Raw genomic sequence first — 57,061 nt, forward strand, 5'->3', positions numbered from 1 at the left:
CTGATCCAAGAAAACCAAGCACAAGAGGGACCGACACCAGAACAGCGGTGATCAGTAGGAGCAATGAAAGGTTTTCGCGGCGTTTTGACATGGTACGCACCTAGCCGCTGATTACGGCGCGATGATGGAATAGGGGAATTTGGAAAAGGGCAGTATGCTTTCAAAATACATACTGCCCTAACTACCTATTGCCCTACTGCCTCATACCTACTGGAAAGCTGTCTCGAAGAAGCTACGGAGCTTGCGCGAATGCAGTCGCTCATCAGGCATGGCTGCGATTTTTTCCATCGCACGAATACCGATTTGCAGATGCTGTGCTACCTGCCGCTTGTAGAACTCTGTCGCCATGCCAGGCAGTTTCAGTTCGCCATGCAAAGGCTTGTCGGAAACACAGAGCAACGTGCCGTATGGTACGCGGAAGCGGAACCCATTGGCAGCAATCGTGGCAGACTCCATGTCAAGCGCAACTGCACGCGCCTGTGAAAGGCGCTGAACCGGTCCGCGCTGGTCGCGTAACTCCCAGTTTCGATTGTCGATTGTTGCGACTGTACCAGTGCGCATGATGCGCTTGAGGTCATAGCCTTCAAGGCCAGTTATTTCTTCGACCGCCTCTTCAAGTGCTACCTGAATTTCGGCAAGTGCGGGCAAGGGCACCCAAACAGGAAGATCGTCATCAAGAACGTGGTCTTCACGCATATAAGCATGAGCAAGTACGTAATCGCCAAGCTCTTGAGTGTTGCGCAGACCGGCACAATGTCCCAGCATCAGCCATGCATGTGGACGCAGCACAGCAACATGGTCGGTGATGGTCTTTGCATTGGATGGGCCAACGCCGATATTGACCATGGTAATACCGGAATGATCGGCGCGTTGAAGGTGATAGGCAGGCATCTGTGGCATACGCTGTAGCGGAATGCCGCTGCTCGGCTCGGATTCGCCTGCGCGTGTTATCGCGTTGCCTGGCTCAACAAAGCTATCATAGCCGCCGCCACCGTCTGCCATCAGCTTGCGCGCATAAGCGCAGAATTCGTCCATATAGAACTGATAGTTGGTGAATAGAACAAAGTTCTGAAAATGCTTGGGGCTGGTTGCGGTGTAATGCGCAAGCCTGTGTAGAGAGTAGTCAACGCGTTGTGCCGTGAACGGCGCCAGCGGCATTGGTTCACCGGGAACAGGATCGAAATCGGCATTGACGATCTTGTCGTCGGTTGCAGCCAGATCCGGAACATCGAAGAGATCGCGCATCGGATGCGTAAAAGCATTGGCAACCGATGCTTCGACATAGGTGCCTTCCATGAAGGCAAAGTGAATCGGAATTGGTGTTGCCGATTCCCGAACGGTGACCGCAACGCCGTGATTGCGCATCAGCAGGCGAATTTGCTCGTTGAGGTAATGGTCGAACAGATCTGGCCGGGTAATCGTCGCCGCGTAATCGCCGGGCGTAGTCACATGACCAAAGGCGAGACGCGTATCTACATGCGCAAAGCTGGAGGTGGACAGGCAGATTTCGGGATAAAAAGCGCGATAACGCTGAGGGCGAGCCTCTCCCTTTGCCAGCTGCTCAAAAGCCGTGCGAAGGAACGCGGTGTTGCGATCATAAAGCTTGCGCAGTGCGGCAACCGCCGCACTTGCATCGGTAAAAACTTCCGGCTCCACGAAGGGAGGGGTTTTGATATCAGGGATGAAAGTTTGTTCGATTCGCTGTGTCATGACTTAGTATAGCAAACTCCATGACACGCGCATGTCCCTGTTTAAGCACTTCTTTGAAGGCTTACATACAGTACGAGGCCGACCCCGTTCATTTGCGCGTTCTGCCCTATTTGGGTGTAGGCGAAGGTTGCGGCAGGGCCGGTGAAGACGGCGGTGAAAAGCAGGACACGAAGCGCAATCCCTGCTGAAATACGGAAACGCGAGATCATAGCCGCCTGTCTCCGTCCACATGCTTGAGGTGCATTGCTGTGATAGGGCCAACGACCGGCTGGTCGCGATAAACATCATATTTGCGATCAACAAAAAGGCTCGCGATGATCGCAAAACCGGCAATCATTAAACAGACAATCGTAACTCGCCACAGCAGCATAATTCCCCCGGCTTTAAAAGCGTTTGCTCTACGGGCTTGAGTTTAAGGATGCGACCTGAACTGCTCCTGAGAGCTGCATTCATCCGGCGTTCAAAAATATTGATGTTTCACTAACTTGATCGCTTCGCACTTGTGCCGGGCTGCACGGCGCTTATGTTAACCCGCATTGGAAATACGGACAAAGCCAAGAAAGCGGGAGACAGATACCCATGGCTGAGCAGACAAAACCCATTGAGCTTTATTATTGGCCTACCCCGAATGGCTTCAAAATCAGCATCATGCTGGAGGAACTAGGCGTTCCTTACGAAGTCAAATATGTGAACATCGGTAAGGGCGATCAATTCCAACCGGACTTTCTCAAAATTGCACCCAATAACCGTATGCCAGCGATTATCGACCCGGAAGGGCCGGGCGGCGAGCCGATCTCGGTTTTTGAATCAGGCGCAATTCTTCAGTATCTCGGCCGGAAGTTTGGAAAGTTCTATCCAACGGATGAACGCAAGCGTGTCGCCGTTGATGAATGGCTGATGTGGCAAATGGGTGGACTTGGTCCCATGTCGGGTCAGGCCGGGCACTTCCGCGTTTATGCGCCGGAAAAGGTGCAATATGGCATTGATCGCTACACCAATGAGGTCAACCGTCTTTATGGTGTCCTGAATCGTCAACTCGAAGGCAAAGACTATATTGCAGGCGAATATTCTATCGCTGACATGGCCAGCATTGGTTGGATCAACGCGTACAAAAACTATGATCAGCAGCTGGAGGATTTCCCTAACCTCAAGCGCTGGTATGAAACCATGAATGCACGACCTGCCGTTCAGCGTGGTCTCTTGGTTGGCAAGGAAGAGCGCGAAAAGTCTAACCTCGCCAATGACAAGGAAGCGCAGAAAATCCTTTTTGGCCAGAAGGCGCGCTAATTCGCTTTGGTCAGAAATGCTTGAAAGAAAGGCGGCTTAGAAGCCGCCTTTCTTATTTTATTCGCTTACTGCCGTGCGAGGCTTTCACTCTTGCAGATCAAGCCGCCCATGACGCAGCCCGAAAGTGAGAGAGTGTTTCCCTTGACACTGGCCTTGCCTGTGTAAGTCTTGCCTTCGTCTAGCTTGTTGACTTCGCCCTTGTAGCTGCCGTCCTTGCCAGACATTGTGCCAATCGACTTGCCCTTATATTCGCCGGTCTGCACTGTGCCGCAATATTTACCGCCGCCGCAAGCTGCGTAGCTGATAATCGTACCATTCGGGCGTTTCCAAGTACCAACAATTGCTTCTTCAGCAAATGCTGGTGCGGCTAAGCCTGCCGTCAGTGCTACGGCGGCGGTCATTCCCATAATAAAAGTGCGGATCATGCATTCCTCCCAAAATGCCGCAAAGCTCTCTATTTTCAGCTCTGCAGAAAACTTACGCAAACGTAAACGTAATCGAGTTTGGTCCGAAGCGGAAGAGGGATAATTGGTGGCTTCGAATTCGCCGATAATCACTTTCTCAACAAAGCCAATCGATGCCATGGTTATCATCTGGTTTCCAAGCACTGTGGATGAAAAAGCGGCAATTTCGGAAAAACGCTGCAATTCGCGAAGCTTGGATGTTTAACAAAATCCCAAATTTACTCCTTGTTGGGATTTCGTTGTCGCGTTGTTAAGCATCTGGTTTAACGTGCATTTTAATCCTGTCGCCTATCTTAAAGACCATGAACGGAACGACAGATCCGACGGTTCCGGGCCGGTGAAAGCCAGTCACGGAAACAAAGAGCGGACGGTTCTCGGGATTTAACAGGGACAACGAAAATGACACAGTTTCAGAGCGTTATACAGCACGACAAGGCAGGTTCTCAGGATCGTATCCTGCTGGAGATGGGTTTGAAATACGCCATCGGCCGCGACTGCGAAATTGATGTCGTCGAAGCACACAAGTGGCTTAACATTGCAGCAATCCGTGGCAACCAGAAAGCCGAACGTATGCGCAATCAGGTTGCAGCGACGATGAGCAAGAGCGAGCTGGCAGCGGCACTGCGTGGTGCACGCGAGTGGATGACTTCGCACTGAACTACGGAATGTAGAAAACAAAAAGCCGCCCAATGAGGCGGCTTTTTGTTCAGCTGATCCCGAGATAGCGCCCCGGTTTGTGGTTGATTGCGATGATAACGTTCATCGCAATCGCACCCACAAGCGACAGAAGCATGTTTTCCCACGGGATGAAAAACAGCGATCCGAGCATGATGATAATGTCGAGCGCGAGCTGAAACCAACCAGCGCGAATGCCATAGGCATCCTGCAAGTAAAGCGCGAGAATATTGACGCCGCCCACGCCGGAACGATGGCGGAAAAGTGCCAGAACGCCCATGCCCATAAGTGTGCCGCCCATAAGCGCTGCAAAGAGCGGATTGATTGAGCTGAAATCAACACATAAAGGAATGAGTTTGGCAAAGAGAGATAGAAGTGCGACGGCGATGAACGTTCTGATCGTAAATGGCCAGCCCATCCGCTTTGCAGCAAAATAGTAGAACGGCAGATTGATCACGAAATAAAGCAAGCCAAATCCGATGCCGGTGGCATACTGGATAAGCAACGCGATACCTGCCGTACTGCCTGTCATAAGCGTCGCTTGACTATAAAGCGTAATGCCCAACGCAATGAATGAAGTGCCAATCAACATGGCGATTGCATCTTCATAAAGGCGATGACGATCGACCCCCAGTGTGCTGGTCACATCGACAAGCGGGGAGGCGCTATCTGCGATATCGGTCACATTTAACTCCAGAACTGCGAAAACCGGAAATTCGGACAAGATTACTCAAAGGGCCGGAGCAATGATCCGTCATTTGAGTGTATGCATATTCCCGCTGATCCGATGGATAATGTGCCACGCGCCAGCGCCAAGTCTTGGGAGACCTCGCAAATATAGCATCGCGGATGCCCGACGGCACTGCTAGCAATATTGTTATTTTGAACGTCGCATTTTTATTTTAGCTCAGCTTTGACCGTTCATTTTTCGGATTATTTCGTTGCGAGTTTCACTGAGAAATTGCTCTACATCCTTGTGACTGCGTAGATGATGCTTTTTCAGATGCGAAGGGGCGCTTTCCAGAAAAGATTTTGCCAGAATACGCCCGTTTTTGCGGTAATTAGCCACAAACTTTAGGAATTCCCAATCAAAGCGCTCGTCACAGCCTTCCGCCATATCAGGACGGGATTGACCGTAATGGCGAAGTGTTCTGCGCAGGACGCGCCAAAGGCGTGTTGGGGTTGAGATATCCAGAAAAATAATCATGTCGGCGCGTGCTGCGCGATGCGCCATTGTTTCGCTGTGATTGCCTTCAAATATCCATTCATCGTGATCCGCAACCTCATCGCTCAGAAGGCCGATTTCGTCCCGAGAGCGCATTGTCCAATTGGGTAGCCAATAGATGGTGTCGATATGAATAACTGGTAATTTGGTGATTGCACCAAGCGAACGGGCGAGGGTGGACTTTCCCGAACCTGCGCCACCAATGATCATGATCCTTTTTATCATCTGGGCAAGCTCCGGATTTTAACTGTGTTGCAATAAAGCTGAGACAAGATCATGGAATTACTGTATATTTACTTCGCGTCATTCAAATTTACGTAACGACTAAAGAATGACGGTTAGAATTTTTGTATTGTAGACAGTGGTAATATTAAGAGAGTGATTGACAGTCAACTTGTCTGGCATCAAGCTTGGTGGTGAAGACAAATTTACAAGGTGTGAAGACCGGCAAAGCAGGCCGGATATTCTGAATAGATCGCTTTGAGCGGTCAGCGCTAATCCGAATGCAACAAAATCAATAGTCCGTATCCGATAGGGAGCGACGAGATGTCTATTCGTACCATTACAGCCTTTGCTGGTACCGCAATCATTCTAGGCGCATCTGCCTTTGCTTTTTCATCTCCTGCAAGCGCGTTGACGATGAAAGAATGTAGCGCGAAATATCAGGCCGCCAAAGATGCTGGCACGCTTGGCCATGTAAAGTGGAACGACTTCCGCAAAGCCCAGTGTGATGATGCAGCTGCAGCTCCGGCTGCTCCAGCAGCTCCCGCAAAGAAAGCTGCCGCACCGGCGAAAAGTGCAGCGACGACAGCTGCAGATGATGCCAAAGGTCTTACCATGAAGCAGTGCAGTGCCAAATATCAGGCGGCAAAAGATGCCGGTACTGATGGCGGTGCCAAGTGGAATGACTTCCGTAAAGCGGAATGTGGTCCAGGTGCTGATGCTGTAGCACTCACCACGGATGGCAATTCTGAACCTGCTGCTCCAACAGTAGCGGCACCAAAGGGTGTTAAATTCCCAACGGCTGTTTCGGCAAAATACTCTAGCGAATCTGCTGGCAAGGCACGTATGCACACCTGTCTTGAGCAGTATCACACTCTGAAAGACGCTAATGCACTTGGTGGATTGAAGTGGGTTCAGAAGGGCGGCGGATACTACAGCCTCTGCAATGCGCGCCTCAAGGGTAATTCATAAACCCAAATCTGAGACGGCTTATAAGTCGGTTTGAACTTAACCCGTTTTGGAGAGAGGCCTTGCAGATTTGCAAGGCCTTTTTTCTGGTTAAGTTTCCGAATTATAAAATCAGGTTTTCTTGAACCAGCTGCTGATACCGACCACGAGCCAGCCAAGAATCATCAGGCTTCCGCCTGTAGGCGCTGCCATTGGGAAGAGTCTGTTACTGGTCATGTCCCGCATAAACAGGTCTCCGCAAAACAAGACCAACCCGACCACCAGTAATGCCCCGCCAATATTCGCTACACGACTGTTCGGCACGATCAGCGATAAAACAAGCAGAACTGGAGCATGACCAAGAAGCATTGGTGCGATAGTGCCAAGATGGTTTTCCCCGCCATGAGCCGCACCTGCATACGACGCAATTGCCAGAGCCCCGCATAGACCAGCGAGTGTGCCGAACAGAGCATTGCGAGGCTGATCATTCCGTTGGATCGACATGAAGTGTCTCCACTATCAGGCAGTTTTATAAGCGTTTCGAGCGGCAGCCAGCGCATCAGGCAAGGCTATCTCAAACTTATCCAGTTGTGCTTTCACACCGACGCTGACACGAATACAGCGATCAAGAACGGGCGCGCCGGGCTTTCGAACGAAAATATCTCGCTCAATCAAACCATTGAGAACGGAAGTGGCAAAGGCGCCATCGTGGCAACAATCAATTGTGACGAAATTCGTTGCAGAGGGAATCGGCTTCAGCCCATTCTGCTTGGCTATTTTTGCGATTCTATTGCGTCCACCATGGATTTGTTCGACCACGTCGCGCAAATATTCTTGGTCCTTTAATGCTGCGATTGCCGCAGCCTGTGCAATTCGATTAACTGCAAAATGATCGCGAATCTTGTCGAATGATTTGATTGCACTTGCGCAGCCAAGAACATAGCCGACCCTAATTCCGGCGAGTCCATAAGCTTTTGAAAAAGTGCGCATACGTAGAATATTGGGACGTTCCAACTCAAATGGTGGGAAGGCAGATGCTGGCCCCGTCTCGCAATACGCTTCGTCGAGAATCAACATCGTCGTTTCAGGCACTCGCTCTATGAAGGCCTGAATGTCTGATCCCTCGTGCCACGTACCCATCGGGTTGTCTGGATTCGCGATGTAAAGCAGCGCAGGGTTTTCAGTGCGTGCTTTGTCGATAAGCGCATCAAGATCAGGTTTGTCGTCGCGATAAGGAACTGTCAGTAGAGTGCCACCGAAGCCTGCAACGTGATAATTGAACGTTGGATAGCCGCCCAAAGAGTTGATGACCTTGTTACCTTGCTGAACATACTGCCTGACAACAAGTCCCAGCAAAGCATCAACACCTGCACCGGGCATGACATTCTCTGGCTTCACGCCATGGTGCGCTGCGATAGCATGGCGTAACGCATAATTTTCTGGATCACCATATTTCCAGACTTCGGATGTCTCTTGCTTCATGGCTTCAATGACAGATGGGGCAGGCCCGAAGCTGCTTTCATTAGCACCGATTCGGGCAACGAAAGGTTTTCCGCGCTGTAGCTCCAGTGTTTCAGGGCCTATGAACGGGACAGTGGAGGGAAGGCTTTCAACAAGCGGCGTAAGACGAGGCGATGCCATTGTGTTTCCGGTCAACTTGGTCTGGTGGATGAGGCAGCAGAACCGAAGGTGATGTCAATTCACCGTCAATTATTTGCTCGGGCGTTCGATAAAAGATCAAGCAGGAATAGCAATTTGTGTCGGGTCTTGCCACATCACGAATTGGGGAAATTCAATAATGAAGTTAAAGTCGCATCGGATATGCCGCAACGCATCAAATCGGCGTCCGATACGGAATAACCCCCACGCATATTCTGATAGCGACAGCCTCAGGTTTTTCAAAGGCAGTTATGTAAATCCTGATTATTGATCCTTTTGAAGAAACTACCCGTTAAGAGGCGAATCAGCACGACGTCCGACACAAGGCGTGCTTTGGAAAGCTGGATCTTGGGCTTCAATTCAGGTGGGAATCAGTATTCAGCGTGATGCCAGAGTGAATCTGCGCATCTCGAGTTTTGTCGAATTGCGCGACACACATACCCAAACTTACTTCAAACGAGCGGATTTCGCGCAAACTCGCGAAACCAAATCATTATTCAATATTCTCGTTATCGAATTTCGAGAACTTTCACGCAAGAATCGAGATCATGAGTAGCGAGATGAGCATAACGCATCGTCATTTGTAGTGTCTGATGGCCGAGCCACATCTGTACGCGGCGAATATCGATTCCACCTCGAACAAGGCGAGACGCGCAGGTGTGTCGCAGGATATGCGGTACCACCTGATCATCGGTTCCAAGCCCGACTTCGATTTTTGCATCATTCCAAATCTGGCGGAATCGTACCTGATTGAGCATGGAGAAGGGGCCTTTAAGCCGTTCATGCGCAATATCAGTCGACTTTCTCGCTCGTTTTGTAAGCGGAACCGTTCTGCTGCGGTTCGACTTCGTTAACCAGAACGTAACGCGATGCTCCTGAATGTCATTCCAGGTGAGCCCAATGGCTTCGCCTAAACGGCAACCTGTATCGACAAGGAAAATACTGAGGCGATAACTGTCCTCGCAACGTGCTTTAACCGCCGCAAACAAGCGCTTCTCTTCCTCATATTCAAGGAATCGAATCCGTCCCGCACGTTCTTTCTGTCGGACAAACTCCGGCAGATTATAGATGTCCCCCATCTTATGCGCCTTTCGCAGCAGCTTGCTCAGCGCAGCCATCTTTCTATTGATGGTTGCATTGCTGTTGCCGCGTTCACGAAGCGAACCTATGACGGAGTCGAGCATTTCCTGATCAAATCCTGAAAAGCGCACGCCTTTCAGAATCTCATCAATTTCACCAAGGAACGATTTCACATTATACTTGTGTGAGCCGTCATCCCAAAGGATGTTGATATACTTTCCAGCCAGTTCAGCGAGCGAAAATTGCTCTACGAGCCTGTGATTCTGGCTTCTGACGGATGTGTATTCAAGGTTGTAGTCGATGACCGGCGAATAAGCTTCGCCTCCATCGATCCTCGTGCCCCCAACGACGATCATAGCAAGTCCCCCATTTTTTTATGGGAAGCATGCATAGAGAAATAATTCATCGAGTACAAGATAAGTGAGCTAACTTTATGTGGAGACATGTTTTGATCCTCTAATAGAACCTCTCGCCCCCAATTTGTTCGTCCCCGCAACTCCCCCATTTCAAATTCCGTCGAGATCCCCATCGCGAAAGAATTTTGTTCACGTTTTTGTGAACGCTCCCCAAATGACGACGCCAACGGTTTCCCGTTGGCGTCAGATGCTCAAGCGTAGTTCAGATTAGAACGAACGCTGGAAGCGGATGATGCCGCCGAATGCATCCTTGTTTGCGATGTCGCCAGCCAGACGAGCTGGATGGTCGCTATCCCAACGGGTGTAGTTGATTTCTGGAGTAATGGTGAAGCCAGGAACCAGCTGATAGGCAACGTTTGCTGCGATTGCGGTCTTGCCCCAATCTTCGTAAGCACCCTGAAGATTGAAGGTTGCCTTGTCGGTAGCCTTGAACTTTGCACCGCCCCAGACAGCCCAATCGCCGCCCCAGTTGCCGTACATGCCGTAGTTACCTTCATACGAAGAATAGCCGCCCTGTACCCAGACCGAGAACTGTTCGGTCACGTTTACGTCCAAACGAACCTTGCCGGCCCATTCTTCGAGGTTTGCGTCGTAAGCAGCAACACCAGCGATCGAGCCCCAACCCTGAGCGTACTTCAGACCACCAACAACGTGTGGCATGTAGTCATCAATACGGTTTGAGAACTCAACGGTTTCAATATCGCCATCGCCATCGAAATCGCCGTCGATCTGATAGCCGTCGCCACCCTGTTCAAGCGACAACACAGCCGAGAAGCCGTTGCCACCGGTGAAGGTGTAGCTGATCAGGTTGGTGCGATAGACGCCAGCAGCAACCACGTCATCGTTGATGATGTCGCCGAGGTAACCAGTGAAGGTGTGGAACGCCGATTCATCGAGACCCATGCGCAGGCCGCCGAGCTGAATGTATGCGAAGTTCAGCGTGTGGCTGCCCTGTTCACCGTTCGTGAAGTTGAAGCGGTTTTCAGTGTAGGTCTTGAGTGTACCGAGTTCGGTTTCGGTCGCAGTCGACGTGCGGAGCGTGAAACGCGTGTTTTTGTTCCAGGTTTTTGCGTCGTAGCCATTGTAGGCATCGCGGCCAGCAGCTGCGTCATAACGAACATAACCATGGATGCGCAGGCAAGTTTCGGTGCCTGGGATGTAGAAGTAGCCAGCGCCGTAAGCATCGCAAACGCGGACATATTCAACGGCTTCTGGCTCTGGCGCGACGATTGCGTCTGCTGCCTGAGCGCCGGAAGCTGCAACGAGAGCTGCAGCGGAGCCGAGAAGAAGGCTCTTGATGTTCATTTCTGACCTCCAGTCAAGAATCGACAAGAAGTCAAAAAAGACCATAAATTCAATAGCTTGATCTTTTTGAATGCAAAGGCAAAAAAAGTCAGGAGCTGGAATCCAACGATGCCAAAACTTACTGCGTGGCAAAAAATGGCAAAACAGCGCGTCTAACAGAGAGGATTCAAGTGCTCTAAGGAGGAAATCATCATGTTGATGACAGTGGCGGAGAGGATGGGATTCGAACCCACGAGACCCTTATGAGGTCTACTCCCTTAGCAGGGGAGCGCCTTCGACCACTCGGCCACCTCTCCGGTAAGGGCGAGATAGCCGGTACGGTTGATCATTTCAAGCGATTTGAGCGCGGAATGTCAAAATTCTCAGTATATTTTGGACTTTTATATATAGGGGGATGTGAATAAGCCGGAATCGTGGGCTTCAAAGTCTGTGAAAAGCAGCTTTCTGAGGCGCACTATTATGGAGAGATTCGTCACTTCTTCTCTATTATCCGGCAGTGCATCGCCGCAAAGCTGCTTCTAAAGCCACATTTGGATATCCATTCAGCGGATTCGCGGTACTATTCACAGCCCAGACTCAAAAAATACGTGTTTTCAATCGTTAAGACCGGTTAACCGGCGTTTACATACGTTAACAAAGTCTAAAATCACGGCTCCAAAGGGGGCAATTTCGTGTCATTTCTGCAACAACCGTCCCTCATAGAAGCTCAACAAAGCTTGGGAGCGATATTCGATGTTGAAACGAAAAAGTTGGCGAGTATCTTCACATCCAGAAGAAGGAGCGCTTCGGGGCGACTTTTTCATCAGGGGATGGGGACAGGTTGTCCTTCAGCCAAATCAGAATGCCCAGACCCATTTTTAACTTTGACTGGAGGTCAGAAATGAACATCAAGAGCCTTCTCCTCGGCTCCGCTGCAGCTCTGGTTGCAGCTTCCGGCGCTCAGGCTGCCGACGCAATCGTCGCACCAGAGCCAGAAGCAGTTGAATATGTCCGCGTTTGCGATGCTTACGGCGCTGGCTACTTCTACATCCCAGGCACCGAAACCTGCCTGCGCGTTCACGGCTACGTTCGTTACGACGTAGGTGGCGGCGATGACGTATATGCACGTACCCGTGCAGGCGTTGATCGTGACACCTATGCTCAGAAGGCACGTTTCACGCTTCGTTTCTCGACCGCTTCGGAAACCGAACTCGGCACCCTGAAGACGTTTGCTGAAACCCGCTACGACTGGAACAACGGCGACAACGGTTCGTCCGGCGATCTGCGTTACGCATACATTCAGCTCGGCGGCCTGCGTCTTGGTCTCGATGAGTCGAACTTCGTAACCTTCACTGGTTACCTCGGCGACGTCATCAACGACGACGTGATCCTCGCTGGCGGCTACCGCACCAACGCAATCAGCTACACCTTCACCGGTGGCAACGGCTTCTCGGCTGTTATCGCTGTTGAACAGGGCAACAACAAAGACATCGACTTCAATGGCGTTATCGACGACTACACGCCACATGTTGTTGGTGGCCTGAAGTACGCTCAGGGCTGGGGTTCGATCGCTGGTGTTGCTGCTTACGACGCAGTTAACGAAGAATGGGCCGGTAAGGTTCGTTTGGACGTAAACGTAACCGACCAGTTCTCGGTTTGGGTACAGGGCGGCTACAAGTCGAACAACGACCATTACGCAATCACTGGCTACCGCGATGCAGCTGATGCAAACAGCTGGTACGGCGTTCGTGCAATCGACAGCTTCTACGGCACCTGGGGTGGCGATTGGGCTGTTTGGGGCGGCGCAAAGTTCAAGGCAACCGAAAAGGCTACCTTCAACGTACAGCTCGCTTATGAAGACGCAAAGACCTTCGCAGCTACTGCAAACGTAGCTTACGAACTGGTTCCAGGCTTCACCATCACTCCAGAAGTTTCGTACACCAAGTGGGACGACCGTCGTTCCGAACTTAAGGGTGACGACGCTTGGCAGGGTATGGTCCGCTTCCAGCGTTCGTTCTAATCCTTACGGATTGGTTACAGGAAACCCGGCAGCTTAGCTGCCGGGTTTTTTGTTATGTTCATTTCTAAAATGCGGCATATGTCTTGCTTTTTTGCGCTTGGCAGTCTCTCTGGAGCTAGTTGGTAACGATAGAATTCGCTGCGGAGTAATGGACATATGGTGAAATGGTTTTGGCCAGGCGTAACATGGACAGCGGCGCTCACATCGCTCGCACTCTGGTTCGGCGCCGAACGGGTTGAAACTGACATTGCCGAACGTACGGGGCAGGCGCTTTCACCCTATGCCTGGACAGGTTTTGATGTTGATGGTCGTGATGTTGTACTGAAGGGTATGGCTCCAGACCCGGAAACCCAACAGCTTGCCGTTAAGGCTCTGCAGGAAGTCGATGGTATTGGTGATCTCTCCGATCTCACGACGGTTCTCCGAGAAGCCAGTCCTTATATATTTAAACTTACTAAAAACAATGAAGGCATGGTTCTGTTGGGCTTCATTCCAGATAACGTAATGCGTGATTCTATAATGAGTGCAGCAGAATCGGCGGGCAACACCAATCTCGTCGACGATCAGATGGCGTTAGCGCGAGGGGCTCCACCTGAGTTTCAAGATCGCGTATTTTGGGCTATTGATCTCGCAAAGAAAATGGCTGGATCCGATATTGAAATCTCGGACAGTACGATAACGATCAAGGGGCATGCACTGAATGAGGCGGCCTATGACGAGTTGACTGCTCTATTGAAAGCCCCTCTGCCGCTCGGTTTGAAGCTATCGAGTTCGGAAATTGCTCGGCCTTGATATCTTTTTACGCCTAGCGACTTTCTTCCCCTGTTTCTTAGAAGATCCCAATTGACACAAGGCCTTTCTCTCCCTTTCCTATGTATATTGAAGGGGCGCTTCGGATTGGATGATAGGCGGAATTTGGATGCTTTATCTTGCGGGAATGTTCTGGCCGGTTCTCTTGTTGTCGCTTGTGATAGGTATTGCAGTGGGATGGTTGACCGCTGCAAAGTGACTGGTCACAGGATAGGGCAAGGGCATGAATGGCCGATTTGTGCGGGGTATTTTTGATTGACTGCAGTGACTGGGGTCACGCGCAGATGCGTAGAGTATGAGGGAACCTAAATATGCCGATGTTGATCATCCAACTGGCGATTCTAATTGCCGTTGCCTTTGTGATTGGCTGCGTTTTGGGACGTCTCTTTAAAGGCAAGAAAAGTACGGCTAATGATAAGGAAGATACGATCATAGCGGCGGCTCTCTCTTCGCCGGCAATCGACGAAAAGCCTGAGCCGCTTGCGCCGTCAGAAGCTGAAGTAGTTGGCGGGCAGGAAACTGAGCCTGTTATTGAAGCTGAGGCACAGGCAACAAACGCCTCAGAAGAAGAAGTCACTCCGCCTGAAGCAGAAAGCGTTGTTGCCGACGAACAAGCCTTAGTTGAAGAAGCTGTTGCGGTCGTCGAAGACCCTGATCGTCCAGAATTGCTGGATGCACCAATACGTGGAAAGCCGGATAATCTGACGGCAATTAACGGAGTTGGGAAAGCCGTAGAAGGAATGCTTCAGCAGCTTGGGGTGTTTCATTATGCGCAAATCGCACAGTGGAGCACTGATGAAGCAGCTTGGATCGAACGCCGCATTGGTTTCGCCGGACGCGTTTCGCGTGAAGGTTGGATCGCTCAAGCGGGGAAACTTGTTGAAACATCCCCAAGTGGCACGTCCAAGCGAGGCTCTAAGGCAAAGAAAGCTGCCCCAAAACCCAAGGCTGCGCCGCGTACAAAGAAGACACAGGCTTGAGATTGGAAATCTAAACTTTCCGACTAGGCCGACTCAACGTCGGCCATAAATCAGGTCAGTTCGGATATCGGCGCTGCCGGTGAGGCGAGCTTTATAAACCTCATAGTTTTCCATCACACGCTGCACATAGTTTCGCGTTTCGGAAAACGGAATTCGCTCGATCCAATCGACAACTTCTTCAATCGGTTTACCGCGCGGATCGCCATATTTTGCAACCCAATCGGATGCACGACGAGGGCCAGCATTATAACCGGCAAAAGTCAGCACATAGGATCCGTTGAACCGATCGAGCTGTTCGCCTAGAAAATGCGCGCCCAGTGTCGCATTATAAGCGGCGTCGGTTGTGAGCTTCGGTGCAGAGAAAGCCATCCCATTGCGTGTCGCTACGCTTCTCGCCGTTTCTGGCATCAATTGTAACAGACCGCGCGCACCAGCTTTCGAAACTGCACTGATGTTGAATTCGCTTTCCTGACGCGCGATCGCATAGGCAAGCGCTTTGCCAGAGCCGCTGATATTCGCATGTGCTGGAATGGCACCAATCGGGTGCGATAGCGCGCCGACATCCAATCCACGGAATGCAGCAGCTTTACCAACACGCAGAGCTAGATAATGATTCTCGTTTTTCTCTGCCATCACAGCGAGAAGGGCGAGTTCACCAACGCTCCCGAGCTCTTGTGAGAGCTGCGTATAAAGTGAGGTTGCGCGATTTCCATAACCAATCTGCTCAAGACGCTTGATCGCCTGCACTGCAGGGCGACCAGAGAAACGCACACGCTCGGCATCTGTTGGTCTCGGATACGCTAGCTCAGGCGCCTTCTCATTGAGCTTTGCGGCAGAAAGCTGACCGTAGAACGTGGTGCCGAAATGTGCAGAACGTCGATAATAGCCCTGTGCATCGCCGCCAGCTCCAGCTTCTGATGCGCGACCCAACCAGTAATAGGCACGGGAGGCGGAAATTGGACGGGAGGAAATCTCTGCAATCTTGGCAAAATGCGGGGCCGCAAGCTTTGGCTGCTTGAGTGCACGCAATGCATACCAACCCGCATGAAACTCGGCTTCGGCTGCCATAGTGGGCGATTCGGCAGCATGTGCTGCTGCAAGTCGATAGGCGAGCTGAGGCTTGTTAATATCGAGAAGTTCGCGCGATAGAATGCGTCGCTCGACCCACCACGCGTCTGGATCAACGAGCGATGCTGCATCTTTTGGCGCTTTCAGCATCAGGTCTGTTGCTTCGCTAAAGCGATCTGCACGCCGCAGAAAACGAATCTGCAGGAACATATAGGCAGGGTTTGAGTGCCAAGACCGATCAACATCGGCAATGGCTTTTGCCGTATTCGGCGATTTTTGCGCAAGCGCTGCGTAAGCGTTATAAAGTGATTGTGCCTGTGCGGGGCCAGATAGAAGCTTGGCCGACTGCATGCGATCATTATAAAGCGAGCGCAGAAGACGACGCTGATGGTCGTCTCGGCTCAGAACGCTGCCAAATTCCTTCAGAATTTTCGCTTCATCATCTGCAGAAAGACGCTCTGTTGCCCACCATGGCGCTAGCAACTGGCGCGCCTTGGTACTGTTTCCGCTAGCTACATAGGCGCGTGCAAGAACAATCATGCCCTCAGTTGTCTGAGGACGTGTTGTACCAAATGTAGCAATGACCGTTGAAGCCGAAGCGTTTTCTTTTGCAAGTGCGCGTTCTGAGTTACGGCGTAAGGCCGACATGCCTGGCCAGCCTGGCAACTCTGATGCTGCCATTGCGATCTCAGCGCTAGGAACGCCGTCCAATCCGGATGTCGCGATCGACCATGTCAGAATCTGGCGATCAAGCGAGCCCTTGGGCATTCCATTGCGGTAGGCAATTGCCCCCGTAATGTCCCGGGAATAAAGCGCATCGAGACCGCTTTTTAGCGTTCCGCCAATTGCTGCAGGGTTTTCTACGCGACTAAAGGAGGAGGTAATAACCGGGTCTGGTGCCGCAGCAGGACGAGGCTTAGGGGTAACCAGATTGATTGGAGATTCATGTGTAGCGGTTGACGCAAAGGGGCGTGCCAGCGGCGTGGGAACCTCCGTTGGCAAAGATGATTGGGCATATGCAGCCCCCATTTGCCCTGCAAGAAGCGAGGCAGCAATAATCAAACCGCCCGAAAAGAGCGCTCTTTGCTTTAATGGCATATCTATATTTTTCTTACACATGATCTAACGAGAATAGAGTGCCTGTTTGCAGGCAAAATATTGTTCAAATCGGGCTTTTATAAGCCTGATCCACGGAGTGGCTGTCTGCTGTAAGACTATGATCTCGATGCGTGAAGCATTGGTTAATAAAGAGTTATGTTTTTCTCTTATCCGTTTTACCCCATAAAGGCATATCTTACGATGATGCTTCGATGAGTTTGGAGCAAACATTAGCAGAGAAATTTTCGTAAAACTGTCATTTGCGCGCTGATTTGGGCGGGACCCCCGCTTGCCGGATTTGCACTGCGAGACTATGGTGCATCGCCTCGCAACTGTTCTGGCATATAGGAAAGCCAGCTTGGTATTGCCGGGTTACGTCTCTATTTCTCAGGAGTTCACTGATGCTGAAAGGCTCGATTACTGCACTTGTCACGCCATTCGATAGTGAAGGAGCGTTCGACGAGAAAGCCTTTCGTGACTTCGTAAACTGGCAGATTGAAGAGGGGACCAAAGGTCTCGTTCCTGTCGGTACGACCGGTGAAACGCCTACGCTTTCCCATGACGAACATAAGCGTGTCATCGAGGTTTGCATCGAAGTTGCTGCAGGCCGCGTGCCTGTCATCGCCGGTGCCGGTTCTAACAACACTGTTGAAGCCATCGAGCTTGCGCAGCACGCCGAAAAGGCAGGTGCTGATGCAGTTCTCGTCGTGACGCCTTATTATAACAAGCCGAACCAGCGTGGTCTCTATGAGCATTTCTCGCGTGTGGCCCGTTCGATCTCTATTCCGCTCGTGATCTACAATATTCCGGGCCGCTCGATAATCGATATGACACCGGAAACCATGGGTGCTCTGGTTCGCGACCATAAAAATATTGTGGGCGTGAAGGACGCAACCGGCAAGATTGAACGCGTTTCGGAACAGCGGGCAACTTGCGGCAAAGAATTCATCCAGCTTTCGGGCGAAGATGCCACTGCTCTGGGCTTCAATGCGCATGGCGGCGTAGGCTGTATTTCGGTGACGTCTAACATTGCTCCTCGTCTTTGTGCGGAATTCCAGGCTGCTTGTCTGGCTGGTGATTATGCGAAGGCGCTGGAATTGCAGGATCGCCTGATGCCGCTGCACAAGGCATTGTTCATCGAGCCAAATCCCTCGGGCCCGAAATATGCGCTTTCTCGTTTGGGTCGCATTGAAAATGTTCTGCGTTCGCCAATGGTTACGATCGAAGCAGCAACCGCAGAAAAGATCGATCAGGCTATGAAACACGCCGGTCTTGTCAACTAAGGCTGGTATTTTTGCCCGGTTGATGGATTTTTACGCTCTCGCCAGTGCGAGAGCGTTTTCATTTCCGGGAATGAGCATTATATGGTGCCATTATGAATAAGCCGAAAAACTCTCCCGCCCGCAAAATGGTCGCTGAAAACCGTAAAGCGCGCTACAATTTCGAGATTACCGATACGCTCGAAGCTGGTCTGGTTCTGACTGGCACCGAGGTTAAGTCCTTGCGCGCCAATCAGGCCAATATTGCTGAAAGCTATGCCAGCTTTGAGAATGGTGAATTCTGGCTGATTAATTCGTATATTCCTGAATATACGCAGGGTAATCGCTTCAACCATGAACCGCGCCGCTTGCGTAAGCTGCTGATAAGCCGCCGCGAGATGTCGCGGATTTTTAACTCCGTATCACGCGAAGGTATGACCGTCGTTCCGTTGAAGCTTTACTTCAATGATCGTGGTCGTGCAAAGCTAGAAATTGGAGTGGCACGCGGTAAAAAGAATCACGACAAGCGCGAGACTGAAAAGCAGCGCGACTGGAACCGCGAGAAATCGCGTTTGCTGCGTGATCGGGGCTGACCAGCTCGAAGGTCTTTATAGCATTTCTAGCAAAAGTGCGAAGCGGTTTTGCGTCGGATAATGTGTAAAAACAAAAAGTTACAGCGGTTCCAACGATTCATTCTTAAGTGGATCGCTTTAAAAACAAAGAGCGCCATTTAGGCGCTCTTTTCGTTTGTAAACAATCTGGCAGCTCGAGATTTAGGAGCTGTTGCCAGTCGATATCAATAATCGTCGTCGAGATCGTCATCCTGACGGCGCTGCTGCTGTGGGCGCTCGGAAGGATCACGGCCGATTTCGGCTTTCAGTGAGACGAGGTCGATGAAGTGATCGGCCTGGCGACGCAATTCGTCGGAAATCATTGCTGGCTGCGTGGTCAGAGTGGAAACCACGGAAACCTTGCGGCCCTTGCGCTGCAATGCTTCGACGAGAGAACGGAAATCGCCATCGCCCGAGAAAATGACAAAATGATCGACGGTATCGGTGAGCTGCATGGCATCGACCGTCAGTTCGATATCCATATTGCCTTTGACTTTGCGTCGGCCCGTTGAATCTGTAAATTCTTTAGCGGCCTTTGTCACGACCTTATAGCCGTTGTAATCAAGCCAGTCGATCAGTGGACGGATCGATGAGTATTCCTGATCTTCAACCAGAGCGGTGTAATAATACGCGCGGAGCAAATAGCCCCGTTTCTGGAAGGCTTTCAAAAGTTTACGGTAATCGATATCGAAACCGAGGGTTTTTGAAGCTGCATATAAATTGGCGCCGTCAATAAAAAGCGCAATCTTTTCACGAGAATCGAACATCGTGTAATATATCCACTCTACGGTCGGAAGGGAGTGGGCCTGCGACCGCTTATTCAGATTTGTTTCTTAAACGGCGGGTGGTATTCATTTTTACCAATGCGTTTATTGCGTTCTAAGGACATATTATAGAAAAACAAGCAACCTATGATTGTTATTTGTGCAAACTAAATTACCATTACGTGAATTTTGCACATTGCAACCGATAATAGCACGATTTCTATTGTTCCGATTTGAACCAAGACGCGTATTTGTCATACAGATTTATCAAGAGACACATTTGTCATACAGATTAACAAAGAATAACGAGTTCATCGTTGTTGTATGAAGGTTATCGCTACGCATTTGCGCTTTTGCTTGTAATTTCGACGCATAAGCGTTATGTGCTGGGAAAATTCCGATAAGTTTTAAGAGATGAAAGGGACCGCCTATGGCCCGCGTCACCGTTGAGGACTGCGTAGATAAGGTCGAGAACCGTTTTGAGCTGGTTCTTTTGGCCGGTCACCGTGCGCGCCAGATTTCCCAGGGCGCACAGATCACGATCGACCGTGATAACGACAAGAATCCTGTCGTTGCTCTGCGCGAGATTGCTGACGAAACGCTGTCGCCAGACGACCTGAAGGAAGATCTCATCCATTCGCTGCAGAAGCATGTCGAGGTTGATGAGCCAGAAGCTGCTGCTCCAGCTCAGATCACCGATGCATCCGACGCACTGGCCGAGGGCATTTCCGAAGCTGCAGAAGACGATGTTGTTTCCTTCGATCGTATGTCGGAAGAAGAGCTGCTGGCTGGTATTGAAGGCCTCGTTGCTCCTGAAAAGAACGACGACTTCTAATAGCCTTTCAGACTACCGTATTTTACATGCGCTGTAGCCCGGCAAGGCTGCAGCGCATGTTTTTATCTGCTTGAACGCGACGGCCAAGAAGCCCATCACGCGGTAATTCACGCGAGTTTGAGTAGGGTTTCGACGAGAAATTAAGGCTGTTTGTAAAAAACAGGTTCAGAAGCTCGCAAAATATTCTATTTTTTAGCGATATCTGGAGCTTTTCTAACAAAACTGCGAAGTGGTTTTGCGTAGGGTAGCGCGGAAAAGTTAAGAGAGAGCGGCTCAAAGGATTCTGTTTAATGGGAACCGCTCTGATCTGAATAGTTGTTGTTTCGTATGTGACTGTGGGGAGTTTCTGTAGATGATGCGCCAATATGAGCTTGTAGAGCGTGTTCAGCGATACAAGCCTGACGTCAATGAGGCGCTTCTCAATAAGGCATATGTTTATGCCATGCAGAAGCACGGCAGTCAGAAGCGCGCATCGGGCGATCCTTACTTTTCACATCCGCTCGAAGTCGCAGCCATCCTCACCGACATGCATCTGGATGAAGCTACCATCGCGATTGCTCTTCTGCATGATACGATTGAAGACACGACCGCGACCCGACAGGAAATTGATCAGCTTTTTGGTCCTGAAATCGGCAAGCTCGTCGAAGGTCTGACAAAGCTTAAAAAGCTTGATCTTGTTTCCAAGAAAGCGGTGCAAGCTGAAAACCTTCGCAAGCTGTTGCTGGCGATCTCGGAAGACGTACGTGTTCTTCTGGTGAAGCTCGCCGACCGTTTGCACAATATGCGCACGCTTGGGGTGATGCGCGAAGACAAGCGTCTACGCATTGCAGAAGAAACCATGGACATCTATGCGCCGCTTGCTGGCCGCATGGGTATGCAGGACACGCGTGAAGAACTTGAAGAGCTGGCGTTCCGCTATATCAATCCGGATGCCTGGCGTGCGGTTACAGATCGCCTTGCTGAACTTCTTGAAAAAAACCGCGGCCTTTTGCAGAAAATCGAAGAAGATCTTTCCGAGATCTTCCAGAAAAACGGCATCAAGGCGAGTGTCAAAAGTCGCCAGAAGAAGCCTTGGTCGGTTTTCCGCAAGATGGAAACCAAAGGCCTTTCTTTCGAGCAGCTATCCGACATTTTCGGCTTCCGCGTTATGGTCGAGTCCACGCAGGACTGCTATCGCGCGCTCGGTTTGATTCACACGACCTGGTCGATGGTCCCAGGTCGGTTTAAAGATTATATTTCGACGCCCAAGCAAAACGATTATCGCTCGATTCATACAACGATCATCGGCCCGTCGCGTCAGCGTATCGAACTGCAGATCCGTACCCGCGTCATGGACGAGATTGCAGAATTCGGTGTGGCCGCCCATTCGATCTACAAGGATCGTGGTAGCGCCAACAATCCGCATCAGATTTCGACTGAAACCAACGCTTATGCTTGGTTGCGTCAGACAATTGAACAGTTGTCCGAAGGCGATAACCCGGAAGAGTTTCTGGAACATACAAAGCTTGAGCTGTTTCAGGATCAGGTTTTCTGCTTCACGCCGAAGGGTCGCCTGATTGCGCTGCCGCGTGGGGCGACACCAATCGATTTTGCCTATGCGGTCCATACCGATATTGGCGATAGCTGCGTAGGCGCCAAGGTCAACGGTCGTATCATGCCGCTGATGACGGAGCTTAAGAATGGCGACGAAGTGGATATCATCCGCTCCAAGGCGCAGGTGCCCCCAGCAGCATGGGAGTCGCTCGTTGCAACAGGTAAGGCGCGTGCTGCGATCCGCCGTGCAACACGTTCTGCTGTTCGCAAGCAATATTCCGGCCTTGGCATGCGCATTCTCGAGCGGGCTTTTGAGCGTGCCGGAAAAGCATTCAGCAAGGATATCCTCAAGCCTGGTTTGCCGCGTCTTGCACGCAAAGAGGTTGAAGATGTTCTGGCGGCTGTGGGACGCGGTGAATTGCCGTCGACAGATGTGGTGAAGGCAGTTTATCCAGACTATCAGGATACGCGCGTTACTTCGCAGAACAGCCCGGCAAAAACTGGCGAAAAGGGCTGGTTTAACATTCAGAACGCAGCTGGCATGATCTTTAAAGTGCCGGAAGGTTCTGAAGGTGCCGAAGAACCCGCTGCGACCGGCGAAAAACCGAAGCGCAAAGCTGTGCCGATCCGTGGCACCAATTCCGATCTGCCAGTGCGTTTCGCGCCGGAAGGTGCTGTGCCGGGTGATCGTATTGTTGGTATCATGCAACCAGGCGCCGGTATCACGATCTACCCGATCCAGTCGCCTGCATTGACGGCCTATGACGACCAGCCGGAGCGTTGGATCGACGTGCGCTGGGATATTGATGAAGGGATGCATGAACGCTTCCCTGCGCGCATCAGCGTATCTGCAATCAACTCGCCGGGATCGCTGGCTGAGATTGCGCAGATCGTTGCTGCCAACGACGCCAATATTCACAATCTCTCAATGGTGCGGACTGCACCGGACTTTACTGAAATGATAATTGACGTTGAAGTGTGGGACCTAAAGCACCTCAACCGCATCATTTCTCAGCTAAAAGAAAGCGCAAGCGTTAGTGGCGCAAAGCGTGTGAACGGGTAGGACAAATATGAAAACCGAAGATGTGCTTGCCGTCTTCCGCGAAGCGGGAGCGATCCTTGAAGGCCACTTTATTCTCACTTCCGGTCTGCGTAGCCCGGTCTTCTTGCAGAAAGCACGCGTTTTCATGCATGCGGATAAGACCGAGAAGCTTTGCAAGGCGCTGGCAGAAAAGATCAAGGCCGCTGATCTCGGCAAGATTGACTATGTCGTAGGCCCTGCAATCGGTGGTCTTATCCCTTCATACGAAACTTCACGCCATCTTGGTGTCCCATCGGTTTGGGTTGAGCGTGAAAATGGCGTTTTCCGACTGCGCCGTTTCGATGTGCCAAAAGGTGCGCGCGTTGTGATTGTGGAAGACATCGTCACGACAGGTCTTTCGATTCGCGAAACTATCGAGTGCATGAAGGATATTGGCATCGAAGTGGTTGCTGCTGCATGCATCGTTGATCGTTCAGCGGGTAAGGCTGATGTCGGAACGAAGTTGATTGCCCTCGCGGAATACGAAGTACCAGCCTATTCCCCAGATAACCTGCCGCCGGAACTCGCTGCAATCCCAGCGATTAAGCCAGGAAGCCGTAATATTTAAGCGATTTCGACTATATTATTGATTTTGCTCAAGGCTGTTTCCACCCTGCGGCGAAATTGCGCTTTGCGGTATTCATCTAGTACCCTTAATTTAGGGGGAAGGGCACGCCCATGCCCATCCCCCTATCTAGGAATTTGTCGTGGCTGTTGCGCCTCTTATATTCGACTCAAAATCCCCTTATCGTGCTCCCTGTGGAGTGTGCGTGGATTGCGACGTGCGTCGTATGGCGGTTTGCTCTGCGCTTGATGACGGTGATCTTGGCGCGCTTGAAGCGATTATGACCTCCAAGAAGCTCGATGCAAACGAGATGTTGGTGGAAGAGGGCGATCCAAAGCGCCGCGTTTTCAGCCTAACATCGGGTATGTTGCGCATCTATACATCGCTGCCGGACGGTCGCCGCCAGATTGCGGGCTTTCTTGTTCCGGGTGACTATCTCGGCTTGGCCGATGATGACGTCTACTCGCAATCGGCAGAAGCAGTTGTTCCGTCTGTGCTTTGTGCCTTTTCCACCAAGGAAATGGACAGTCTGATGGAGCGGTTTCCAAGGCTGAAAGAACGCCTCCATCAAATGACTCGCGAAGCATTGCGCACCGCGCGTGATAATCAGCTCGTGTTGGGCCGTCTTGCACCGGTGGAAAAGCTAGCAAGCTTCCTTTTGGTTTTAGGCGCACGCACGGAAAAGCGTGGCGGAAAGCCTAATCTCGTTCATCTGTCGATGAACCGCACTGACATCGCGGACTATCTTGGCCTGACGATTGAAACCGTTAGCCGGAGCTTCACAAAGCTCAAGACCCAGGGGCTTATCCAGTTACTGGACGCCAACACGGTCGAGATATTGTCTCGCCGCTCGCTTGCTGCGGTTGCCGGAATGGACCCTGACGCCGCATAATTTCATTTACAGCAATCCCAATATTTTTGTTTTGAATTCGTTGATTCAAATCAATGAACTTTGCCCCAGCCACCATTACACCTGACCGTAGAGGATGATGCAGCACATTGCAGTGCTGCTCGATCATAACGAGGTGAACAGGTGTCGTTGTGGCTGGCAATTACAATATCGGCTGTCATGTGTGCGGGCTTCCTTGCCGCCTCATGCCGACTTGCCCGGCAGAATGCCCGTCTTCGTCCAGTGCGCGTAAAGGTGAGAGACTCTCACCGGATCGTCAGGAGCGGGGAGTGGAACCATCATGCATGAAGCCGCGATAAGACGATATGCGGCGCTTGCCGTTCCCCGCTATACATCGTTCCCAACTGCTGTGGATTTCACGCCTATCACACCTGCCAGCACAAAGCGCTGGCTGCGTCAGATCGGTCCGGAAGAAAGCGTCTCGCTTTATATCCATGTGCCGTACTGCAAAGAGATCTGCCACTATTGCGGTTGTCATTCCAAGATGGCGATCCGCGAAGATGTCATCGAAAATTTCGTCGTAGCTCTGTTGAGCGAGATTGAAACTGTAAGCGCAAGTCTGACGGCTCGTCCGCGAGTCGTACATCTGCATTGGGGCGGGGGCACCCCTTCTATTCTGCATGCCACGCAGTTCAAGCGTATCATGGCGGCTCTTCGCCTGTCGTTTGATTTTCATCCGGACATGGAACACGCCATTGAGCTTGATCCACGCACGGTCAATCCAATTCTGGCAAAGACCTTGTCGTTGATGGGGGTAAACCGTGCGAGCCTTGGTGTTCAGGATGTGGATGCTGATGTGCAGAAAGCAATTGGTCGCGTTCAGCCGATTGAAACGGTTATTCGTGCGGCAACTCTGCTGCGAGAAGTCGGCATAGATAAGCTAAACTTTGACCTTATCTATGGTCTGCCGCTGCAAACGATTGAGACGCTGCGTGAGACCTGCAAGCGGGTCGCTGAGCTCAAGCCTGATCGCGTTGCCTGCTTCGGTTATGCACACCTGCCGCAGCGTCGTGCCAATCAGCGGTTGATCGACGAGGACAGCCTTCCGGATGCCGACGAGCGTTTTGCGCAGGCAAGCACAGTTGCCGATAGTTTCATCGGCTTCGGCTATCAGCCTGTTGGCATTGATCATTTCGCTCTACCTGACGACGCACTCGCTACTGCTGCGCGTGAAGGTGCACTGCATCGTAACTTCCAGGGCTACACGACGGATCGCTGCCATACACTGATCGGCTTTGGGCCGTCATCGATTTCACAATATCCGGGTGGATACGCGCAGAATATTTCCGATGTTGGACAATACAGCAAGCGGGCAGTAGCGGGCGATCTTGCAACCGTGCGTGGTTATACAATGCGCGATACGGATCGCGTGCGGGCAGGGATCATTACCGCCCTCATGTGCAACTTCCGTGTCGATCTGAACCATGCCGCGCCGGATATGGAATTTTCCGATGAGATGGCGCTGCTTCGTCCGCTGGTCGCTGATGGGCTGGTCGAGGTGGATAACGGGATAATTACTGCGACCGAAGACGGCAAGCCACTCATCCGCTTGGTGGCGGCAACATTCGACGAGTTTCGCAGGGAAAGTATGCACGGCTTCAGTTTCGCCGTGTAGCCGGAGCTACAATTTGCGCATTGCTGAAATATCATTCGCAATGTGCGCCAGAGCAAAGAAGTAGGGTGGTTTTCACTCTATTTTAGAGCTGCCGCTGCACCGGGCCGTCAAAAGGTCAGTGGCATTAGGGGCACCGTTCGTTGGGGGATGAACGGTGCCCCACTATTTTCAAACCAAAAGCTGGTTGGGCTTATCGTGCCTTTTCCATCTTAGGCAGGAAGATCGTCAGCAGGCCGAGAAGCGGAAGATACGAGCAGATCTGATAGACGAACTCGATGCTTGTGCGGTCGGCGACGATGCCGAGCGCTGCTGCTGCAATGCCCGCAATGCCGAATGCGAGGCCGAAGAACAGGCCTGAAACCATGCCCACACGTCCCGGAAGCAGCTCTTGTGCGAACACGATGATGGCAGGGAAGGCAGATGCCAGCACGAAACCGATGATCACGGTGAGAACAGTTGTTACTTCAAGGTTTGCATAAGGCAAGGCGAGTGTGAAAGGAACGATACCGAGGATCGATACCCAGATCACAGTGCGCGTGCCGATCTTGTCGCCGATAGGACCTCCGACGATCGTACCTGCTGCAACTGCACCGAGGAACACGAACAGCAGCAACTGCGATGCCTGTACGGTCACGCCGAAATGACTGATCGTATAGAAGGTGTAGTAGCTCGTAAGGCTGGCCATATAGACGTATTTGGTGAAGATCAGCATGGCGAGCACGGAGATCGACGCAATAACCTTCTTACGTGGTAGCGGCAGGGTTTTGTCGGGCTTTGGCTTGCTCTTATTAGCAAGATTATGCTGGTTGTACCAATTGCCAACATACCACAGCAGAGCCATGCCGATCAGGGCTGCGATAGAGAACCACGACACGCTGGCTTGACCAAACGGCAGCACGATGAAAGCTGCAAGCAGCGGTCCAATCGATGAGCCGAAATTACCGCCTACCTGAAACAGCGACTGTGCAAAGCCGTGGCGGCCACCCGATGCAAGACGTGCAACGCGCGCAGCTTCTGGATGGAATACCGAAGAACCGAAGCCGATGAAGGCCGCACCCAAAAGCAGGACCGAATAATGATGAGCCGTTGCAAGCAGGATCAGGCCGATCAGCGTGCAACCCATGCCGAAGGGTAGGGAGTAAGGCATCGGACGACGGTCGGTATAGATGCCGACGATTGGTTGTAGGATCGAAGCCGTTACCTGAAAGGTGAAGGTTAGCAAGCCGATCTGCCAGAAAGACAGGCTGTAGTTGTCCTTGAGCATCGGATAGATGGCCGGAAGGAGCGACTGCATCATGTCGTTCAGGAAGTGGCCCATACTCGTGGCCAGAATAATGGCGAGAACCGTATTGTTCGCGCTACTGCTTGTTGGCTGCTCGGCAGCACTCATGCTCATAGTCCTACTCCGAAGGTAATTTGGAACGGGATTTTCCCGCAAAGTGGTGAGGTCGGTTCGGAAACCCAATTCGTACGTTTACGAATATTTCTAACCTGACCATTTCATAATCATATTGTTTCGCGCCTGCTTTCGTGATTTGGTCCATTACCTTCGAGAGTGGGCCAAAGCCAATGAAGCCAAAATCGCCACCGGGGCTTTTATTACCGGGCAGTGAGGACCTGCAAAAGTTCCACGAACAACGGATCGCCATGTTGGAAAACATGGGCGGACCAGTCATTGCACTTCCAACAAAATATCCTGATGGCTATTTTGTTCCTCGACATAGTCATAGCCGTGCGCAGCTTTTATGCGCGTCACAGGGGGTGGTGCTGGTTACAACCGATGCAGGACGCTGGATGATCCCCGGTGATCACGCGATGTGGATTCCTGCTGGTGTCAAACATTCCGTCGAAATCGTTGGCGATGTGTTCATGCGCTCAATCTATATCGCTCTTGATGCAATTTCCGGTGTGCCAGACTATCTGCATGTGGTGGGGCTGACCGACCTGATGCGCTGTCTGATTATCGATGCAACCTCTGTCGATAGCATTCCCGAACCGGGAAGCCGCGATTCTTTGGTAATCGATCTCATTCTGAAAGACCTACACACCTTGCCGCAAAGGCCGCTGGGATTGCCATTTCCGGCAGACATACGCTTACAAAAGCTGTGTCGGGAGTTCGTGACGAAGCCCTCGGCCCGCGCAACGATTGACGAATGGGCTGACCGTATGGCGATGAGTAGACGCTCATTTACCCGTCATTTTCAGCGAGAAACTGGTGTTAGCCTATCTGTCTGGCGGCAGCAGGCTTGCCTTTTTGCCGCTGTCCCACGCCTTACCGAAGGCGAAGCGGTTACAAGCGTGGCGCTTGATTTGGGCTACGATAGCGTTTCCGCCTTCACGACAATGTTTCGCCGTATGCTGGGTGTATCTCCGAAGTTCTATTTACCTCGTATGCAAACAGCCAACATCGAGGGTCACGAGAAGCTGTTATCCGGATTGGTAGCTCAATAATAACAATTGTCTCGGTGAGCAGAGAGCAGTATTAGAAGCCCATGTTGTTCCAACGTCGAAATCCGCCGAGCCGAAAAGAGCGCCTGAGGCTGCTCGTCTGGCCGCGCCGTTCCTTTGCTCGCTCATTCAAATATGGCGGCAAGCGAGTGCTGCGCATCACCGCCTCTCCACATGCGGTGGCTGCAGGCTTGGCCGTTGGCGTTTTTTCAGCTTTCACACCGTTTTTCGGATTTCACCTGATTATCGCAATCGTTCTGGCCTATTTTCTGGCTGGTAATATTGCCGCTGCAGCTCTTGGCACTACGCTTGCCAATCCGTTGACGCTACCGTTCATCTGGGGAAGCACCTATGAGCTGGGCCGCTTTGTCATAAGCGGAGACCTGGAAAGCGCGCCGCCTTTACACCTGGGACATGCGCTTCAGACGATGAAATTCGGTGAAGTCTGGACGCCTCTGCTTAAGCCTATGTTGTTCGGATCGACGATTCTCGGTGCGGCTTTTGCGGTAGTCGCCTATTTCGTCACACGCTTTGCGGTAACTGCCTTTCGTCGGCGTCGGCTCGAACGCCTTGCTGAGAAGCACAGTCTCTATCGGTCGCGGGAGCCGAAAAACATATGATCATTGGCATTGGCAGCGATCTTATTGATATACGCCGTATAGAGAAAACACTTGAAAAGCACGGCGATCGCTTCACCCAACGAGTATTTACTGAGATTGAACAGGCAAAATCCGACGGTCGTAAACAGCGTGCAGCCTCTTATGCAAAGCGTTTCGCTGCAAAGGAAGCCTGTTCAAAGGCTCTTGGTACCGGGCTTTCGAATGGTGTGTTCTGGCGGGACATGGGTGTCGTCAATACGCCTTCGGGCAAGCCAACGATGAAGCTTACGGGCGGAGCAGCAGAACAATTGAAACGTATGCTTCCACAAGGCACGCGTGCTGCCATACATCTGACAATTACAGATGATTTTCCTCTCGCTCAGGCCTTCGTCATTATCGAAGCTCTTCCTTTAGCGGAATAATTGATGTTGCGGAAATGGTGAAAACTGGTTTCCCGACAAGGATATGAACAAAACAATTGCGATTGTGACAGGTAAACTCCTGCTCATAATCGTGCGAGAAACCGGTGATTGGATTGCCTCGGGCAATCTAAGCCGTTATTAGATCGCACATCGGCAAGCGGAGATACAATGAGCGTGTCCAGCAAAAGTGAGACTAAAAAATCGGGTGGCTTTGGCGAAACCATCAGCGTTATCGTGCAAGCACTGTTGCTGGCGCTGGTTATCCGTAGCCTGCTTTTCCAACCATTCAGTATTCCATCCGGCTCCATGCGCCCCACTTTGCTGGAAGGTGATTATCTGTTTGTGTCGAAATATGCCTACGGTTATTCGCGCTATTCGCTGCCTTTTGGTCTCGACCTTTTCTCAGGTCGTATCTGGGCCGCTGAGCCAAAACGTGGTGACGTTGTCGTCTTCAAGCTGCCAAGTGATACGAATGTCGATTACATCAAACGTGTGATCGGTCTGCCAGGTGATCGTGTGCAGATGCGAGGTGGTGTGCTTTACATCAACGATGTTGCGGTAAAGCGCGAACGCGTTGGCACCATCGATAATCCCGACGTGACGGAGGTCAATCGCCCGGTTGAAGTCTATCGCGAAACGCTGCCAAACGGTGTGACCTACGACACGCTTGATCTGGCGCCAAATTCCATTGGCGACGATACGCGCGTATTTGAGGTGCCAGCTGGCCATTATTTCATGATGGGTGACAACCGCGATAACTCGCTCGATAGCCGCTTTGGCGTCGGCTATGTGCCTTTTGAAAACCTTGTCGGTCGTGCAAACATCATCTTTTTTTCAATCGCCGATAAGTCAAGCCCGCTTGAAATCTGGAAATGGCCGTCTGATGTTCGTTTCAGCCGACTTATTTCATGGGTAAGTGGCGAGCCGCATACAGCTGTAACCGGAAACTAAAATGGTCTCCGCGAATAAAGCAGCAGAAATTCTGGAGGCGCGCACAGGATACCGTTTTCAAAATCTGAAACGGCTTGAACGTGCGCTCACCCATTCAAGTGTCCAGGCACCATCCCGTGCTAATTATGAACGCCTTGAGTTTCTTGGCGACCGCGTGCTTGGTCTCGTGGTTGCCCAAATGCTTTTTGAAGCATTTCCAGAGGCTCCAGAAGGCGAATTGTCGGTGCGCCTCAATGCGCTGGTCAATGCGGAAACCTGTGCCGCGATTGCGGACGAAATCGGGCTTGCCGATCTCATCCACACAGGTTCCGACATTAAATCGCTCAATGATAAGCGCTTGTTGAATGTGCGAGCGGATGTTGTCGAAGCACTGATCGCCACGATGTATCTTGATGGAGGGCTGGAGGCTGCGCGCGGCTTCATAAAGCGCTACTGGCAGGAGCGTTCGCTTGAGACCGGAGCAGCTCGCCGTGATGCCAAGACTGAGTTGCAGGAATGGGCGCATCAGCAAGGCAATGTACATCCATCTTACAGCATTTTGAGCCGCAGTGGGCCGGACCACGACCCGCTTTTCACCGTTGAAGTGACAGTGAAAGGATTTGCACCCGAAACGGGTGAAGGTAGATCCAAGCGGATTGCTGAGCAAAGCGCTGCAGAAGCGATGCTTTATAGGGAATCTGTCTGGAAACGCGACACTTCCGGCTAATGCGGAAATCTGCATTCTTTTAAGCGAAATTCGGCTATAATCGGATCAACAGCGACAGTGGTGGGCTTGTCGCATAGGGCAGATTGGTTTTGGGCGAGGAGCCAATCTCTGCCATCAATTTGAAATCGAGCAATTCCAGCGAAAGTGGGGACGGGACCGCGTCGGGAATTGCGCAAAACAAAATTGGAGTGCTTCCCACTTCTTGTGAAATGGGTTGCTCCTAAAAGGATAAGCAATGAATAATCCGACGACGCCGACTTCCGGCGAAATTGAAACCGGGCAGACACGTTCTGGCTTTGTAGCGCTGATTGGGGCGCCAAACGCCGGAAAGTCCACGCTGGTTAACCAGTTGGTGGGAACCAAGGTTTCAATCGTCACGCATAAGGTACAGACCACGCGCGCGCTGGTTCGTGGTATCTTCATCGAGAACAATGCGCAGATCGTACTTGTCGATACACCCGGTATTTTCCGTCCAAAGCGCAGGCTGGACCGTGCGATGGTCACGACCGCATGGGGCGGCGCGAAAGATGCCGACATCATCCTCGTTCTGCTGGATGCACAGGGTGGTCTCAACGAGAATGCAGAAGCGCTTCTGGAAAGCATGAAAAACGTGCGCCAGAAGAAGGTGCTGGTGCTCAACAAAGTTGATCGCGTTGATCCCCCGGTTCTGCTGGATCTGGCAAAGAAGGCCAATGAGCTTGTAACCTTCGATCAGACTTTCATGATCTCTGCGCTGAACGGTTCGGGCTGTAAGGATCTCGCAAAGTTCCTGGCGGAAACCGTTCCAAATGGCCCTTGGTATTATCCGGAAGATCAGATTTCCGACATGCCGATGCGCCAGCTTGCAGCGGAAATCACCCGTGAAAAGCTGTATCTGCGCCTGCATGAAGAACTGCCTTATTCCTCGACGGTAGAAACCGAGCGCTGGGAAGAGCGTAAGGACGGCTCGGTACGTATCGAGCAGGTCATTTATGTCGAGCGCGAAAGCCAGAAGAAGATCGTACTTGGCCATAAGGGCGAAACGATCAAGGCTATCGGTCAGGCTGCGCGTAAAGAGATCAGCGAAATTCTTGAACAGAACGCGCATCTCTTTCTGTTTGTAAAAGTTCGCGAAAACTGGGGCAACGATCCTGAGCGTTATCGTGAAATGGGTCTGGACTTCCCGACTTAAGGTATATCTGGCTGCTCCATGGAATGGCGCGATGAAGGCATAGTTCTCGGCACACGACGACATGGCGAAACAAGCGCCATTGTCGAAGTGATGACCCGTGAACATGGGCGTCATATGGGCATGGTACGCGGCGGGCGCTCCCGCCGCATGCAGCCTCTTCTTCAGCCGGGCAATCATGTCGATCTATCATGGTGGGCAAGGCTTGATGAGCATATGGGCAGCTTTACCATTGAGCCGCTTGGCTTTGCGGCGGCGCGGCTCATTGAAACGCCTGTGGCGCTTTATGGTATTCAGCTTGCTGCCGCCCATCTGCGCTTATTGCCAGAGCGTGATTCCCATCGTGGCTTATACGAAACGCTCCGCCTCATTATCGAGCATTTTGACGACCCGCTCGCCTCAGGTGAACTATTGCTTCGGTTTGAAGTGATGATGCTTGAAGAACTCGGCTTTGGCCTGGACCTCAAAGAATGTGCAGCAACAGGTGTCCGTGAAAACCTGATCTATGTATCGCCCAAGTCAGGACGTGCGGTCTGCGGCGATGCCGGTGCTCCTTGGGCCGATAAAATGTTGCCGTTGCCTGCATTCGTCAACAGCACATCAGTGCGTCCATCCTGCTATGACGACCTCAATGATGCATTCAGAATGACGGGCTTCTTCTTTTTGCGGCATGTGTGGGAACCGCGCGCGCAAAAGGCTCCCGATGCACGCGGGGGCTTTCTGAATGCGGTATCGCGAAGCATCAACCTGCAACAGGTAAGCTAAAGACTTCGCCCTCAAAAGTGTCTTTCCCGCGCCCGATTGCCTTGATCGCTTCAATCATGCGACCGTTTCTTTCCAATATCTGATCCGCAAGCGCGATGAGTCGAATATTCGGGGTAGCTGATGGTGAAAGCTGTCGCAGCTTTTGCGCGAGAGCTACTTCATCCAGTGCCGGATTGAGCGCAAGTGCTATAATGTAGGCGCTTGCGGTAGAGCGTGATACACCCGCATAGCAGTGAATGAGCATTGGCTTGGAGCGACCCCAATCGCTTGCGAAGGCCAGTATCTGGTGAATATGACTATCGTCAGGCATGACCAGCCCTTCGTGCGGCTCAACGATATCGTTGAAAGTAAGGCTAAGCCGCGTGGCGGCGCTCGGCATTGATGGAAGATCGCTGCTGCTCAATGACAAGATGTGACTTGGGCGATGCAGAGCTATTTGGGCTTCAAGCCTCGAAAGCGGACTGACCACAATATGCGTCATGGCTTATTTCTTTCGCGCCTGTTCCAATGTTGCAAAGCGCGCCAGAAAATCATTTTGAACGCTTTGTGTCGGACGGGGCGTCAGGTCCAGCCCTGCCGGATCGAAGCTGCGCGGATGGCCAAAATATTTGGTCGCTTCTGTTTCGCTGAAACCGGCAAGTCGTGTTGCCTCAAAAAAAGCTGCGACCTGATCGGCACGCTTGATCAGTTTTTTTAGAGACACGGAAATGGAAGCTGGCAGCGAAAACCGAACGTGAACTGCACTCTCAAGACGCGCTTCGATCAGTTTGTAATTCCCGCCCATCACAGCTTTGAAGGGCGAAATCATGTCGCCAATGACATATTCAGGCGCATCGTGCAGGAGCGTCAACATTTGCCATTCGATGCTCGCATCAGGCACAAGCCGGTTGAAAATCTGTTCAACCAGCAACGAGTGCTGGGCAACCGAATAGGCGTGTTCGCCGACGGTCTGCCCATTCCAGCGGGCGACACGCGCAAGACCATGCGCGATGTCTTCAATCTCTACATCAAGGGGCGATGGATCAAGAAGATCCAGTCTGCGGCCTGACAACATGCGCTGCCAGGCGCGATCTTTGCCCGATGACCGGTCAGCGGCTGCCATCAGGCTTTGTCCGCGTCGGCAGTCGGAAATGTGAAGCGTACATGCGGGGGAAGGGCGAGCGTAATTTCGGCCTCACCAGCCAGAATCGGCGTGCCGGAATCAAGCGCATCCTTCACCCGGTCAATGCGCACAAGCGCCAGACCGAGTTTGCCGGATGAACTGCCAAGGGTTCCGATATCGCGCCCACCGACCGTAACCGACGTACCCATTGCGGGCAGGGGCGCGTCAGATTTTGCCACGAGGACGCGTCGACGCGGCGTGCCGCGGTGATGCATACGCGAGACGACTTCCTGCCCGATGAAACAGCCTTTCGGGAAAGTCACGCCGCCAGTCTGATCGAAATTAATGTCGTGAGGAAACACATCATTATAGGCGAAGTCGGCTTCACCTTCGGCAATGCCATATTCAGCGCGAAGAGCAATCCATGCACTTTCATCGCTGATTTCACCGGCCTGTCCGTAAATGCGAATAACATTCAGTTCTTCAGGGAACCGGGTATCGCGCTTAATTGAATCGCTTTCTGAGGAAGCGGAATCGTTCTGCCAGCAAACACTCACAAGTGATTCTGGCAATTGGCTAATTTCTGCTTTGGCGCGCAGACGATAGAGCGTCATCCGCTTAGCAAAATCAGCTGCAATGCCAGCAGGCATGTCGAATCGCAGCCCGTCTTCCATGCGCGACACAAGGAAGTCGAACATGATCTTGCCCTGCGGTGCCAACAGCGCGCCGGGTTTCAGCTCATCGGCGCCAAGCTTGTCGAGATTGGTTGTGATCACGGCCTGCACGAATTTTTCCGCGTCTTCGCCTGTAATGTGAACCAGTGCTCTGTTGGAAAGATTGATCGTTTCCGCTACCGTCGCCATCGCTTCTTCCTTGCCTTTATAACCATCGTTACGTAAGCCGCATTGAAAAGGCTCGCAAGTCCCATTCAGCCAGCAGGAGACAACAATGGCCCAAACGTTCGACACAATCCTGAAAGGTGCAACCATCGTCAATCACGACGGTATAGGTCAGCGGGACATTGGTATTCGTAACGGGCGCATCGAGGCGATTGGCTCGCTTGCAGCAGGTTCTGCCGGTGAAGTCATCGATTGCACCGGTCTGCATATTTTGCCCGGCGTTGTTGACAGTCAGGTGCATTTTCGTGAGCCGGGGTTGGAGCACAAGGAAGATCTGGAAACAGGTTCGCTTGCTGCAGTTCTGGGTGGTGTGACATCGGTTTTCGAAATGCCGAACACCAAACCACTGACGACTTCCGCTGAAACGCTTGAAGACAAGATTCGCCGTGGCCGTCATCGTATGCATTGCGATTTTGCCTTCTGGGTCGGCGGAACGCGGGACAATGCAAAAGACGTTGCCGAGCTTGAGCGCCTGCCAGGTGCGGCTGGCATCAAGGTGTTCATGGGATCTTCAACAGGCAATCTGCTGGTTGAGGACGATGAAGGCGTCCGTTCGATCCTGAAAAATACGCGTCGCCGCGCCGCCTTCCATTCGGAAGACGAATTCCGCCTTAAGGAGCGCGAAAATCTCCGTGTTGAAGGCGATCCATCGAGCCATCCCGTCTGGCGCGATGTTACCACTGCACTGCAATGCACCGAACGCCTTGTCGGTATCGCCCGCGAAACCGGCGCACGGATTCACGTCCTGCATATCTCTACAGCCGAAGAAATCGATTTCCTTCAAGGTCACAAGGATGTGGCAACCTGTGAAGCCACTCCGCATCACCTTACGTTGTCGGCGGATGAATATGCGACGCTTGGCAATCTTATCCAGATGAACCCACCGGTGCGTGAAAAGCGCCATCGCGATGGTGTTTGGAAGGGCGTTGATCAGGGCATTATCGATGTACTCGGCTCCGACCATGCACCACATACGCTGGAAGAAAAGCAGAAGTCTTACCCGGCTTCGCCGTCTGGAATGACCGGTGTTCAGACGCTGGTGCCAATCATGCTCGATCATGTCAATGCTGGTAAGCTTTCGCTGGAGCGCTTTGTCGATCTGTCGAGCCACGGCCCCAACCGCATTTTCGGTATGGCTCGCAAAGGTCGCATTGCTGTTGGCTATGATGCCGATCTCACCATCGTCGATATGAAACGTCGCGAAACCATCACGCATGAACAGGCTGGCTCAAAGGCTGGCTGGACGCCTTATCATGGCAAGACTGTCACTGGCTGGCCGGTTGGTACTTTCGTGCGCGGTATCAAAGTCATGTGGGAAGCGGAAATCGTCAATCCGAATAAGGGCGAGCCAGTCGAGTTTTTGGAAGCTTTGCCTCGTTCGTGAAAATAACTCCAAGAAACGGTGCCCCCATTCTTGGTTGAGGTGCAGGGTAGATAAAATGCTAAAGTGCGTCGCGTGAATGAGTTTAGACGCGATGCTCTTTACGAAGGGCACTTCATGGAGTGGCCTGATGTTCATTGTTAACCTGACATATATAAAGCCTCTGAATGAAGTTGAAAAACATATCGCTACACATCGGGAGTTTCTCGATAGGCAGTATGCAAGTGGGGCGTTTCTGGCATCCGGACCGAAGAATCCGCGGGATGGAGGTATCATTCTTGCGAGTGGAAGCATAACCCGGGAGGAGCTTGAAACGATCCTGGCTCACGATCCTTTCAAGAATCAGGGGCTTGCGGAGTATCAAATCACCGAATTTGCGCCGGTGAAGCACACAGCCGCTTGGGCTGATAATCTTTAGATTAATTTCAGAGTTTGTAGTTGGCGCAATCTGTCCCATCTTTGTCCGAAGTTAATCTTTCGGCCTGAATTGTCGGGAGTATTGTGTTCTTGTATAAATTTACAAGGAGCACAAAATGTCCGCCAACGACACAGCCTTGCTGGTTATCGATGTTCAGGAATCTTTTCGGCATCGACCTTACTATCGAGAAGAAGAGGTTGCCGCTTACATTGAGCGGCAGCAGGCTTTGATTGATGGTGCCAAGCGCAAAGGCATTCCGGTCGTGCAAATCTTTCATGTTGAGAATGAGGGACCGTTTTCGGAGGCATCAGGTCTTGTGAAGGCGCTTGCACCGATCAGGATCGAACCGGATGCCGTTTTCCGTAAGCGTCGCCATAGCGCATTGGTGGGCTCGGGTCTCGATGTCTGGCTGATTTCTAACAACATCAAACGGGTTATCGTTTCAGGTATCCGCACCGAGCAGTGCTGCGAGACCACCACGCGTCATGCATCTGACCTTGGCTTTGATGTCGATTATGTCGGCGAAGCCACGCTGACTTTCCCCATGACTGACATAAGTGGTCACGTGTGGAGTGCTGCGGAAATTCGCGCGCGTACCGAGCTGGTACTTGCGGATCGCTTTGCAAGGATAGCAACGGTGGAACAGGCTCTTGCAGGCAGCGCAGAACGGAAAGCTGCATGAACCAAACCGTCGACAGCCATAAAACTGTCCGGGTCTTTGTCGTCGTTCCGCCGCGCACGCTTTTGCTTGACGTGGCGGGGCCGATGGAGGTTTTGCGCAAGGCTAATCTGGAGCAAAATAGGGTGCAGTTTGAAGTGACGTTTATCGGGCCTTCCGAAACGACGCTCAGCTCCATCGGTCTCACGCTTGCCAATATTGAGCCTCTACCCGATCACCTGCCAGATGATGCGCTTGTGGTGATATCCGGCTCAGCTGACATTCCGCTTGGGACTGCTGTCGTTAATCGCGACGAAGATGCAGCGATTGAAACGCAAATCGTGAGCTGGATGCGTCGTACAATCCGTCCGGGTATCAAATTGGTTTCAATCTGTTCTGGTGCACTTCTAGCAGCACGCGCGGGTTTGCTTGAGGGGTATGACTGCACCACGCATCATATGGCGATTGATGAGCTGCATCGACTCGCACCGACCGCGCATGTTCTGCAAAACCGTTTGTTTGTGGAGGATCGCGACAGGCTGACCAGTGCGGGCATTACTGCCGGTATTGATCTAATGCTGCATATTCTGGCCGAGATGGCAGGGCATGCACTGGCTCTATCAGTGGCGCGTTATCTTGTGGTTTATCTGCGTCGCAGCGGTGGCGATCCGCAGCTTTCGCCATGGCTTGAAGGCCGCAATCACATGCATCCTGTGGTGCATCGTGCGCAGGATGCTGTGGCTGCAAATCCGGCTGAAAACTGGTCTGTCGAGAAACTCGCTGAAGCCAGCGGGGCAAGCCCGCGCAATCTTTCACGCCTGTTCAATGAACATGCAGGCATGAGCGTGATTGATTATGCCAATCGGCTGAAAATAAGCCTTGCTCGCGAAATGCTGCTGAATTCGGCTCTCGATATGGAGAATATTGCTGAGCGTGCAGGGTTCGCGTCAGCAAGACAGTTCCGCAGAGTGTGGGAGCGGATATACGATACACCGCCTAGTCGTATGCGGGTATTTGCGACGGATAACTCTGCCTACTGAAGAACACGATCCTGCAGGAAGGTGCCTGCAATAATCTGTTCGCGCATTTTCTCGATAAGTTCGAGCGCGCTGTCTTCGCCTGTTGAACGCATAAGTTCTGTCAGGGCTGTCGTGAAAGCAGCTTCCGCCAGAATTTCCGGCTCAATCCCTTCGGAAATGCCGTCTGCCCAGGCTTCATTCTGGTATTCAATCGCAACAAGCTTCTTTTCGCGGGCGATCATCTCGTCCAGATCTGCTGGCATATATTCCATAGACTTCATCCCGGCTTGCGCCCTTCTTGCTGTATCAGCTGATTTCTCACCAATGGGAGCACAATCACCTGCAGCCTGACTGTCACGTTTAAGACAGTGTTAACAGATTAAAGCGGATTTGAATGAGGCAATTTCTGCCCATCCGCACAAGACTGAATAATTGGTTAATTCCCATAGCGCGAGATAAGCTCGTTCGACAAGCTTTCTCCTTCCTTCATGTAGCGATCAATCGCCGCAAGAGCCGAGGGCGTGCAACGAACATAATTGTCGCTGAAAACGCGGTATCCATGGTTGAAGCTTGAAACAAGACGTACTCGCTCGGCTTCATCGGGCTTTTCGGCGGCAATAATGGCATCCATGCGCTCACGCCATTCGTTGCTGGTTTCTCCGCAAAGGTTGCGCAGATAGTGAAGCGAGCCAAGCACTTCCGCAATTCTGAGCATTTTGCCTTCATAAGGAGCATCCTGGGCAGAAAGGGCCGGGGACAGGATGCCCAGCCAGAATGCTATGACCAATATGGAAAGCCGTTTTTCCTGCAATATACGCCCCTCTGAAGAAAGAAATTCCTGAATGAGAAACGGGGCCTCAAGGCGATACGGAATGCGCGCCTGAAGCATCCTCGATTTCAGCGATGGAGCGCGCCACATCCAGCGTACTATCCGTCACATTTGCATGGGCCATTTCTTCGATGCTCAGCCAGTGTATTGCGGCTGCATCGTCACCAGCCTGTTCCTCACCTGAAACGTCAAACGCACGATAAACTGACAGGAAGTAGCTCTTTGAATAGGCCTTGCCTTCGAGTGCCAGATCAACTGTGATAACATGTCGGAGAGAGTCCGCATCCAGCGCAGTTTCTTCTTTCAGTTCTCGAATGGCAGCTTCTTCCGGCGTTTCCCCAGCTTCGATACTTCCACCCGGAAAAGCCAGCCAGCCTTTCCATGGTTCCTTGCCGCGTTCGACCAGCAAAAAGCGGCCATCACGGCGACATATGAGAGAAACACCGTGTATCTGAACGGGGGCAGGGATGACGGGAACTGTAACCATGCACAAGCTATGATGCGGCAAACCGCTTTTGGCAACAGCAAAGCCCGCTTGACGATTAACTCAAAAATCTGAACATGGCCGTTATGTGTGGACGTTTTTCTCTGACTGCCAGCCGCGAAGAAGTTGAAGCCCTGCTCGGTGCAATGATCGAGGAGGATTTTCCTCCGCGCTACAATATTGCACCAACGCAGCCGATACTCTCTATTCTGGCAGGCGAAACGCCGCCTCCGGGAAGCAACAGGCCCGACCGTATCGGGATGTTGGTGCGCTGGGGGTTTGTGCCGTCATGGGTCAAGGATCCCAACGACTGGAATCTTGTCTTCAATATTCGTTCTGAAACGGCAGCCGAGAAAAATTCTTTCCGTGCGGCACTCAATCATCGGCGTGCGCTGATTCCCGCTTCCGGCTTTTACGAATGGCGGCGCGAGGGAAAGAACAAAGCGCAGGCTTATTGGATCAGGCCACGCAACGGCGGTATCGTGGCTTTTGGTGCGCTCGTTGAAACATGGAGCAGCGCTGACGGCTCGCAAATCGATACAGCGGGTATTCTGACCACAAGTGCAAACGGATTTCTCCGTCCCATCCACGAGCGTATGCCTGTGGTGGTGAAGCCAGAGGATTATGCCCGCTGGCTTAACTGCAAGACCCTGCTTCCGCGAGAGGTGGCCGACATCATGCGGCCAGTTCAGGATGACTTTTTTGAAGCCATTCCGGTGTCGGACAAGGTCAACAAAGTTGCCAATACCTCTCCTGACGTTCAGGCGAGAGTAGAGGAAAATCTTGTGGCGCCATCACTGGATCAGGCCAAAAGAAAGAAAAAGCCTGGGCCGGGTGATGAGCCCGACGGTCAGCTTTCCATGTTCTGACGAGCCGGACGCTGACGACGCGATGAAGCGGATCAGCCTGTCTTTTTGACTGCCAGAATTGAGCGGCGCGTATTGTCGTTGCGACCTTTGCTTTCGCGATTGGTCTTGCTCATCAACGCTGCAACCAGCACAGCCGGTCCGATTTCGCGGTACTGGTCAATGAGCTTGTCTTGTCGTGGTTGCAGTTCATTTTTAGGCATTGGTCCATCCTCTTCCAAATTACACTCACCATTTTGTGATTGATTGGGACGGAATGAAGGCTGTTTAGAGCCGGTTTTGAGGAATTCCGGTTAACATCAACGGGATAAGGATGAAGGGGGAGTGGGGTTGCCGAAATGCAACAGCGATTTTGACGAGGCCGGCTTCATATAAGCCTGTCAGGCACTCCAGCTTCACCAGTCTGAGGGAAATACTTTATTTCTATTGAACTTTTTCAAAAGCTCTTGACGTGATTGAGGTCGAGAGAGATAAGTAGCGTCATGAAAACGCCGACCACGATCATTTGTACTGGTTCGATTATTATTGGCTAGCAGCTTGCTGGCCCGGCCGTTTTCGTCTCCCCTACCATGAAACAGGATGATAACGCCCCGGCCAGACGGCTGCGGTCTTTCGTGCCCGTATTTTCAGGTCCTTTGGGGAAATAAAATGGCTGATGCGCCGCAACTACGCCTATACAATACTGCCACTCGCACGAAGGAGTATTTCACCCCCATCGATGCAAATAATGTGCGCATGTATGCCTGCGGACCGACCGTTTATGACTTTGCCCATATCGGCAACGCACGTCCGGTTATCGTCTTTGACGTTCTTTTCCGCCTGCTGCGCCATTTCTATGGCACGGAAAAAGTCACTTATGCGCGTAACATCACCGATGTTGACGACAAGATCAACGCGCGTGCTGCTACTGAATATCCCAACCTTCCGCTCAATGAAGCAATCCGCCGGGTGACCGAAGGCACAAACAACCAGTTTCAAGCTGATATCAAGGCTCTGGCAAATCTGGAGCCGTCGAGCCAGCCGCGTGCAACCGAGCATCTCGACGACATGCGTAATATTATTGAGAAGCTAATCGAGCGCGGCGTTGCCTATGTTGCAGATGAGCATGTGCTGTTTTCCCCGTCAGCGATGAACGCTTTGGGTGGCGCACGCTATGGCGCGCTTTCCCACCGTCCATTCGATGAGATGCTGGCCGGCGCTCGCGTCGATGTTGCATCCTATAAGCGCGATGAAATGGATTTTGTGCTGTGGAAGCCATCGCGCAATGGTGAACCCGGTTGGCCTTCACCGGCAGGTATTGAAACGCTTGGTCGCCCCGGCTGGCATATCGAGTGCTCGGCCATGTCTATGGCCAAGCTGCTGGCGCCTTTTGGCGGCGGTTTGAAGTGTGATGATCCGTATAAGAACCAGTTTGACATTCATGGCGGTGGCATCGATCTGGTGTTCCCGCATCATGAAAACGAGCTTGCGCAATCATGCTGCGCATTCGGAACTGAGCGTATGGCCAACATCTGGATGCATAATGGATTCCTTCAGGTTGAAGGGCAGAAGATGTCTAAGTCGCTTGGCAACTTCATAACCATTCGCGATGTGCTGAACGATGGTTTGCCGCAGCTTGGTGTCTGGGATGACAAGGATGCTCGCGATCGCTGGGTCGGTCTGGCTGCTCGTCTTTCTATGCTGCAAACGCATTACCGCGAGCCGATCAACTGGACGGCGCAGCGTCTGGCAGAATCTGCCGAAGAGCTGCATCGGTGGTATGGTTTGTTGCGCGACGCGGACTTTGCTGCGCCTTCTGCACTTTCCGTTGTTGAAGAAGTCGCTGACGCATTGTCGGACGATCTCAACACCTGGTCTGCTATCACGGCTCTACGCAAAGCATTCAAGGCCAAGGACGTTGCAGCTTTGGGCGAGGGCATGGCGCTATTAGGCTTGCTCGACCCTTACTTTGTGACAGCACAGGATTTGCCGGTATTTGCAAAGGCAGATGTTGATACAGCTGCAATCGATGCATTGATTGCCGAGCGCCTGAATTTCATAGCTGGCAAGAACTGGGCAGAAGCAGATCGTATTCGCGATGAACTTCTGGCGCAGGGCGTGCAGTTGAAGGACGGCAAACATCCTGACACCGGCGAACGCATCACGACATGGGAAGTGGTAAGCTGACGATCGGTTAGTTTCTGGGAGGAAGCCATGACGCTTGATAATAAGCCGCTCTATAGCGGGGGATGCCAGTGTGGTGCGGTGCGCTTTCATGTCGAGGGCGTACTTGGTTCAGCATCTATCTGTCATTGCCGCATGTGTCAGAAAGCCTTTGGCAATTTCTATGCGCCGCTGGTCTCGGTGGGTGAAGCAAAACTCATTTGGACCCGTAACGAACCGAAGCGTTTTCAGTCGTCGAATCACGTCAAGCGTGGGTTCTGTGCTGAATGCGGAACTCCACTGACTTACGAAGCACCGGATGGCGTGGCGCTTTCCATAGGCGCTTTCGATGCACCAGAAGAGATTGAACCCACAATTCAATGGGGTGTCGAAGTCAAGCTTCCCTATGTCGATGACCTCGCAAAACTACCCGGTTTCGAGACCGAACGAGATCCGGAAAGTGTCCAGTTTGTAAGAACCATGGTGTCCTACCAGCACCCCGACCACGATACTGAAAACTAAAAAGCCATAAATTATCAAGGCATACACCCACCGACAGGCAGGCAAAATGGCACGCGAACGCATCTATATCTACGACACGACCTTGCGGGACGGACAGCAGACTCCCGGCATTGACTTCTCTGTCGAAGACAAAAAAGCGATTGTCATTCTGCTTGAAGAGCTGGGCGTGGATTATGTCGAAGGCGGGTATCCGGGTGCAAATCCAACGGATACGGCCTTCTTCAAAAAGCGACAGACCTCACGGGCCAAGTTTGCAGCTTTTGGAATGACCAAGCGTGCAGGCGTTTCGGCATCGAATGATCCGGGATTGACTGCACTTCTGCAGGCCTCGAGCGATGCAGTCTGTTTCGTTGCCAAAAGCTGGGATTACCATGTGCGGATCGCTCTCGGTTGCACCAATGAGGAAAATCTGGAATCGATTACTGCATCGGTGACAGCTGTTCGTATGGCTGGTCGTGAGGCGCTGGTTGATTGCGAGCATTTCTTCGATGGATACAAAGCCAACCCTGAATATGCATTGTCTTGTGCGAAGGCTGCCTATGAGGCAGGCGCTCGTTGGGTCGTGCTTTGCGATACCAATGGCGGGACACAGCCGTCGGAAGTGGCTGAAATCATCAATGCGGTCAAAGCTGTTGTTCCGGGCGAAAGCCTTGGCATTCATGCTCACAACGATACCGAGCAGGCCGTCGCCGTTTCGCTTGCTGCAATCGATGCAGGTGTGCGCCATGTGCAGGGAACACTGAATGGGATCGGCGAGCGTTGCGGTAATGCGAACCTCGTTTCTCTTATTCCGACACTGGCATTGAAGCCTTATTGGGCTGATCGCTTTGAACTTGGTGTCAAGCCTGATGCGCTGAAAGCAATCACCCGCATTTCACGCGCCTTTGATGATATTCTGAATCGTGCGCCGACCGAGCAGGCGCCCTATACAGGTACGTCCGCCTTTGCGACCAAGGCAGGCATTCATGCCTCAGCACTGCTTAAAGACCCGCAGACTTATGAGCACGTTCCGCCTGAAACCGTTGGCAATCGCCGTCGCGTCATGGTTTCGGATCAGGGTGGTAAGTCGAACTTTATCGCCGAACTGGAGCGTCGCGGCATTCGCGTTGCCAAGGACGATGTGCGACTGGATACGTTGATTGCGCTGGTCAAAGAGCGCGAAGCAGAAGGCTATGCTTATGAAGGTGCTGATGCGAGTTTCGAGCTGTTGGCGAGAGCCATGCTCAACCCGCAGCCAGAATTCTTCAAAGTCGACTCTTTCCGCTGTCTTGTTGAACGTCGGTTCGATGCCAATGGTTCATTGAAAACTGTTTCGGAAGCCGTGGTGAAGGTCGAAGTCGACGGTGAAATGCATATGTCGGTTGCCGAAGGACATGGTCCGGTCAACGCTCTCGATATTGCGCTGCGCAAGGATCTTGGCCGCTATCAGGATGAAATCGAAGATCTCGAACTGGTGGATTTCAAGGTGCGTATCCTCAATGGTGGTACGGCAGCTATCACCCGCGTTTTGATTGAATCCGGTGATGCTACGGGTGCTCGTTGGCGCACGGTTGGCGTCTCCGACAATATCATCGATGCATCGTTTCAGGCGCTGATGGATTCGGTCAATTATAAATTGATGAAAAACCGTTCTTTAGCTGGTCTGGTGGCGGCTGAATAAGCCGCTTCTTTCACGAAGATTGATGCTTTGATCAGTTTAATTGAATAGATTTTATGGATTGATCGGCGCATAGCAGTCTGACTAACTCGAAAAAGTTCGTAGCTTTTTCGAGCCTACACTTAATTCGGAGATGGAAATGACCGAGCAAACCTTATCCGGAGGCCAGCTTTCAGATGGAAGCCGTGGCTTCATGATGGCTATGGGGGCTTATGGTCTTTGGGCTATTTTGCCCTTCTATCTCAAGGCTTTGTCACATCTCCCCGCACTTGAAATTGTCGTGCATCGCGTGATCTGGTCGGTGCCTGTTGCGGCGATTTTGCTACTCTTCATCGGTCAATTTCGCACAATCCTTGATGCTCTGCGCAAGCCGCGAATGCTTGCAATGGCTGCACTGACCGCTGCACTTATCACTGTAAACTGGTCGGTTTATGTTTGGGCTGTTGCGCATGACCAGATTATCGGCGCCGCACTCGGATACTATATCAATCCACTATTCAATGTGGTTTTGGGCGGGCTGTTTCTCGGTGAGCGGCTGTCAAAAGTGCAGTATGTTGCAGTCGGCTTTGCATTTGCCGCTGTTCTCGTTCTGACTCTCAATGCTGGTGGCCTGCCTTGGGTTTCACTGGTGCTACCGCTGACATTTGGTCTTTACGGATTTTTCCGCAAGTCTTTGCCTATGCCACCTTTGCAGGGCTTTACGCTTGAAGTGGTTATCCTTTCAATCCCGGCGCTTGGCTATGTTTTCTGGTTGATGGCCAATGGTCAGGATCATTTCTTCTCAGGCACTATGTCGAACGTTTCGCTGCTGTTGCTTGCAGGACCATTCACTGCAATTCCGCTGATCCTATATGCTGGCGGTGCAAAGCTGCTGCGTTATACGACGCTTGGCCTTATGCAGTATCTTACGCCTACGCTGCTGTTTATCTTCGCAATTTTCATTTTCCACGAGCCATTTTCGAATGCGCAGCTCGTAGCTTTTGTTCTCATCTGGACAGGCCTGATTATCTACACGTGGTCGTCTTTGTCGGCGCATCGTAAGGCACGCGCCAGAGCCTGATAAATTTAACTTGAGCGTTTGAGCTTCTATCTCCGGTGGATTATGGCCACCGGAGCCATAATTTGGCCGTGCTCTGGCCCTCTGGTCCGTTTGTTATTTCAGATGGAATTTGGAGCCGCTCACTGCATGCTGTTTCGTGCTGCCCGCAGAGATAAGCAGATTCACGTTGTTGTATCGCCAGATCTCATGATCCGGTCCAACGACGCGCATGCTGCTGCTTTGGCTGAGCATACGAAATTGCCTCCGCTTTCGCAGCGTGCTCTCAAGCCACTAGAACGCGTACGCTTTTCAATTCACACACATCGACGCGCTTGTATTGCGCTGGCGTCAGCTACGCTTCTGGCGGGTGGCGCAATGGCTTTGGTGACGGGAGGTTTGGTGCGACATGGACATGCTTCACAGCCTGTGATGATCGATCCTACCACGCTGGTTCACAGTCATGCGGCCATGAAAGAAGCGCGGCTGGTTCCTCAGAATGAAGTTGATGAGAACCGACGCATTGCCAAGCGCATCGATATTGCCGAAGGTACCGACGATGGAGAAGCGACGCTCTTTACCTATCAGCATGTCATCCTTGATTTGAAGAATGAAGGAAGCGGGCGGGGTCTGCTCGATCTGGCATCGGTACGAGGTAAACGGCGAGGGGAGAAAACCTCTGATCAGCCAGATGAAATTTCAGCGCTTGCCAATCAAAAAGGTGTGCCGCTGAATGTAAGCTTTGCCAAGCCAGCGGATACGCCTCACAAAAAAGCGCACGAAATTGTTCTCGCTCCACAGTCGCGCGAGAAGGTGGGTGTACTCATGCAGGCGGCGGATGTTTCCGCTGACGATGCAGCACATCTGGAACAGGCGCTTGGTCGAAAAGACCTCGTTCCTGGTGATAATCTGGTTCTGCTACTCGATCAGTCGCAGGGCAAGCCAGCGCATATAACCATGGCACGGTTCAGACATGGTAATGCATCAGATTCCGTTTATGGACGGACAGACGATGGTGTTTTCCGCGCGAATGATAATCAGAGACTTTTCGCGCGTCTTTCTCATGATGCTATGTTGTCCGCATCGCGCCAGCCCGCTAAAAAAGTAACGGATGGATCTGTTCAGTCCCGGCTTATTGCAGCAGGGGTACCGAGCGAAGTCGCGGATGATGTGAAGAAACTCGCGGCTGAGAATAACGTATCGCTTCAGAAGGGCGCCAACGGGGTTGATAAAATCGACCTCCTGTTTCGTGAGAGCGTGGATGCCGATCCTGAGCTGGTGTTTGTGGAGTTTACTACAAACGGTCAGGCCAAGCGTCTTTACAGGCATGAAGTCGAGGGAAACGCTGACTATTTCAACGAAGATGGTTCCTCGATGACCAAATACCTCATGCACAAGCCACTACCAAATGGCCGGTTGAATGATGGTTTTGGCTGGCGTGTGCATCCGGTTTTGCATGTCCGCAAACATCATAATGGCGTGGATTACGATGCACCGATCGGCTCGCCGATTGTCGCTGCGGGAGATGGAACGGTTGAGCTGATTTCGTCGCAAAAGGGTTATGGCAAGTATGTGCGCATTCGCCACCAGGGCGGCTACAGTACCACCTATGCTCATCTCTCCGGAGAAGCGAAGGGGCTGAAAGTCGGCCAGCATGTGAAGCAGGGTGAAGTGATCGCTTATGTGGGATCAACCGGCTACTCGACCGGACCGCATTTGTATTATGAGCTCAAAGTCGGTGATCATTATGTCGACCCGCTCAAAGCACAGCTCAATGCGGGTGAAAAGCTGACAGGTTCATCCATGTCGAGCTTCCGCTCGGAAATGGATCATGTCGATAAGGTTTTCAAGCAGATGAATTTGGCGCCACTGACAAGTGACGCCAAAGATGGTTCAAAGATGAATTGAATCACACTGGCCGGTAAGCATTGGCCAGTGCAACAAATTCTTCGACGCTTAGCGTTTCGGCGCGCCGGGTACCATCAATTCCGGTCTTTTCCAGAAGTTGTGCGCCGCCGACAGGCTTGAGGCTCTGACGCAGCATTTTTCGGCGTTGCCCGAAGGCTGCCTGCGTAATCTGGCCCAAAGCATCCGCGCGACATGGGAGCGGCTCTTCACGCGGCGTGATATGGACGACCGACGACATAACTTTCGGCGGAGGCGTAAACGCCTGTGGGGGCACGTCGAAAGCAATTTTCGAATGCGTACGCCAGCCTGCCAGAACGCCGAGGCGCCCATAATGATCCGTATCAGGTGCGGCCACAATACGCTCGCCAACTTCACGTTGGAACATCAGGGTCATCGAGGAATAAAAGGGTGGCCAAGGCTCTGTCAGAAGCCAGTTGAGCAGCAATTGTGTTCCCACATTATAAGGCAGATTAGCCACGATGCGTGGCTTCGGGCCATCCGGAAAGAGAGCTTTGAAATCTTGCTCCAATGCATCACCGGAAATAATGCGCAAACGTCCCGGATAATGCGCTTCGATCTCTGCAAGAGCATCAAGGCACCGTTCATCGCGCTCAATTGCGGTGACAATAGCACCCTGAGCGAGCAAGGCGCGTGTCAGACCACCCGGACCGGGACCGACCTCGATAACCGGCTGATCTTGCAGATTGCCTGCCTGTCGAGCGATCTTCGATGTTAGGTTCAGGTCGAACAGAAAGTTCTGCCCAAGCGACTTTTTAGGCATCAGGTCATGCCGTTCGATGACCTCACGCAGTGGCGGAAGATTGTCGATGCTCATGATTTCCGCCTTGCTTCGTTTTCGGCGAGTTCCTGTGCCAGCCTTATGGATGCTATAAGACTGTCAGGGCGCGCTATGCCTTTTCCTGCAATGTCGAAGGCAGTTCCATGATCAGGGGATGTTCGGATAAATGGAAGCCCGAGGGTAACATTGACCGTCTCGTCAAAAGCGAGAGCCTTCGCCGGAATAAGCGCCTGATCGTGATACATGCAAATGGCGACATCATAAGTCACGCGTGCTTGTGCATGGAACATGGTGTCAGCAGGCAATGGTCCCCAGGCATTGATGCCCTCACGCTGCAATTCTTCGACTGCTGGCCGAATAATAGCATCATCTTCCTTGCCCAGTGCACCCCCTTCACCCGCATGAGGATTGAGGCCGGAAATCGCAATACGAGGTGCTGCTATGCCAAAACGATCCGTCAGTTCCTGCGCCGTGATGTAAGCCACTTCCAGAATATCATCCTTGGTCAGTAAGCGCGGGACGTCGACGAGAGGGATGTGGATTGTGACTGGAACGGCACGTAGTTCGGGGCCAGCCAGCATCATTACCGGAATGACTGTGCGTCCGAGATGTTTGCTAGCGAGTTCAGCGAGAAACTCCGTGTGTCCGGGATGTTTGAAACCTGCATCGTAGAGCGGCTTTTTGGCAATCGGGCAGGTGACAACGGCTGATGTTTCGCCACTCAATGTCAGCGCAACGGCGCGTTCTATTGCTTCAATAACACCTGCTGCGTTTTCCGGCAGAGGTTTGCCGGGGCTTTCCTTATGCGTGTTTTTCAATGGCAAAACGGGCAGTTTTACATCAAAGACGTCGCAAGCATCGGCAGGGGTGCTAATCGTTGCGATTGGCACATTCAGGCCAAGATGCTGCGCGCGGTCTGAAAGCTGCGCCGGATCGGCAATGAGCAGAAACGTTGGCAGAGAAAGCTCTTTGCGCTGCAACCATGCGCTGAGAGCAACATCAGCTCCAACACCTGAAGGATCGCCAATGCTGACGGCGAGCGGAGGAACCGGGTGAATAGTCATAGCTGTTTATCTCGGCTGATGAAATAAGGGGGCAGACGCCCCCTCAAATTATACGGTCAGTTTTGCACTGCCAAGGCTCTGGAGCGAAACTCAACGATTTACAATCGTTGCCTTTTCGCGCAGCTCAGCAAGATACTTCTTGCTCAGATCATCAGCCTTCTTTTCCTGTCCCGCTTCGGAATCGGTGCCTTCCATGGAGAAGACAAGCTGCGCGACTCGGTCATCGGAAACTTGACGCGTCGAGCATACGGCTAGAATTTCAACACCTTTTTCGGTGTCATGTGGAGGAGTTGCGCGGTTTACGCCAGCAGCTTTGACGTCTTTGGCCCATTCGCCCGGAAGTTGCTGTTCGATAACCCGACCGAGATCGCGAACTGTAACGTCGATCATGCCCTTGGTTAGCTGACGGGTAGTGTCGCAGCTCTGGAAGCGCGAGCGCAATGCATTTGCTTCCTGGCGACGCTTGCCGAGCAGAGCAGGCGAACGCTTTGCATTTGGAACGACGAAAATAACCTGCTGCAGATGGTATTCAGTTGAGACAGGCTTTTTGCCGCCGTCTTTCAGCATACGCTGAACAGCGTCCTGCTCGCTAACCATACCAGTGGCGCGGAAGCGCGCGCTGACCAGGCGACCCCAGCCCATCTGGACCATGATGTATTTCTTGAAATGATCAGGTGTAATGCCAGCCTGATTCATCAGCTGATTAAGCTGAGCGACGCTCATCTTGTTACGGGTCGCAAAGCCTGCATAGGCCTGATCGACTTCCTGATCGGAAATGTTAATGCCGCGCGATTTCATTTCGACGCGCTTCAGCATTTCTTCAGTCAGTTCTTCACGAGCAACCTGATTAAGATTGCCGCCTTTACGCTGCAGTTTCAGAAATGCTGCACGGCGCTGAATATCGCCGTTGGTGATTGCATTGCCGGAGACAATGACCTTGACCTCCGTTCCGCCGGCAGCAAATGCCGGTGTCAAAGTCGCAGCCGTTCCAAGCGCCGTCACACATACGGCAGCGCCCAGCAGGGAGGCGAATAGAGGTCTTGCAAACATCATCTTTATTTCCCGATTTCCTTCAGGTCGGCGAATGACAAATTTCACCGGATGTGTCCAATCTTACTAGTCATCTGACGCAAGTTCAAACTGAACAAGCATATCAGAGGCCAGACATATTATGATGCCTGTATAGAGGAGCCAAAGCGGCGAAACAATGACCCTTTAGCAATTTACGAGGTAATTAAAGGTACTTAACTGAATAAAATCGATAAAAAAGCGAACGTTATTTGAAATGATTAAGTGATGCTGCGGCATAAAAGGAAAGAGCGGAACAAGTTGGATTGTTTCCGCTCTTTCGAAGTTTAGAAGGTTTGAGCGCCGCTGCCAATGTCGCCGAGTGTTCTGAACGATATATTGAATCCAACGCTATGAGATGCCTTGTCCTCACCCGGATTACGGGTTTGGACGTAAGCCATCGAGTAGGTGAAGCATTCATCGTCATAGGCAAGACCAGAGGATGCGCGAACAAGTGTATCCGACACAAGGTCATAAGTGCCTGAACCGAAGACACGCCAATTAGCATCTAAACGTGCAGTAGCAGCACCCGTAACTTCCTGCCGGAGCTCTGAATAACCATAAGCCGGCTGCGGAGCGATGTAAGCATACTGAGCTGAAACCGACAGCTTCTGCCAGTTTTGCTGTACTTCGAGTTCGCCACGCTTAACGTCTAGGTTATCCTTGTCAAAACGTCCGCGTGCAGCCAGTGCAAGACCGGTCGAATTAGAGGTGCCGATCATTGCAACATAATCGGAACGTGCATCCTGAAGACCGGAATCTGCCCCTACATTCAGGAAATCGCTGGTGCCATACGAATTCACGCCGCCGAGCTGGAATGATTGCCCTGCGAGAGCATACAAGCCCCAGTCGCTATTGCTGAAGTTGCCCGAATAGCGAAGACCTAGATTGGCACGAGTGCCGCCTTCCACACGGTCATAGCCAGAGAACTTGTCACGCGAGAACAGGTTTGTAGCATCAAACACGAAGCTCTGTGCATCTTCGTTCGGAAGTTCGCCCGCGTAACGTTCGTTGTTGCGCATATAGATCTGCGCGATCGGCTCAAGAATATGTGTTGAGCTGGTGCTTGAGAACAGGATCGGCCAACGCAATTCAAGGCCAGCCGTCGCCATTGCGCGCAATGCTTCGGAGCGAACTATGGCGTCGGTGTAACCCGCAACAGCTGGATCAAAGTTCGTATTGGCACTGATAGCATCACCGCGCAGAGCCAAAAGCGGCGTAATTACCAAACCAGATGGCGTGATAAATGTACGCTTCCACTCAGCTTCCGTCGTAAGACGCGCATTTGTGCCGCTGAAACCAGGGATGCGTGGGTAATAGATCGAATTATTACCTGGATTGAGCGTATAATTCGCATTCTGACGATACAGAACCTGCGCATTGGTGGTGATGTTAAGTTCACCACCATAAACAGGATCAGGCACGGTGTAAGAATAGTCGAGACTTGGGAAAACCCAAGGCTGCTTCGAATGCATTTCCACGTCTTTATACGTAGACGTGAGCGGATAAGATTCCTGCACATTGAAGCGATAGAAGTTGAGGTCGAAGTAATTCCGGTTATTGATGCCGGTTAAATAGATCTTTGAAACCTGAGTTTGTGCGTTATAGCCCTCAAGATTGTAGGTACGGCTAAAATTGCGATCGGTCTGGGCCATGACATCCCAGCCAAACTTCCAACGCGAATTGATATCGAAGTCGCCTTTGGATGCGACCATGCCGCGGTTATCTTCACCGCGATCTAGCGTATTGGTGCTGAACTCACCCGGCTTCATCTGATGAATGCCAGCAATCTGAAGATTATAGGAGCCGTTTTCGAGACGATGACGCCATTCGGCCTGCGTTAGGAAGCCTTGCTTCGTGTAAGCAGTTGTCGAAAGCGTCAGATCGTAATTCGGTGCTAGAGCCCAGAAATAAGAGTTCTTGATGCCGAACCCAAGATCGTCTTTATAGCTGAAACCTGGAAACAGAAAGCCGCTCTTACGCTTGACTGTCGGGTCGGCCATTTCGAAGGCTGGGAAGTAAGCCAACGGAATGCCGAGCAGCTCAAACTTGCCACGTTCAAAACGCACGGTCTTAGTCGCGCTGTTCCAAATGATCTTGCGTGCCTTGATCTGCCAAAGCACAGGCTTGTCCGGATCTTTTTCGCAAGCCTGACAGGCCGTGTACACACCATTATTAAAGGTGGTGATCTCACCGTTGCTACGCTCCGCGCTTTCGGCGGCAAAACGGGTGTTGTCGGTGGTCTCAACGCGAAGGCCATTCACAAAGCCGTCGCGGAAACTATCCGTCACATCAAGATGGTCGGAGTAAATCTTGTTGCCATCGCGCTCTACAATTTCAACGTTCCCAGTCGCAGTCATGCGACGGGTCTGCTGATTATAGGTTACTTTATCCGCGACGAGGCGATTGCCGTCATATTCAATGCGAACTTTACCCTGAGCGGTAACGACGTTCACATCGCGATCATAGACAAGCTCATCTGCCTGCAGAAGCATACGCGCATTCGGATCGCTCTGGTAATTTGCTCCCAGAGCATCCTGCGCCTGTACCTGCGAAGGAAGGATTGCGACTGAAATGAAAGGTATAGCAAGGCCGCACACCAAAGCAGTCCCGCGTGCAAGACGCGTGAATGAATGGGGCAATACCATGCGGGCGTTACTCGAACCCACTAACCATCCTCCTTATGCAACAAAAAGGAGACACCAAAAAATGTCGCAATAATTACAGGAACCCATGCTGCAACGAATGGAGGAACGAATCCTGCATTGCCGAATGCCTTCACCAGTACCGAAACGACATAAAGCATGAAGCCGGCGACAACGCCACCCAGAATCATCGCTCCGGACTGACCAAACCGCACAAATTTCAGGGACACTGTTGCAGCAATGAGAGTCATGGCCATCAGCAATGCGGGCAATGCCAGAAGTGACTGGTATTGCATGTCAAATGCGTTTGCTGAATAACCGAAAGAACGCGCAACTTCGATCTTGTGACGCAGCTGCGTGAATGGAATTGTATCAGGGGAGGCGAGCTTTTCTTCCACATATTCCGGACGCAACTGCGTAGGAATATTGACGCTCTCCAGTTTGCGCGGTTCCTCACCACGCGAAAATCTCGTTACGTCCGTTAATTCCCAATGACCATCCATGAGTTTCGCGGTGCGAGCATCATAGCGATCTTTGATTTTCTTCTTATCATCAAACTGAATGAAGGTAGCGTCGGCAAGCGTTGCCCCGCGATCAAGGATGCTCTTGGCGCCGATGATGGTTTCGCCATCGTCGGTCTTCTGGCGAAGCCAAGGATCACGGAGAGCCGAAACGTCGGTTACCTTGCCGCTTTTCCAGGTTGAAGCGATCTCGTCAGCTTTGGAAAAGCCATAGGCCGCAAACGGATTGAGAATGAAGATGGTGGCGAGGCCAAACAGCAATGCTCCGAAACATGCCGGAAGCAGAAACTGCCAAGCCGAAACGCCAACGGAACGTGCGACAACCAACTCATATTTGCGATTAAGCGAGATGAGTGTCGCCATTGCAGCGAAGAGCGCGACGAAGGGAATCATCTGCTGCATGATGAATGGGACGCGCATCGCAGAGATACCTAGCGCAGCCCATACCGTGTAACCAGGCAGATTAGCGAGTTTGCTGGCGTTCTCGGTAAAGTCGAGCAAAAGTGCCAAAGCAAAGATACCGAGCAGAAAATACAGTGTAATCTGCACATATCGCATGAAAAAGTAACGACCGAGAGTCCAGCCAATCATGCTCGTCCCCCCGTATCTTTGCGGGATCGCCCAAGTAGACGATCTGAAGTAGCTGTTATATTTCGTTTCAATCGGTCGTAGCTATCAAGTATCCGATCGCTCCACTTGTCTGGGAGCCCGACACGCCGTCCTGTTAACAGAGCAAAGCCGGTGACAAGCATTACACCAATCGGCACAAGATACATCATGACGATATATGTCTCGTCCTTATCAGCCCGGTCGGCCGAGAAATAACCCGCCCAGTAAACCAGAAGTGCCGTGCTGATCGCGGAGAAAGAAGCGGATACGCGCGCTTCACGATGTGAGCGAGAGTCGCCAGCAAAAGCGAGGGCGATCAGAGCAAAAACAACAGGATACAGCCATTCGGTCAAGCGGCGGTGCAGCTCAGCCTTGTAGCGCAGAGGGCGCGTCTGCAAGATCGGGTCGTTCGGATCCGGATTCAGCAGATATGTAAGCGGCCGATCTTTCGCATAGATCACAAAATCATCGCCAGCTGACGTGAATTGGCTCAGATCGAAGGCATAGGAGTTGAACTTGATAATCGAAACCGTGCCGTCTGAAACATCGCGGCGCTGGACTTCACCATCCTTCATCAGCAGCATGTCACCTGCGGGCGTGCTCGCGATGTTGCCATCAGCTGCATAGTAAATCAGATCAAGCGTTGGATCGCGAGAATCTGCAATAAACAGGCCGCCGATGCTGCCATCACCACGGCGCTCGGCGATCTGAATATAGAGATTGTCCGCAAGTTTGCGGAAGCTACCTTCCTGAACAACCGCATTCAGCAAATCAGCGCTGGCATTGGCGATCATAGCACGCATGTTCATGCGCGCATAAGGGTCGACATAGTTAGCGACGAGAAAGGAAACGACAGAGATAATCGCTGCGAGCATGAGTATCGGACGCATTACCGCGCTGCGAGGCGCGCCGGATGCATTGATGACAACGAGCTCGGAATCCTGGTTCATTGTCGAAAGTGTCTGCGTAATTGCAATGATCAACGCAAAAGGCATGACAAGAGGAATTGCGGACGGAATCAGCAGCGAACTGAACTGAATGATTGTCTGAATTGATTGACCGCTTGTGGTGAGAAAGTCGACACGTTGCAGTACCTGCACAGTCCACGTAATGCCCACTGCGGCGCCCAACACCGCAAAGAACATAATCGCCACGCGGCGGAGGATGTACAACTCAATCAATTTCATAGGTGGAGTTTACATCCCGGTTCCGTTGAAGGAGCCTGTCCCTAAAGAAACAACGCTCGTAAATGAATATTCAGTCTAACTGCACTTGGCTAAAATTAGCCGAACAAATTTGGTTAACAGATTACTAAAGATTTTCAGCCGAAGCTAGCGCTCGCTTCTCTAAAGGGAGAGCGTGGCTGGTTGCAACCTGTTTTTGCTGAACATAGGTGGGTACGGAAACGGAGCTTGGCAAGTTGTCACCGAAGTTAACGCAAAACTGATTTTCATGATGCGGCGGACTTGCCGTTTCGCCATATTCGTCTCACATGAGTAAGGAAAAGTCGCGACACAATCGTGTCATCTCATTGTCTGGTCTTTGTTTGGAGTTGTTATGTCGAAACGTCCTTCCATTTCTTTCAGTGAATTTTCAGCACCGCAAAAAGGCGTAAGCATTGTTCTGGTCGCCAAGGGCGGCGGCTTCGCAGAAGAAGCAGGCCACGCGGCAGGCGGAGCCGAAAAAATCACTCGAATCGCCGAAATTGCAGGCTTTACAGGTGCTTTGGGCAAGACTGCAGAAGCGATTGACACCTCGGAAGGCGGCGTAGACAAGGTCGTTCTGGTTGGCGTCGGCGACCCCGGCGAACTTGGTAATGATGATTGGATTAAGATTGGCGGCGCAGCTTTTTCGCGAATCGGCAAGGCCGAACGCGCGACCCTAACGCTGGCTCTGCCTGAAACGACAATTGCGGGCGATGAAGCAGGCGACGTTGCTCTGGGTATGATTCTCCGCTCATACGAGTTCAATCGCTACAAGACCCGCAAGAGCGAAGAAAACGCCGAACCGAAGCACGCAGCAAAAATTCATATTCAGACGGCAGATGTTCACAGTGCCAAAAGAGCGCTTGAAGTTGCCGAGGCTGTGGCCGACGGTGTTCTTAAGGCGCGCGACCTCGTCAATGAGCCTGCCAATATTCTCGGCCCTGTAGAATTTGCAGAAGAAGCCGAAAAGCTTGAAAAGCTTGGCGTAAAGGTCGAAGTTCTCGGCGAAAAAGAAATGAAGAAGCTCGGCATGGGCTCGCTTCTGGGTGTT

Annotated in this window: 58 protein-coding genes and 1 tRNA gene (2 of these 59 cut by a window edge); 31 read left to right on the plus strand and 28 right to left on the minus strand. The window is 52.0% G+C overall.

All coding sequences use genetic code 11. From position 1 onward, the window contains the following. From KMS41_02990 to KMS41_03005, 4 genes are all read right to left on the minus strand, one after another. Positions 1-91, minus strand: partial view of an endonuclease/exonuclease/phosphatase family protein gene (locus KMS41_02990; GenBank protein QWK78226.1) — the start only. It extends 929 nt beyond the left edge of the window; the window shows 91 of its 1,020 coding nt (coding positions 1-91); its start codon is at positions 89-91; its stop codon lies beyond the left edge, outside the window. Positions 92-207: 116 nt separating this feature from the next. After that, the gene (locus KMS41_02995; GenBank protein QWK78227.1) at positions 208-1,710 is read right to left on the minus strand and encodes an AMP nucleosidase; all 1,503 of its coding nucleotides are present in this window, start codon (positions 1,708-1,710) and stop codon (positions 208-210) included. A gap of 41 nt (positions 1,711-1,751) precedes the next feature. Beyond that, entirely contained in the window at positions 1,752-1,919 is a 168-nt protein-coding gene (locus KMS41_03000; GenBank protein ID QWK78228.1) for a hypothetical protein, read from the minus strand. Continuing rightward, positions 1,916-2,080, minus strand: coding sequence for a hypothetical protein (locus KMS41_03005; protein ID QWK78229.1), 165 nt, complete (start codon positions 2,078-2,080; stop codon positions 1,916-1,918). The genes KMS41_03000 and KMS41_03005 overlap by 4 nt, the downstream gene beginning before the upstream one ends. A gap of 209 nt (positions 2,081-2,289) precedes the next feature. Here KMS41_03005 and KMS41_03010 point away from each other — a divergent pair, with 209 nt between their 5' ends. Then, complete coding sequence (locus KMS41_03010) at positions 2,290-2,997, plus strand: glutathione S-transferase N-terminal domain-containing protein (GenBank protein QWK78230.1); 708 nt, start codon at positions 2,290-2,292, stop codon at positions 2,995-2,997. Positions 2,998-3,062: 65 nt separating this feature from the next. Here the strand turns inward: KMS41_03010 and KMS41_03015 are convergent, their stop codons facing one another. Beyond that, positions 3,063-3,422 (minus strand): DUF2147 domain-containing protein, encoded by a 360-nt coding sequence (locus KMS41_03015; protein ID QWK78231.1) that lies wholly within the window; start codon positions 3,420-3,422, stop codon positions 3,063-3,065. Between the two features lie 438 nt (positions 3,423-3,860). Here KMS41_03015 and KMS41_03020 point away from each other — a divergent pair, with 438 nt between their 5' ends. Beyond that, positions 3,861-4,118, plus strand: a complete 258-nt coding sequence (locus tag KMS41_03020; GenBank protein QWK78232.1) for a sel1 repeat family protein — start codon at positions 3,861-3,863, stop codon at positions 4,116-4,118. A 49-nt stretch (positions 4,119-4,167) separates the two neighbouring features. Here the strand turns inward: KMS41_03020 and KMS41_03025 are convergent, their stop codons facing one another. Both KMS41_03025 and KMS41_03030 read right to left on the minus strand, forming a co-directional pair. Further along, positions 4,168-4,821, minus strand: coding sequence for a YitT family protein (locus tag KMS41_03025; protein QWK78233.1), 654 nt, complete (start codon positions 4,819-4,821; stop codon positions 4,168-4,170). Between the two features lie 222 nt (positions 4,822-5,043). Continuing rightward, a complete protein-coding gene (locus KMS41_03030) occupies positions 5,044-5,586 on the minus strand; it encodes a DNA topology modulation protein FlaR (GenBank protein ID QWK78234.1) in 543 nt (180 codons plus the stop codon). Positions 5,587-5,907: 321 nt separating this feature from the next. On the opposite strand from KMS41_03030, the gene KMS41_03035 reads away from it, so the two are divergent. Continuing rightward, on the plus strand, positions 5,908-6,555 hold the full coding sequence (locus tag KMS41_03035) for an antifreeze protein (GenBank protein QWK78235.1): 648 nt from the start codon (positions 5,908-5,910) through the stop codon (positions 6,553-6,555). Between the two features lie 108 nt (positions 6,556-6,663). On the opposite strand, the gene KMS41_03040 is transcribed toward KMS41_03035, so the two are convergent. From KMS41_03040 to KMS41_03060, 5 genes are all read right to left on the minus strand, one after another. Next, on the minus strand, positions 6,664-7,035 hold the full coding sequence (locus KMS41_03040) for a DUF423 domain-containing protein (GenBank protein QWK78236.1): 372 nt from the start codon (positions 7,033-7,035) through the stop codon (positions 6,664-6,666). A gap of 15 nt (positions 7,036-7,050) precedes the next feature. Beyond that, positions 7,051-8,172: a pyridoxal phosphate-dependent aminotransferase gene (locus tag KMS41_03045; protein QWK78237.1), complete on the minus strand. Its 1,122-nt coding sequence runs from the start codon at positions 8,170-8,172 to the stop codon at positions 7,051-7,053. Positions 8,173-8,699: 527 nt separating this feature from the next. Beyond that, positions 8,700-9,626 (minus strand): site-specific integrase, encoded by a 927-nt coding sequence (locus tag KMS41_03050; protein QWK78238.1) that lies wholly within the window; start codon positions 9,624-9,626, stop codon positions 8,700-8,702. Between the two features lie 267 nt (positions 9,627-9,893). Next, positions 9,894-10,991, minus strand: a complete 1,098-nt coding sequence (locus KMS41_03055) for a porin (GenBank protein QWK78239.1) — start codon at positions 10,989-10,991, stop codon at positions 9,894-9,896. 205 nt (positions 10,992-11,196) lie between these two features. Then, positions 11,197-11,287: transfer RNA gene (locus KMS41_03060), tRNA-Ser, on the minus strand. Between the two features lie 584 nt (positions 11,288-11,871). On the opposite strand from KMS41_03060, the gene KMS41_03065 reads away from it, so the two are divergent. From KMS41_03065 to KMS41_03075, 3 genes are all read left to right on the plus strand, one after another. Next, entirely contained in the window at positions 11,872-12,990 is a 1,119-nt protein-coding gene (locus KMS41_03065) for a porin (GenBank protein ID QWK78240.1), read from the plus strand. 156 nt (positions 12,991-13,146) lie between these two features. Beyond that, a complete protein-coding gene (locus tag KMS41_03070; GenBank protein ID QWK78241.1) occupies positions 13,147-13,782 on the plus strand; it encodes a BON domain-containing protein in 636 nt (211 codons plus the stop codon). 329 nt (positions 13,783-14,111) lie between these two features. Beyond that, positions 14,112-14,780, plus strand: a complete 669-nt coding sequence (locus KMS41_03075) for an endonuclease (protein QWK78242.1) — start codon at positions 14,112-14,114, stop codon at positions 14,778-14,780. Positions 14,781-14,813: 33 nt separating this feature from the next. Here KMS41_03075 and KMS41_03080 read toward each other — a convergent pair whose 3' ends face one another. After that, entirely contained in the window at positions 14,814-16,877 is a 2,064-nt protein-coding gene (locus KMS41_03080) for a lytic transglycosylase domain-containing protein (GenBank protein ID QWK78755.1), read from the minus strand. 470 nt (positions 16,878-17,347) lie between these two features. Between KMS41_03080 and dapA the strand changes: the two genes are divergently transcribed. Together dapA and smpB are read left to right on the plus strand one after the other, a co-directional pair. Beyond that, a complete protein-coding gene (gene dapA / locus KMS41_03085; protein QWK78243.1) occupies positions 17,348-18,229 on the plus strand; it encodes a 4-hydroxy-tetrahydrodipicolinate synthase in 882 nt (293 codons plus the stop codon). Between the two features lie 92 nt (positions 18,230-18,321). Further along, positions 18,322-18,798, plus strand: a complete 477-nt coding sequence (gene smpB, locus KMS41_03090) for an SsrA-binding protein SmpB (GenBank protein ID QWK78244.1) — start codon at positions 18,322-18,324, stop codon at positions 18,796-18,798. A gap of 203 nt (positions 18,799-19,001) precedes the next feature. Here smpB and KMS41_03095 read toward each other — a convergent pair whose 3' ends face one another. Further along, positions 19,002-19,583, minus strand: a complete 582-nt coding sequence (locus KMS41_03095) for an NYN domain-containing protein (GenBank protein QWK78245.1) — start codon at positions 19,581-19,583, stop codon at positions 19,002-19,004. A 427-nt stretch (positions 19,584-20,010) separates the two neighbouring features. Here KMS41_03095 and rpoZ point away from each other — a divergent pair, with 427 nt between their 5' ends. The 5 genes from rpoZ to hemN all read left to right on the plus strand — a co-directional run bounded on the left by rpoZ (position 20,011) and on the right by hemN (position 26,119). Next, a complete protein-coding gene (gene rpoZ, locus KMS41_03100; protein ID QWK78246.1) occupies positions 20,011-20,415 on the plus strand; it encodes a DNA-directed RNA polymerase subunit omega in 405 nt (134 codons plus the stop codon). A 352-nt stretch (positions 20,416-20,767) separates the two neighbouring features. Continuing rightward, complete coding sequence (locus KMS41_03105) at positions 20,768-23,011, plus strand: bifunctional (p)ppGpp synthetase/guanosine-3',5'-bis(diphosphate) 3'-pyrophosphohydrolase (GenBank protein QWK78247.1); 2,244 nt, start codon at positions 20,768-20,770, stop codon at positions 23,009-23,011. A gap of 7 nt (positions 23,012-23,018) precedes the next feature. After that, positions 23,019-23,597 (plus strand): orotate phosphoribosyltransferase, encoded by a 579-nt coding sequence (gene pyrE, locus KMS41_03110; protein QWK78248.1) that lies wholly within the window; start codon positions 23,019-23,021, stop codon positions 23,595-23,597. A gap of 139 nt (positions 23,598-23,736) precedes the next feature. Continuing rightward, positions 23,737-24,486: a helix-turn-helix domain-containing protein gene (locus KMS41_03115; GenBank protein QWK78249.1), complete on the plus strand. Its 750-nt coding sequence runs from the start codon at positions 23,737-23,739 to the stop codon at positions 24,484-24,486. A 298-nt stretch (positions 24,487-24,784) separates the two neighbouring features. Continuing rightward, positions 24,785-26,119: an oxygen-independent coproporphyrinogen III oxidase gene (hemN, locus tag KMS41_03120; GenBank protein ID QWK78250.1), complete on the plus strand. Its 1,335-nt coding sequence runs from the start codon at positions 24,785-24,787 to the stop codon at positions 26,117-26,119. Positions 26,120-26,309: 190 nt separating this feature from the next. Here the strand turns inward: hemN and KMS41_03125 are convergent, their stop codons facing one another. Then, positions 26,310-27,515, minus strand: coding sequence for an MFS transporter (locus KMS41_03125; protein QWK78251.1), 1,206 nt, complete (start codon positions 27,513-27,515; stop codon positions 26,310-26,312). A gap of 173 nt (positions 27,516-27,688) precedes the next feature. Here KMS41_03125 and KMS41_03130 point away from each other — a divergent pair, with 173 nt between their 5' ends. From KMS41_03130 to recO, 7 genes are all read left to right on the plus strand, one after another. Beyond that, entirely contained in the window at positions 27,689-28,570 is an 882-nt protein-coding gene (locus KMS41_03130) for a helix-turn-helix transcriptional regulator (protein QWK78252.1), read from the plus strand. 41 nt (positions 28,571-28,611) lie between these two features. Further along, positions 28,612-29,187 (plus strand): DUF2062 domain-containing protein, encoded by a 576-nt coding sequence (locus KMS41_03135; protein QWK78253.1) that lies wholly within the window; start codon positions 28,612-28,614, stop codon positions 29,185-29,187. Next, positions 29,184-29,588, plus strand: a complete 405-nt coding sequence (acpS, locus tag KMS41_03140) for a holo-ACP synthase (GenBank protein QWK78254.1) — start codon at positions 29,184-29,186, stop codon at positions 29,586-29,588. The genes KMS41_03135 and acpS overlap by 4 nt, the downstream gene beginning before the upstream one ends. A gap of 168 nt (positions 29,589-29,756) precedes the next feature. After that, positions 29,757-30,539 carry a signal peptidase I gene (lepB, locus tag KMS41_03145; GenBank protein ID QWK78255.1) on the plus strand — a complete coding sequence of 261 codons (783 nt, stop codon included), beginning with the start codon at positions 29,757-29,759 and terminating at the stop codon, positions 30,537-30,539. 1 nt (position 30,540) lies between these two features. Then, on the plus strand, positions 30,541-31,245 hold the full coding sequence (rnc, locus tag KMS41_03150; GenBank protein ID QWK78256.1) for a ribonuclease III: 705 nt from the start codon (positions 30,541-30,543) through the stop codon (positions 31,243-31,245). Between the two features lie 235 nt (positions 31,246-31,480). After that, complete coding sequence (gene era / locus KMS41_03155; GenBank protein QWK78257.1) at positions 31,481-32,416, plus strand: GTPase Era; 936 nt, start codon at positions 31,481-31,483, stop codon at positions 32,414-32,416. Positions 32,417-32,434: 18 nt separating this feature from the next. Continuing rightward, positions 32,435-33,178: a DNA repair protein RecO gene (gene recO / locus KMS41_03160; protein QWK78258.1), complete on the plus strand. Its 744-nt coding sequence runs from the start codon at positions 32,435-32,437 to the stop codon at positions 33,176-33,178. Here the strand turns inward: recO and KMS41_03165 are convergent. The 3 genes from KMS41_03165 to KMS41_03175 are packed head-to-tail and all read right to left on the minus strand — an operon-like array spanning position 33,156 to position 35,143. After that, positions 33,156-33,659, minus strand: coding sequence for a tyrosine protein phosphatase (locus tag KMS41_03165; GenBank protein QWK78259.1), 504 nt, complete (start codon positions 33,657-33,659; stop codon positions 33,156-33,158). The genes recO and KMS41_03165 overlap by 23 nt on opposite strands. Positions 33,660-33,662: 3 nt before the next feature. Further along, the gene (locus KMS41_03170) at positions 33,663-34,280 is read right to left on the minus strand and encodes an HD family hydrolase (protein ID QWK78260.1); all 618 of its coding nucleotides are present in this window, start codon (positions 34,278-34,280) and stop codon (positions 33,663-33,665) included. Further along, on the minus strand, positions 34,280-35,143 hold the full coding sequence (locus KMS41_03175) for a folate-binding protein YgfZ (protein ID QWK78261.1): 864 nt from the start codon (positions 35,141-35,143) through the stop codon (positions 34,280-34,282). Before KMS41_03175 ends, KMS41_03170 begins: the two co-directional genes overlap by 1 nt. Positions 35,144-35,228: 85 nt before the next feature. Between KMS41_03175 and KMS41_03180 the strand changes: the two genes are divergently transcribed. From KMS41_03180 to KMS41_03195, 4 genes are all read left to right on the plus strand, one after another. Then, on the plus strand, positions 35,229-36,563 hold the full coding sequence (locus KMS41_03180) for a dihydroorotase (GenBank protein QWK78262.1): 1,335 nt from the start codon (positions 35,229-35,231) through the stop codon (positions 36,561-36,563). 127 nt (positions 36,564-36,690) lie between these two features. Then, a complete protein-coding gene (locus tag KMS41_03185; protein QWK78263.1) occupies positions 36,691-36,978 on the plus strand; it encodes a GTP cyclohydrolase in 288 nt (95 codons plus the stop codon). A gap of 115 nt (positions 36,979-37,093) precedes the next feature. Next, positions 37,094-37,660, plus strand: coding sequence for an isochorismatase family protein (locus KMS41_03190; GenBank protein ID QWK78264.1), 567 nt, complete (start codon positions 37,094-37,096; stop codon positions 37,658-37,660). Beyond that, a complete protein-coding gene (locus tag KMS41_03195; protein QWK78265.1) occupies positions 37,657-38,676 on the plus strand; it encodes a helix-turn-helix domain-containing protein in 1,020 nt (339 codons plus the stop codon). The genes KMS41_03190 and KMS41_03195 overlap by 4 nt, the downstream gene beginning before the upstream one ends. Here the strand turns inward: KMS41_03195 and KMS41_03200 are convergent. The 3 genes from KMS41_03200 to KMS41_03210 form a co-directional block, all read right to left on the minus strand. Next, the gene (locus KMS41_03200; GenBank protein QWK78266.1) at positions 38,670-38,927 is read right to left on the minus strand and encodes a hypothetical protein; all 258 of its coding nucleotides are present in this window, start codon (positions 38,925-38,927) and stop codon (positions 38,670-38,672) included. The two genes, KMS41_03195 and KMS41_03200, sit on opposite strands and share 7 nt — an antisense overlap. A gap of 164 nt (positions 38,928-39,091) precedes the next feature. Next, on the minus strand, positions 39,092-39,469 hold the full coding sequence (locus tag KMS41_03205) for a TIGR02301 family protein (GenBank protein QWK78756.1): 378 nt from the start codon (positions 39,467-39,469) through the stop codon (positions 39,092-39,094). Positions 39,470-39,512: 43 nt separating this feature from the next. Beyond that, positions 39,513-39,971, minus strand: a complete 459-nt coding sequence (locus tag KMS41_03210) for an NUDIX domain-containing protein (protein QWK78267.1) — start codon at positions 39,969-39,971, stop codon at positions 39,513-39,515. An 83-nt stretch (positions 39,972-40,054) separates the two neighbouring features. On the opposite strand from KMS41_03210, the gene KMS41_03215 reads away from it, so the two are divergent. Next, entirely contained in the window at positions 40,055-40,837 is a 783-nt protein-coding gene (locus tag KMS41_03215) for an SOS response-associated peptidase (protein ID QWK78268.1), read from the plus strand. 32 nt (positions 40,838-40,869) lie between these two features. Here the strand turns inward: KMS41_03215 and KMS41_03220 are convergent, their stop codons facing one another. Next, complete coding sequence (locus KMS41_03220) at positions 40,870-41,037, minus strand: hydrolase (GenBank protein QWK78269.1); 168 nt, start codon at positions 41,035-41,037, stop codon at positions 40,870-40,872. Between the two features lie 445 nt (positions 41,038-41,482). On the opposite strand from KMS41_03220, the gene cysS reads away from it, so the two are divergent. The 5 genes from cysS to KMS41_03245 all read left to right on the plus strand — a co-directional run bounded on the left by cysS (position 41,483) and on the right by KMS41_03245 (position 48,099). Continuing rightward, on the plus strand, positions 41,483-43,000 hold the full coding sequence (cysS, locus tag KMS41_03225; GenBank protein ID QWK78270.1) for a cysteine--tRNA ligase: 1,518 nt from the start codon (positions 41,483-41,485) through the stop codon (positions 42,998-43,000). Between the two features lie 27 nt (positions 43,001-43,027). After that, positions 43,028-43,498, plus strand: a complete 471-nt coding sequence (locus KMS41_03230; GenBank protein QWK78271.1) for a GFA family protein — start codon at positions 43,028-43,030, stop codon at positions 43,496-43,498. A 46-nt stretch (positions 43,499-43,544) separates the two neighbouring features. Then, positions 43,545-45,158 (plus strand): citramalate synthase, encoded by a 1,614-nt coding sequence (gene cimA / locus KMS41_03235; protein QWK78272.1) that lies wholly within the window; start codon positions 43,545-43,547, stop codon positions 45,156-45,158. A gap of 136 nt (positions 45,159-45,294) precedes the next feature. Then, positions 45,295-46,215, plus strand: a complete 921-nt coding sequence (rarD, locus tag KMS41_03240; protein ID QWK78273.1) for an EamA family transporter RarD — start codon at positions 45,295-45,297, stop codon at positions 46,213-46,215. A 126-nt stretch (positions 46,216-46,341) separates the two neighbouring features. After that, a complete protein-coding gene (locus KMS41_03245; GenBank protein ID QWK78274.1) occupies positions 46,342-48,099 on the plus strand; it encodes a M23 family metallopeptidase in 1,758 nt (585 codons plus the stop codon). 1 nt (position 48,100) lies between these two features. On the opposite strand, the gene rsmA is transcribed toward KMS41_03245, so the two are convergent. From rsmA to lptF, 6 genes are all read right to left on the minus strand, one after another. Beyond that, entirely contained in the window at positions 48,101-48,934 is an 834-nt protein-coding gene (gene rsmA / locus KMS41_03250; protein QWK78275.1) for a 16S rRNA (adenine(1518)-N(6)/adenine(1519)-N(6))-dimethyltransferase RsmA, read from the minus strand. Further along, positions 48,931-49,962 carry a 4-hydroxythreonine-4-phosphate dehydrogenase PdxA gene (gene pdxA, locus KMS41_03255; GenBank protein QWK78276.1) on the minus strand — a complete coding sequence of 344 codons (1,032 nt, stop codon included), beginning with the start codon at positions 49,960-49,962 and terminating at the stop codon, positions 48,931-48,933. The genes rsmA and pdxA overlap by 4 nt, the downstream gene beginning before the upstream one ends. A gap of 90 nt (positions 49,963-50,052) precedes the next feature. Further along, complete coding sequence (locus KMS41_03260; protein QWK78277.1) at positions 50,053-51,015, minus strand: peptidylprolyl isomerase; 963 nt, start codon at positions 51,013-51,015, stop codon at positions 50,053-50,055. 302 nt (positions 51,016-51,317) lie between these two features. After that, positions 51,318-53,678 (minus strand): LPS-assembly protein LptD, encoded by a 2,361-nt coding sequence (locus KMS41_03265; GenBank protein ID QWK78757.1) that lies wholly within the window; start codon positions 53,676-53,678, stop codon positions 51,318-51,320. A gap of 20 nt (positions 53,679-53,698) precedes the next feature. Further along, positions 53,699-54,787 carry an LPS export ABC transporter permease LptG gene (gene lptG, locus KMS41_03270; protein ID QWK78278.1) on the minus strand — a complete coding sequence of 363 codons (1,089 nt, stop codon included), beginning with the start codon at positions 54,785-54,787 and terminating at the stop codon, positions 53,699-53,701. Then, entirely contained in the window at positions 54,784-55,992 is a 1,209-nt protein-coding gene (gene lptF / locus KMS41_03275; GenBank protein QWK78279.1) for an LPS export ABC transporter permease LptF, read from the minus strand. Before lptF ends, lptG begins: the two co-directional genes overlap by 4 nt. 370 nt (positions 55,993-56,362) lie before the next feature. Here lptF and KMS41_03280 point away from each other — a divergent pair, with 370 nt between their 5' ends. After that, positions 56,363-57,061: the 5' end (the start) of a leucyl aminopeptidase gene (locus tag KMS41_03280; protein ID QWK78280.1), read on the plus strand. It continues 795 nt past the right edge of the window; 699 of the gene's 1,494 nt are visible here — the first part of the coding sequence; the start codon lies at positions 56,363-56,365; its stop codon lies beyond the right edge, outside the window.

Source organism: Ochrobactrum sp. BTU1 (assembly GCA_018798825.1).
Lineage (GTDB): Bacteria > Pseudomonadota > Alphaproteobacteria > Rhizobiales > Rhizobiaceae > Brucella.

Excerpts from the sequence above, each read along its gene's own strand:
- KMS41_02995 (QWK78227.1), bottom strand. The coding sequence starts at position 1,710 with ATGACACAGCGAATCGAACAAACTTTCATCCCTGATATCAAAACCCCT.
- KMS41_03000 (QWK78228.1), bottom strand. The coding sequence starts at position 1,919 with ATGATCTCGCGTTTCCGTATTTCAGCAGGGATTGCGCTTCGTGTCCTG.
- KMS41_03005 (QWK78229.1), bottom strand. The coding sequence starts at position 2,080 with ATGCTGCTGTGGCGAGTTACGATTGTCTGTTTAATGATTGCCGGTTTT.
- KMS41_03010 (QWK78230.1), top strand. The coding sequence starts at position 2,290 with ATGGCTGAGCAGACAAAACCCATTGAGCTTTATTATTGGCCTACCCCG.
- KMS41_03015 (QWK78231.1), bottom strand. The coding sequence starts at position 3,422 with ATGATCCGCACTTTTATTATGGGAATGACCGCCGCCGTAGCACTGACG.
- KMS41_03020 (QWK78232.1), top strand. The coding sequence starts at position 3,861 with ATGACACAGTTTCAGAGCGTTATACAGCACGACAAGGCAGGTTCTCAG.
- KMS41_03030 (QWK78234.1), bottom strand. The coding sequence starts at position 5,586 with ATGATAAAAAGGATCATGATCATTGGTGGCGCAGGTTCGGGAAAGTCC.
- KMS41_03035 (QWK78235.1), top strand. The coding sequence starts at position 5,908 with ATGTCTATTCGTACCATTACAGCCTTTGCTGGTACCGCAATCATTCTA.
- KMS41_03040 (QWK78236.1), bottom strand. The coding sequence starts at position 7,035 with ATGTCGATCCAACGGAATGATCAGCCTCGCAATGCTCTGTTCGGCACA.
- KMS41_03045 (QWK78237.1), bottom strand. The coding sequence starts at position 8,172 with ATGGCATCGCCTCGTCTTACGCCGCTTGTTGAAAGCCTTCCCTCCACT.
- KMS41_03050 (QWK78238.1), bottom strand. The coding sequence starts at position 9,626 with ATGATCGTCGTTGGGGGCACGAGGATCGATGGAGGCGAAGCTTATTCG.
- KMS41_03055 (QWK78239.1), bottom strand. The coding sequence starts at position 10,991 with ATGAACATCAAGAGCCTTCTTCTCGGCTCCGCTGCAGCTCTCGTTGCA.
- KMS41_03065 (QWK78240.1), top strand. The coding sequence starts at position 11,872 with ATGAACATCAAGAGCCTTCTCCTCGGCTCCGCTGCAGCTCTGGTTGCA.
- KMS41_03070 (QWK78241.1), top strand. The coding sequence starts at position 13,147 with ATGGTGAAATGGTTTTGGCCAGGCGTAACATGGACAGCGGCGCTCACA.
- KMS41_03075 (QWK78242.1), top strand. The coding sequence starts at position 14,112 with ATGCCGATGTTGATCATCCAACTGGCGATTCTAATTGCCGTTGCCTTT.
- KMS41_03080 (QWK78755.1), bottom strand. The coding sequence starts at position 16,877 with ATGGGGGCTGCATATGCCCAATCATCTTTGCCAACGGAGGTTCCCACG.
- dapA (QWK78243.1), top strand. The coding sequence starts at position 17,348 with ATGCTGAAAGGCTCGATTACTGCACTTGTCACGCCATTCGATAGTGAA.
- smpB (QWK78244.1), top strand. The coding sequence starts at position 18,322 with ATGAATAAGCCGAAAAACTCTCCCGCCCGCAAAATGGTCGCTGAAAAC.
- KMS41_03095 (QWK78245.1), bottom strand. The coding sequence starts at position 19,583 with ATGTTCGATTCTCGTGAAAAGATTGCGCTTTTTATTGACGGCGCCAAT.
- rpoZ (QWK78246.1), top strand. The coding sequence starts at position 20,011 with ATGGCCCGCGTCACCGTTGAGGACTGCGTAGATAAGGTCGAGAACCGT.
- KMS41_03105 (QWK78247.1), top strand. The coding sequence starts at position 20,768 with ATGATGCGCCAATATGAGCTTGTAGAGCGTGTTCAGCGATACAAGCCT.
- pyrE (QWK78248.1), top strand. The coding sequence starts at position 23,019 with ATGAAAACCGAAGATGTGCTTGCCGTCTTCCGCGAAGCGGGAGCGATC.
- hemN (QWK78250.1), top strand. The coding sequence starts at position 24,785 with ATGCATGAAGCCGCGATAAGACGATATGCGGCGCTTGCCGTTCCCCGC.
- KMS41_03125 (QWK78251.1), bottom strand. The coding sequence starts at position 27,515 with ATGAGCATGAGTGCTGCCGAGCAGCCAACAAGCAGTAGCGCGAACAAT.
- KMS41_03130 (QWK78252.1), top strand. The coding sequence starts at position 27,689 with ATGAAGCCAAAATCGCCACCGGGGCTTTTATTACCGGGCAGTGAGGAC.
- KMS41_03135 (QWK78253.1), top strand. The coding sequence starts at position 28,612 with ATGTTGTTCCAACGTCGAAATCCGCCGAGCCGAAAAGAGCGCCTGAGG.
- acpS (QWK78254.1), top strand. The coding sequence starts at position 29,184 with ATGATCATTGGCATTGGCAGCGATCTTATTGATATACGCCGTATAGAG.
- lepB (QWK78255.1), top strand. The coding sequence starts at position 29,757 with ATGAGCGTGTCCAGCAAAAGTGAGACTAAAAAATCGGGTGGCTTTGGC.
- rnc (QWK78256.1), top strand. The coding sequence starts at position 30,541 with ATGGTCTCCGCGAATAAAGCAGCAGAAATTCTGGAGGCGCGCACAGGA.
- era (QWK78257.1), top strand. The coding sequence starts at position 31,481 with ATGAATAATCCGACGACGCCGACTTCCGGCGAAATTGAAACCGGGCAG.
- recO (QWK78258.1), top strand. The coding sequence starts at position 32,435 with ATGGAATGGCGCGATGAAGGCATAGTTCTCGGCACACGACGACATGGC.
- KMS41_03165 (QWK78259.1), bottom strand. The coding sequence starts at position 33,659 with ATGACGCATATTGTGGTCAGTCCGCTTTCGAGGCTTGAAGCCCAAATA.
- KMS41_03170 (QWK78260.1), bottom strand. The coding sequence starts at position 34,280 with ATGGCAGCCGCTGACCGGTCATCGGGCAAAGATCGCGCCTGGCAGCGC.
- KMS41_03175 (QWK78261.1), bottom strand. The coding sequence starts at position 35,143 with ATGGCGACGGTAGCGGAAACGATCAATCTTTCCAACAGAGCACTGGTT.
- KMS41_03180 (QWK78262.1), top strand. The coding sequence starts at position 35,229 with ATGGCCCAAACGTTCGACACAATCCTGAAAGGTGCAACCATCGTCAAT.
- KMS41_03185 (QWK78263.1), top strand. The coding sequence starts at position 36,691 with ATGTTCATTGTTAACCTGACATATATAAAGCCTCTGAATGAAGTTGAA.
- KMS41_03190 (QWK78264.1), top strand. The coding sequence starts at position 37,094 with ATGTCCGCCAACGACACAGCCTTGCTGGTTATCGATGTTCAGGAATCT.
- KMS41_03195 (QWK78265.1), top strand. The coding sequence starts at position 37,657 with ATGAACCAAACCGTCGACAGCCATAAAACTGTCCGGGTCTTTGTCGTC.
- KMS41_03200 (QWK78266.1), bottom strand. The coding sequence starts at position 38,927 with ATGGAATATATGCCAGCAGATCTGGACGAGATGATCGCCCGCGAAAAG.
- KMS41_03210 (QWK78267.1), bottom strand. The coding sequence starts at position 39,971 with ATGGTTACAGTTCCCGTCATCCCTGCCCCCGTTCAGATACACGGTGTT.
- KMS41_03215 (QWK78268.1), top strand. The coding sequence starts at position 40,055 with ATGTGTGGACGTTTTTCTCTGACTGCCAGCCGCGAAGAAGTTGAAGCC.
- KMS41_03220 (QWK78269.1), bottom strand. The coding sequence starts at position 41,037 with ATGCCTAAAAATGAACTGCAACCACGACAAGACAAGCTCATTGACCAG.
- cysS (QWK78270.1), top strand. The coding sequence starts at position 41,483 with ATGGCTGATGCGCCGCAACTACGCCTATACAATACTGCCACTCGCACG.
- KMS41_03230 (QWK78271.1), top strand. The coding sequence starts at position 43,028 with ATGACGCTTGATAATAAGCCGCTCTATAGCGGGGGATGCCAGTGTGGT.
- cimA (QWK78272.1), top strand. The coding sequence starts at position 43,545 with ATGGCACGCGAACGCATCTATATCTACGACACGACCTTGCGGGACGGA.
- rarD (QWK78273.1), top strand. The coding sequence starts at position 45,295 with ATGACCGAGCAAACCTTATCCGGAGGCCAGCTTTCAGATGGAAGCCGT.
- KMS41_03245 (QWK78274.1), top strand. The coding sequence starts at position 46,342 with ATGCTGTTTCGTGCTGCCCGCAGAGATAAGCAGATTCACGTTGTTGTA.
- rsmA (QWK78275.1), bottom strand. The coding sequence starts at position 48,934 with ATGAGCATCGACAATCTTCCGCCACTGCGTGAGGTCATCGAACGGCAT.
- pdxA (QWK78276.1), bottom strand. The coding sequence starts at position 49,962 with ATGACTATTCACCCGGTTCCTCCGCTCGCCGTCAGCATTGGCGATCCT.
- KMS41_03260 (QWK78277.1), bottom strand. The coding sequence starts at position 51,015 with ATGATGTTTGCAAGACCTCTATTCGCCTCCCTGCTGGGCGCTGCCGTA.
- KMS41_03265 (QWK78757.1), bottom strand. The coding sequence starts at position 53,678 with ATGGTATTGCCCCATTCATTCACGCGTCTTGCACGCGGGACTGCTTTG.
- lptG (QWK78278.1), bottom strand. The coding sequence starts at position 54,787 with ATGATTGGCTGGACTCTCGGTCGTTACTTTTTCATGCGATATGTGCAG.
- lptF (QWK78279.1), bottom strand. The coding sequence starts at position 55,992 with ATGAAATTGATTGAGTTGTACATCCTCCGCCGCGTGGCGATTATGTTC.